The organism is Haloferax elongans ATCC BAA-1513 (assembly GCF_000336755.1).
GTDB classification, from domain to species: domain Archaea; phylum Halobacteriota; class Halobacteria; order Halobacteriales; family Haloferacaceae; genus Haloferax; species Haloferax elongans.
The window spans coordinates 1-57,671 of the sequence record NZ_AOLK01000005.1; the positions used below are offsets into that span (position 1 = coordinate 1).

A 57,671-nucleotide genomic window follows, 5' to 3' on the forward strand; every position below is an offset into this window, starting at 1 on the left:
GATTCCGGTCGAACCACGTCGCGAGCATCTTCGGTCCGGCGAAGTTGTCGTCTACACCGAATGGAATGAGCTGTTCAAACATCCCCTCGTGATTGAACCGAATTTCCTCTTCTTGATTTAGCCACTGGTGATAATCTATGAGCGTCGACTCGGCCAATCGATCAGTCCGTTCTTTCTCAACGGCTTCGGGGTCGCGGACGGTTGGTGCAGTCTTTTGTTCAGGTCTGAAACCCTGCTCTTCGAGTTCCTCTGCTTCATCGTTGGCTAGCAACATTGGGTAATCGACTGGATGAACGCGATTGAGGTCCAATGAATCAGCGAGTCGGAACCCGATTTGGACGACTTCGCTCCTGCATTCTGTGTCCGACTCGTCACGGTACGGGTGTGGTGGGTCGATAGTTTCCACTTCTGAATACGAACGGTCTCCCGACTGGTACTCTCTATACAACGAGTTTACGTCGTCGCTCCGGTCGTATGGACGCTCAACTGCGACTTTGGTCGGGTTCCACTGTGTAAGCCTGTCGGTGAGGTCGGACAGTTCTAACTGACGCTGGTCCGAGAGGACGTCATCAGCCTCGACGTTTGCTTCGTCCAACCCTGGATTGTCCATGTGATATGTTCCAAGTAGAAGGATAGGTACCTGTTCTTCTGTACAGTCTGGCCACGGTTCCAGAGTGTCGGCTACCATTGAACTCTGCTTTTCGTTCAGGTGATGTAAACTCTATCAGTAAATTGGATGATTGACACGCTCTCAACCCTTACACCACAGAAAGCCACCCAGCTTCTGTCAGATGCGGCGTGACACAGACAGAGGGTGAGTTCAGCACAGCACCAGCGCTATTGTCTCGAACGGATACTTGACAATGAAAAACACTATGCTAAACGTCACTCATTTTTGATTATGCCTACAACTGGGTTCGTTTTCTGGATACCCATTGCGTTCGTCCTTATCGTCGTTGCTTCGTTTGTTGGGACAATACTCGCTCTGCAAGTCTATCATGGTGATAGAACGGTCAACCTCTCTTTCTCAGATTTTATTAAGAGATTCAGTAACGATAGGAGATAATAACACACTCTACGAGGGATTTGGGGCTTCGTGTGTATCTCTCTGTTATCTCTTGTAAGAGGCCATCGCCTGACCGACTCGCGCTCTGTATTCAGCACGGCCTTGACAAACTATCAGCTACTGAGGATTTCAACAGAGCCTCGCCGAGATGAACTCCTCGAAAATCGTGAGCTTGGACTTTGCCCCGATTTTCGGGCAGCATCTCACTGTCAACAACCCCGGGTCAGGTGACCCGTGGAATCCTGCCTCGAATCTTTGAACACTAGCTCTTCGACCTGCTCGTTCCTAATCTATGAACGACACCTGTTGAAATCATTGATACTGAGGTAGGGGGATTCGTGAAGAAGATGATCTCCCACGTAGGATTACCTGAGGGACGTCGTCCTCACTGAAAATGTCAAGCGTCGCTTCAAGCTTAGGTTTAATCAACAGGGAGACACACCCCTCGTTTTCACTGTATAGGTTTGAATAACTGGTCGTCTGTTCCACTGGAAACAATAGTTTTTGCTCTTTAATATATTAAATATCTGTTGGTGTATGTAATATTTACATGGGGAGGGATAGAAGAAGAACCGCCACGTCATGTGATTTTTCAGTGAAAATGGGGTGCCTCACTGACTCCAATGGCGTCTCATTTATAAGTAGATAGGTTCCTCGTTTTTCCGTGAGGTGAGAGGTGTGATTGTTTCAGTGAAAATGAGGTGTCTGTGACTCCACACCTAATCACCAAAATAGTTCGGAAATAGTCTGAAGGCACTCTTATCAAAGCTTTCAGTGAAAACGAGGTGTGCCTGTCCCCCTCGTGATAGACACTAAACCACCACAACCCAGGCAGAGTCACCCGAATACAGTGAAAATCAGGGGGCTTTCGTAGGTGTGCCATGAGACGTAACCTGTCCTAAAAGGCGCTTAAGACACTTAATTCTCCATATTCAGTGAAAACGAGGTAGGATAAGATTTATGACCCATCGGTGAAAGGTTCGCGACAGGTTGATGAACGACCCGATACCAACGCCCGACATCGAAGATTTCGACTCAGATCCACTGAGTCAACGGAACGAGGACATTTTCGCGCGGCGTGAACTCCTGCGTGTCGGTCACGTTCCTGAGAGCGGGCGTATCGTCGGGCGTGACCAAGAGATCTCTGCTGTCGAAGATCTCCTTCGGCCTGCAGCCTTCGGCGAACCGCCGAAGAACGCTATTGTCTACGGGAAGACTGGAACTGGCAAGTCACTCGTCTCGAAGCACGTTACTGGTCGTGCCCGTGCCATTGCGACTCGAAACAACGCCAAATTCGGTGCGGCATACGTCGATTGTGATCAGTGTGACACCCAAACACGAGTTGCCCGGAGTCTCGCCCAGCAGGTGCAACAGCAATCCTCGAAGAACATTTCTGTCCCTGACATCGGGATTGGAGCCTCAGAGTACTTCAAGTACCTCTGGAGTATGCTCGAGGAGTTGGACGTGTTTATCGCCATCGTCGACGAGATTGACAAACTTGGAGATGACGAGGTTCTATTCAAATTGTCACGTGCCGAAGAGTCTGGGAAGACCTCCTGTTACGTCGGGGTGCTCGCAATCTCGAACAAGATCGAGTACTACGAACGACTGAATGAACGTGTCAAATCTAGTCTCCAGGAAGCAGAGCTCGTGTTCCATCCCTATGATGCGAACCAACTCATCTCGATTCTTGAGAATCGACGTGACGCGTTCAAACCGAACGTGTTGCAGTCGGGGGTGATTCCGCGTGTGGCTGCACTCGCAGCACGTGAACACGGTGACGCCCGTAAGGCAATCGAGATCCTGTACTCTGCCGGCGAGTTGGCGGCGAAGAACGGCGACGCACAGGTCACAGAGGAACACGTCGATGCCGCCCAGGACTACGCCGATGTTTCTCGGTTTCAGGAGTTGATTCGGGGGTCGACGCCTCATTCAAAGTACGCTTTGTTCGCACTCGCGTATCTAACGAAGATTCGGATTGGCGATGCGTTCTCCACTGGCGAAATCTATCGGGTCTACGAGCAGGTCTGTGACTCCGAAGGGGCCGATGCACTCTCTCGCCAGCGGGTGCTTGAGTTGCTGAAAGAATGGGCCTTCAGCGACATCACTGAAAACAAGTACACCGGCGGTGGGAAGGGCCAAGGCAGTTATCGTGAACACACTCTATTGCGGGAGGCCGATATGGTGATTGAAACGGTCTTTGAGCAGGCTAGTACGAAACGTGACATCTTGGCTGAGCTGCAGGAGTAGGGTGGGCGTGACCGCCTGCAATCGAGCAATACTCAACCGTCTTGGTGTGGTCTATGCTACACCGATCAAACTGAGCCACACGCTTTGTGATTCTGTCGCCTGACGCTCCATGTGGTTCAACGGAGTTGGGGCGATGGCACGTCCCGTGCGGTGCAAGCAGATACCCAAGCACACCACGTCACTTCGGTGGCCTGACGCATGCGCGCACAAATCAGTGTACCACTTCGGCGGGAATGTCGCTTCCGATGACGCAGGAACGCCCTGCTGTCCTACGGAAGGAATTCAACGACTGAAGTCGTGGGTGGATGTCAATTTTAGCTCGTCGTACCCATCTCGAGATCGTTTCGGTGTGATGTCTTGTCAGTAGACGCTGACGAGTTCGTCGAGGCACATCTGTGACCACTTGTAGCGATGCTCTCTGGGTTCCTCGTGTAACGCTGCCTCCTCAACCTCCAAACCCTGGGGAGTCAGACTGCTGATTCACGACTGCTCACCGAGGAGTAACCCACTCACTCTGTGATGGGGTGATTCTGAATATGGGATTTTCGTTGGCTTCTGATTATGTGACAACCATATTTACTATTGGCTTATGCGGGAGTGGTTCTAACACAACGCCAATTAGTAAAATCAGTCCACCAAGAGGCCAAATAGTTGTATATCGTATGTCGCAATACAGAATCTGGTTCGGTGCCGGACACAAGTTCGGAGGGTACGGTACCACAAATCGATTATTAGGTGACACTATTCACGATGGTATTGAGTTTAGGAGACAGTCCAGAGGAATAGTGGCAGACTCCACATGAATTCGGCGACGTTAGTTCGACAACGAAACCAAAGTCAGACCAGTAATTCCCAGGTGGTCCAATATAATCATCCCTACACTGACCAGCAGAAAAGGGAGACGGGCGATTAGCTTTTGTTCATTTTTGTCTCTCCCCGTTGTAGTACAGCTGAGTCGTTTTATTGAGACATTGTCGGGAGGTAGCGTGCTACGGCAGTGGGGGTGATGAGAGGCATATACTGTTGCTCACCGGGGCATTTCATCGAATTATACTACAACAGTATATGTGGAATTAGTATATGTTGGAAAGGTATATGTTGGGGTGTGAGAAAGCACGAGTGTGACCGAGCGAGAATCAATCAACTTACGCGTCGAATCGGGGTTGCGTGACCAGGTGGTGGAGTTAGCGGAGAAAGTCGAAGGCAATTCTCGCCCGTCTGACCTGAGTAAGACGGCACAACGGCTGATCCGTGTGGGACTAGCACTCCGAAAGTCAGGGATCGAACCGGAATTTGAAGGGCCGTTTGGGCTGATCAAGCGGCCGTTCGCCACCATCAAATTCGGTGGCGAGACAGTTACCTTCGGCACGCAATTGACTGCTAATGTCATCGAAGAACTGACCGTTTCATTCACCGAAAAGAAACATACTGCCGCTCGCGAGGCCTTGCGGCTCGGTATTATTGCTGTCTATCTGAACGATCTCGACATCACTGGTCCACTTGGTGGCCCTCGGCCCTTTTCCAATGTAAACCTGAGTGAGCACTTCGACGACGAGTACGGGCGTGAGGCACTTGAGGAGTTCCGTAAATATGTGTGACTGCAGTTATCGCAACACAACAAAGGAGGAACCGAGTGATCAGATATACTATTCAATAGAAGCTCATGAGTAATACCGAAACAACACAGGCTTGTCTCGAATTAATAGACGATCACGGATTCAATGCAGCTGTTCCGCTGTATTTTCATCGGTGGGGTGGTACACCATCCGAATGGTTCTCGAAGCAAGTTACCCTATATGCTACTGCACATCCAGATCTTGACCCCGAGTACATCTCGGTTATCGAGTCGGAGGTCGATGACCTGCAGCTTAGAACCGCAGAGATGGATACGCTGAGCGACTTGTTCCAGTCCCGTGGTTACTTTTCGAGGATCCAAAGTCGTACAGCAGATGTGTTGGACACTGCTGACGATCCCATTCGGTGGGCACTTTGGTGGATTGCTCAACAGTTTCTCGATTTTCAAGACCACGGTGGTACACTTCGATATTTCACCGACAGTGATGCCTGGTTGGCAGTGCATCGTAACACTGTTTCCCTCAATGTCGACACCGCTTTCGAGAATCCTCCGAATCAGACTGAACTCAAAGCCCGACTCGCCGAAGCAGGCGTAATTTGGTCTCGTCTTGATTCGAGAGCGTACCCTAATACGCCAAGATACCGAATCACCTCACCGATCGCCCGGGCTATACTCGGTCACATCGATCTAGGAGATGTACCCGCAGTGTCGAAAGCAAAGAACGCCGAATACCGGGAGCGGATACAGGAACTCACCGCCCAAGAACTTCAGGCGGGGTTGTCCCTCTGGAAGCGTGAAGAACCAGAATCACTGTCTGATGACATTATGGACCTCATCCGTGACGGTGCTCTTATGCGGCAGTATTCACCCGCTCGAAAGAGGACTGGAAAACGGTCTCGGAAACCTTCCCGAACCGAACTTGTCGTACCTTATCAGGTGCGAGAGCGGCTATCGAGGGGAGCATATACTAACGAAGCAAGCAATGCTCTTGGAAGATGATTACGCTGCTCTGGCTGTCAATATTCCCTCGTCAACTGGCGATCAACTAGTCGACGACCCGAAAGGCCTGTCTCGCATCAAAACTGCCCAAAAATCATCAGAGAAGTATTATTTAATTTTTTGACAACCGTTGTTGTGTAGGCCGAGTCACGAGATTCATCGGAAATGGAACTCATGTATCGGAGTCAACAAGACAGTATCAGCAGAGGTTAGTCGCCTAGTTAATACCTAAAAAGAGTATGATAATAACACCCGGATTTCAGATGGACAAGTGTGTCGCTTGTTCACGTGTTGTTCAAATATGAGTTAATTCTTGGCTCCAGTTATCAGACTTGAATGGGATTCCACAGCACTGGTACCACTCACAAGTCCTCCTCTGGGGTAGTCACATCCACTACGGATGCAGGTGGAAACAGTCGCTCCCCGTACGTTGCAAAAGCTCGTTCCAACTCAAGTTCGAAGGCAGTTGGTGGTGCCTCGTAGGTTCCTTCGAGCACTCGAATCACATCACCGGGTGGGACTGATGGGTCACGCTCAACGCGCTCGTAGTCTGCCAGCGCAGTTGAGTAGGTAAGACCGTGTTCATCGATCCTTTGCAGCGCAACATCAGCTGGAAGCGTGTCTTCGCGGACGACGTCAAGACTGACGTGCGCATCTACGTCGTGGGTGTACTCGGCACGACGAACCGCTTCTGCGAATCGTGCTTCGACATCGTCGTTGTTCTCCTGCAAGCCTAAGTATAGGAGCGATAACGCATCTTGAACGGCTGACCGCACTGCGTAACCATCGTCGTCGTCACGAGCGAATACACTTCGGAGGGCTTTGTCTGGGAGGTGTGTTGCGAGTACTTGCAAATCGAGCAGTGCTTGCTCAAGCCGAACTGTGATATCATCGAATGACTCAACAACCAATGATGGGTGTGTCAGCTGGACGCGCTCTTTGGGAGTAAGGATGCTTCGCGGCCGGTCATCTGGCTCGGGTTGCACGAGATCAATATTTGTGTCGCTTCCGAACTGTACCCATGGGTCTGGTTTCACCGCGTAGACCACGAAGTACGCGGTGTTTCCCTCGCTGGAAGTGTCGAGAGCAATGTAATCCCCTTCACTGACAACCATTTCTGAGACGGGAGTTGGGTCACTACCGAGTGCTTCTCCGACGACGCGGGCCTCCTCATTGAGTGGATTGAGTGTAACGGCCCCAGCAGTAGGTAAGTCGACCAGAGTAAGTGTGACAGTGTGTCCATCATTCACGTTGGCATTTAGGCTGGCGATGCCGCTCACAACTGCAGTGTCTTCCGGTGTCGTTCCTGGGGTCTTCCGAACAATTGTCGGGGTGCGTCCCTCAATTCGAAGCACTTCCGTCCCTGTCACTCCGAGTTCAGCGGCGGTGCTGCCTGGGAGTGTGATCGTACTTCCACCAGTGTCGTACTTGTCCACTTGAACTTCGACTTCGGTACTGAGAGACATCACAGCCACTCTCCATTGTCTTGAGTAGTCGGGTCAGCTGGTCGAGTACTTCCAGCAGCGGTGTGCCGCATATTCGACATGAGCCGTTGTGCGAGTCGTCGCGTCTCCCACTGCTCGTTGACGTCGTTGCGCTCAACTTCGACTTCGAGAACACCCCAGTCGGTAGACTGTAGTATCACAGCGTACTCTCGGTATGGCTTCGGCGCTGCAGTTTGTTCGTTCAGCCACTGTTGAGTCTGCGGTTCACGGAAGAAGAACTCACTTCGTCGACACCCGTCAACCGCACGGTCGCTCAGTTCGACGTCACACCACGCGGTGAAGTACTCTGTTGATGGTTCTTGTCCGTGGAACGCATCCCGAAGCAACACCTCGTGGTGATCGTCTACCATCTCAGACGTGACTCTTTCCCCTAACGTGAGTCGCGCTCCAGTTTGGACACGGCCTTGAAATTGCTGCGGGTCCGAAGAGAGTGTATACTTGTCAAGCTCGTGTGCCTCAGAGACCGCTCTCACCTCGCCGCCTTCGACGCACCGAACCGTCGACCCTTGCACTGGGCCAAGATACTCGAAATCGTCTGGAACAAGCCCTGTCGACGGGAGGAATCCCGATAAGCTGTTGTCTTGTGGTATTTTCTCGCCGCGCAGTTGCGTGAACGGGAGGAACAAAGTGATACTTGCGCCGGTCGTGAGGAACGTACGTCGGTTCATTCGGTGTTAAGTATGGTGATCTCCACGGGGGTCAGCACACGCGGAAGTGATTCAGCTTCATATTTTTTGGAGGGAACGCAATACTGGGGCATTCGCTATCCGTCGTGAGGCTGAACTTGGTTCCAGAATCCTGTTCGAGGAGTCGAATATCGTTCGGGTGGCAGTCCGTTGTTCGCTGCACGATTTCGTTGTCGTAGTGATTGAATACACGCATATGCGAGTCGCGCTCGGGATACATCTCGACACTGAGTTTCACAACTCCGACCGGCGTAGAACGAATCCGTATTACCGGCCAGTCTGCAGTTATGGTGACATCACCATCCACGGTCATCAACCGTTCCCCGTTCTCTTGTTGGTCCACGTGACGAGGTCCGCCGCTCAACTCATAGTTCAACACACGTGCTGGGAGAGAATCCTGGCGCACTGCATCGTACAAAGTACCCACAGCATGGTCGTACTCCTCAACTTCACCTGCGGGAAAGTAGTAGGTAGCTTCCACAACCATCGGATTGAACAACCGGTCTGTTGCGTGATACCGCATCCGTGAAACCAAGACGTGACTCAACGCATTCCGGTCGTCGTATTCCAATTTATCGTCAGTCACTGGAGTGACTCGGTTCGACTGGTAGATCGGGCGCGAGAGTTCGTGACCAGACGCAGGTTTCGGGACGAAGTCACTGAGCCGCGTCACACTTCTCTCCTCTCCGGGAACCTTTGGGTGCATCTTGGCCCACAACCACTTTCTAAGTCCAATTTGTTGCCACTACTCATCGTTCTCGTCGATGGACGTGAGGACGACCTGAACGAGTTCGCCTTCTTTGAGGTCAAGCTTCTCTACCTCGGCTTTCGGGATGTTAATTCGGTGGTTCTGCTGTACTTTCGCAGCGAAAATCGCGTTTCGCGTGAACAGTCGTTCGGCAATGATCCGGCCTTGATTTTGCAGGTCTCCAAGTTCACTGGAGGCGAACTTCTTCACAATCTGGCCAAGCATCTCATCCGGGACGACGTCGAGTAGACCTCCTGAACTGTTGCTCATACTACTCAATTTGCGCCATAGTATATAAAAGAAACCAATTTAGCACATATTGTGGCTTATTTCGGGGGAAGAGATTTATTCGAGCCCCGGATATTGGTAAGTACCGAACTGGTCACAACTGTATCTCAACGAGAAACCAACTTACCCACAATCAAGATCTACGAAAGAATGACAACGAAGTCAATACCAACGAAGTATCGCAAGAGTGAGGGGCAGTACGTCTTCCATACTACAGAGACGGAGAACATTGATTCTATACTTGATAAGGGGGTCGACCCCATGTACGAGACAGGCCCCGACACCACTGCCGCCGCAGATGTCCTTAGCCATTTAGCACCAAACGAGCCGTTCCCGTTTGATCGAACTACAGTCGCATATTGTCACACGGATTCAGAATACGTGGGTTGGCTCATTGAACAACAGCAACAAGACCACGGTTTTATCTCGGACAATTCATATGCAGTCATTGATGTGACAAAGATTGACGCGCCGAAATACATCAGCGATATGAAAATTGTATCTGACCTGATCGATTACAAGTATGGCGGTTCAAACGTCATGTTATGCTTTGATACAGCGAGAGAAGCGCTTGCAGCCTACCGTGAAAGTATACAACCAGTTGACTCTCCTTCTGATATCGAAACATACGACTCCGGTATTAAAGACAGTCATCCAGAACTGATCGTGAGCGGTATAATCCCACCAGAGGCGATTGTTGATGTACTGGATTGAAGACTCAAAATATGAGTAGTGACTCCGAGGTTGACAAACTCATTGACGTACAGTTAGACCGGTACTCACACAAAAGTCAACACTTCATCTCATACCCTGACGGCTCCGATTTTGATAGAAGCAAAGACGGGATACACATCAGTGTGGCGGATGAAGTGGAGTCTGAATTAAAAGAGCTCATTTGTTTGGATGAGATTACTGTCGTTCTGCGAATAAGGGTGTCAGAAACACACTCATACCTTGTCGGTGATATCGAAAAATTGAAATGTATAAGGATAAAGACCGATGTCTCCTCACTTGACAATCTTAGCTCAATAGTAGATGGCTTACAACAGTTGGACACTCTTCTTGTTGGTGATGAATTAACTACTTCACTCAACATAAGTAGAAGTAGAAAGAGCAGAGCTCCCGAAAGAATCAGCGAGCCAGAACCACCGCAAATACCAGCAGAAGATGGTAAAATGAACCTATATTATGTCAATACCGGTAGCGGTGATTGCTATCACACAAATCTTAGCTGTCAGGGTCTCAATGCCAGACTTGGAGACATTAGTACATTCACGCGAAACAAGGACGGCACGTTCCCTGACGAGGTCCCGAATCTTCGTAAGTGCTCAAAATGCTGAGATACTCAGCTCAAGTTCGTACAACATGAATAACATATGGGTTTGCCCCGACTAGTTCCGGTATCACATCCCCGAATAACCGCTGGTATTCGAACTTGAGACCCCACTGTTTCCGGAGAAATCGCATCTGAAAAAGTGTCGGCTTCGCCCGCGCGCTAAAGCACGATGGCGTCGTCCTTGATTTTGCGTGACCAAGGTTGCACCATATGTTGTACACCAATTCTATCAAACCCCGATGATTTCAACGGGGATACTTACGCGCCATTTTCGAATAGTGCCATGACATCCGATGGAGTGAATAGATGTAAGTCGTCACGTTCTGCTGCACTATCCTCGAGTCCGTCAGTAAAGCCGGACCGTGAGAAAAGTGCATATTCGACGTCTCGGTCGGAGCCCTGCCAGCGGACCTCCGGTTCAGTCGCTTCAACCGCGTCTAAGAGCGAGCGACCAACGGGGCTGTTCGTCCACTTACATTCTCCGAGGAGAAGCGTGTTAGTTTGTGGGTTCAACCCAACGACGTCGGTCTCTTCTTCACCGTACCACCAACGACCTACCCGAGAACAAGAGACGGGGAATGAGGACGTGCAGACAGCCTGTCGACAGACTTCCTCAAAGGCGAAACTCGTGTGCGTCGGGAGTGACTCAGCGATCGAGTCGCGCACTGGTTCGGTTCGGCCTTGTTCAAGAGTACCTCGATTCGGGGAGACGTATCGGAACCAAAATCTGACAAATTGGTCAGTCAGCTTGTAGACACCGCGCCCGTCGGGGTCAGTGACTGGTGTTTCGCGCTCAACCAGGGCCAACTGAGTGAGGTTCTGGAGATATCGAGAAATCCCGCTGGCTTTCTTATCGATACTGTTCGCGATATCCGTCACGCGGGTTGCTCCATTGGCAATCGCCTCGAGGATCGCCATGTATGTCGTGGGCTCTCGGAGTTCCTGCCGGAGGAGGAACTCGGGTTCTTCGTAAAGAAACTCCCCTTTTGAGAGAATATGTCGTTCAATGTTCGTGAACAGACCATCGTGATCATCGAATTTCTCTAAGTACGCAGGCACACCACCCAGAACGCTATACGCCTGAATGATCGTCTCCGCATCGTACTGGGGGAAAAACTTCGCCACATTGCCGGCGGAAAGTGGTTCAAGTCGCCACTGACCGGTTCGGCGACCATACAGAGGGCTCTCGTAGCTCAAAACGCCCTCCTCCATCATCGAAATCGACGAGCCCAAAAGTACGATCGAGATATCTGTATCGGCCAACAATTCATCAACGACGGTCTGAAAGACTGACGGGATCGCCTCATCAGATTCTACGAGGTAAGAAAATTCGTCTAGTGCAACGACAAATGAATCATCAACCCGTCCCTTGAGATACCTAAACGCATCCAGAAAGCTGTCCACATCAGGGGGTACATCATCGAAGTGGTCCGCACACTGCCGTGCAAATTGCATTGCGTTGTGTGCTGGTCCCCGTTGGTCACAAAGGTAATAGAGAGTATCTTGGTTAATCGATTCAAGTGCAGTCGTCACGAGCGTTGTTTTCCCCACTCGACGACGACCATATACGACCAGAAGTTGGCGATCATCCCGTGTGAGATGCGAAGTCAGCCACTCCAATTCGCTTTCTCTGTTAATCATTATGCAGTAGATTATATTATCTTGTGCATAAGATTTGTGGTGAGGCAATCGGTCAATGCATCACTAAGTGGAAGTCGATCAGAATACACGTTAAAAGGGATACATCAGAATTTGGGGATTCTAAGAGAACCACACATATATTTCTATCACCAGTCAATTGTATCAAACTCTCGTGAAAAGTGGGGGGTGAGAGTCAATTTGTATTTTACTATTGGTTGGGTAATTTTCCTGAGAAGAAACTGATGAAGTGACATAGATTACTTCTCGACGTCTTTGAATAGGTATCTAACCCCCCGTTCCGAACGCCACTTTGTAATAAAGATATTGCAACCCCCCGTTCCGAGCGCTCGTTAGTATATAAAGAACGGCAAATTAGAGAGGGGGGTCTCGTTCCGAACGCTCGACTTCAAATCGGGGACCCATTTGTGAACTCAAAGTGATAGTTGCAGTTTTCGTCGATGGTAAGGTTGGTAAGTGTCTAATCTCTCCAGAGTTCTCTGATTCGCTCTTCGATCTCGTCGAGGACAAGTCGTAGAACGTCGCGATGGTCGGTCGACCACGAAGCGTCATTGCCGGGTGTCGGAGCAGTTGGCGGTGGATGAAAATGATCTCGCGTATTGTGGGGATTCGGATGACGGTCCCACCGGCACTCCCAAGCATCCTTCGGATGCACCTCCCGGTAGTGAATTTTGAAGTCGTCGTTCGTGTACCAGCGAACAGCCAGCGTCGCCTCCTCGACGGAGTCTGGATAGTACGATGGTGTGAGTGTCACACGAAGTTCGAGATGGCCGCCCGCGTCGGTGATGAGTGCTGTTGCGACCTGACCCGTTGCTTGTAGACGTGTCTGTAGGAACTCGAGTATCGGGCGATCGATAGGTGCGGGGCTTCCGCCGTCACCTGTGGGCGGCACCATCGATGTGGCTACCCGGATACCTGTTCGGTCTCAGTGCTCGCGCGTTGCTGACGGGCACGTTCGTAGCGTGTTCGCTCGTCCCGAGCGGTCGCCCAGTCGCCGAGGTCACCGTACACGTCATCGATCGTCCGGTCGTCGCTCGATTCTGCAGTGGCGACGGCGTCGACGGCCGCTGGCGTCGGAGCACCATACGTGTCCTCGTACTCCTCGATCCGCGAGCTCAGTTCCCGAACGCGCTGTTGGAGGTCTTCGACGGAGTGGTCGGCCGCGAGCTGGTTGATTCGCCGCCACTCGAAGTAGGCGTCGTTGCGCTCGTACGTGGCCGGATGGCCGTCGTGGCGCGTGACGATACCGAGCTCACTGAACCAGCCCAGATATTTCCGAGCAGTTTTCGGGTCACAGTCGGAGACGTTGGCGATGGCGCTCGCTGTTGTCGGCTCACGAGTCTGGAGAATTGTCCCGTAGATGCGTTGCTCAACGTCGTCGCCACGAAACGCATCCTCGAAGGAGGGCGGGCCATCCGGTGACTCGCTGTTGGGCATACTTGTTCTTGCGTGGCACAGGATATAGTTCTTGTTTTGAGGAATAGTTTCCTGAATTTGTGTGGAACGGAATCCACCAGCGGACCACAATCTTAACCAACAAACGTTATTCTCTTGTGCTGTTCGTTGGTTAATCACTTACACCTACATCACCACGCTTGCAGGTGGTAACTTTCACACGAGGCTTTTGAGGGGAGTCTGCATCTACACCGATCCACAGAAAGCATTCTTGGATGCCGAAACAAAGTCTGAAAATCAAATTCTTCATTCAACGCTCACTAACACAACGTCAACTGTCGAACGTCATGAGCACAGAAGCCATCGACAATGTACGTTTGCGCAGGGTCGGTCGCAAGCGACGTAACCTCACGCTCGCCAAGCGACTCCACTCTGTGCACCTTTGCAGTCCCTCTCCAACTGTGGTCTAAGTAATTCCGAACCTTTCGGTGGACCTGTGGACGGATCTCAGTTAGAACTTGCAGTCGAGATCCAATACCTCGAACCCGTATTCCCTCTGGCTCAGCAGCAAAGTCATATCCAAGCATATCGAGAGCCTGTTTGAGAATCTCACGTTGCTCGAGCTTCTTTTGGCAAAACCGAACAGTTTGCCCATCGAACGACCCATCAGTATCGAACATCCCAGCAAGCCACCCACGACAGTAGTCTGGGTTGTCAATCGACGACTCGTCAATGGGATACGATAGTCGAATCTCGTCGACTTCGGCGCCTTTTGTTGTCCGGACTTCGAACAGATCTGTTGTAGTCTTCTTTTTCAGCTTGAGCCCATATTCTGGCGGCGCGTACGAGTGAACTGTTTTAACGATGACTTCATCCTGACACCGAATCGTGCCGTGGTTCGTGGTTTCATTCGTGAATAAACACCCATCACCAGCAAATGCACCGTGGACGTAGCCAAATCGATATGCTTGGTTCTCCATATACAGTCCCGGTTGAGCGACAAACCGAATCCCATGACCTGTCTTGAATCGACTAGCTTCACGGTGTCCATGATGCCGTGGGAACAACTGCTGGCTCGCACCAACGACAACCGAACCACAATCAGTGTGAACACGAACAGCCTCTGTTTTCTGTGTCGAGACCGACGAGATAGTACTTGCTCGAAGTTTTGACTGCCGAAACGGTTCAGTGTCTTCAAGCCGCTCAAACGAAGCAACTTCATCACCAACTTCGAGTTCTGAAATCGGTTCCCAGGTAAGATCTGCAGTGAGGACGAGGTTCTCAGGAGACTGTGGGCCACTCATCACGTACCTCCGTCACGAACCGAACAGCGAGACAATTCGAGGTTGAGTCCGAATAGCCCGATTTCTTCAAATCCAAGTTCTCGCCACCGACCCTCTTCAAGTATGTACTCAGTTCGTTGTGTTGTCGATGACTCGTCGGTTGTATACGTCACTCGGTGCTGATCACCGGTCTGCCCGGTGTATTCGATACTGAGCGTTTTGATCGAAGGTAGAACTTCCGGCTTCGATAGTTGGTCTTCTTCCATAGTTGTGTGAGAAGCCTAACTCAGAGCCAGCGAAGGCTGAGAAGTAGGCCTACCTCACCAATCAGCGAAAACAAATGCTCCACAGAGAGCAATTCTCATCGAAGTGTTCGTAGGTGCTCAAGAACCATCTGAGGATTGACTTCGCTACACGAGCCAGCAGGCTCGATGCCAATTCTCGTGACGCCAGATTCGACGACACCGGAAACCTGCTGTGAAAGAATCCATCCGTACGTTTCTGCTTGGACACTGTATCGGGCGCTCGTCTCTTCGGTTGGGGGCTGCAAACTGACTTTGAGGTCATCCACGTGCCACGTCCCGTCGGTTGCCTTCGAGACAAAGTCTGCGTGGCTCTGAATCTCGACGTCGACACCGTCGACACGGGAGACCGTATCCAGTGACTCTTCGACGTACACCTCCGGTGCCTCCTGAAGACGCTGCCACAATTCAGACTCAGCGAACTGAGGGCACAACACCCCTGCGACGTACGAGCGTAGTTGCTGTCGTTCATCACTGTTCACGCCCACTGCTTCCTTCCGAATTGTCGTCTCAAGTATCTCAACAAGCGGTCCACTACACGTCTGCAGGGTACTGGTGGGCACACTGCGGCGGACGGCTTCAGTGAGAACGCCATGAGTGACATCGCCCACGACTTCAGGACCCAACGACTCAAACGTAAGTGGGATCTGTTCAGAAACTCCGTCGCGAGCCGTCTGAAGTGCTCGATCAAGCAGGTAATCAACGATATGTTCGGATGCATCAATCGCAAGCGGGTACAGGGTACTGGGGTTCACAAAGCGCGGATTCCACGTCGAGAGTGTACGCTCCTGTGCCGTCGCCACGAACAATTCGTTCGATGTAGACGTGTCTGGTCCAGTATCGGTACTGATGCGGCGTTCACCTCGATGGACAGCAACGCTCACTGATTCCCCACTAGGCGACGAAACGTCGTAGGTCGCGCGACGACTGTCGTCGAATGAAAGCGTTTCACGCAATGTATCGACCCACCGGTCCCGTGGCTCTGGGGACTTCCGATTAGTGGGAAGTGGAATAACCAAATGGTCGCGAGCACGGGTGAGCGCTACGTACAGGAGGCGCCATTGTTCGGCACGATAGTCGGCGGCGGCACGCGCCAACGACGACGGACCACAAAGCGCGCCGTCAGCCCAGCGCTCGGTCGCCCAGCGGAGTCCAGCGTCGCGCTCGTCGCTCCCGCTCGATGCGTCGTATAGCGCGAAGTCAAGCCCACAGAAGGCTTCGAGATCTTTCACGTCTGTGTTCGCAGGTGGAGCAAGCCCGAGATGGGCTCCTCGAGCGACCAACACGTCACTGTATGGTCCAAATCGGCTCATATCCCCACTAATGTCTGCCAATACGACGACGTCTGATTCTCGTCCCTTCATCTGGTGGATAGTCTTGAACTGTACATCGTGCGACTCGACTTGCCCACCTGGCAGGCTCGACCCTCTTTTCGGGTGGTCGCAGTAGTGGTCAAGCGCCGCTGCGAGTCGCGAGAGTGGGTACTCAGTAGCTGACTCCCATTGGGCAACTGTTTCACAGAGTGCATCGAGTGCCGCCACACGGCGCGCGCTGTCGTCGCTAAACCCGTATGGGTCAGCCCACAACGAAAGCGCAGAAAGAACGGTTTCGACAACAGCAGTCCCGGGCATCGCCTGGAGGCGTTGCCATTGTTGTTCGAGTTCACACAATCCTTGGAGGAGCGACGTCGTCGGCTCGCTGTGTCGCCCATTCTCGAACGCAGCCTCCATCGACCACGTTCCCTCAAGACGCATGAACGCCTCAATAAGACCATGTTCACCAAGGGGTGGCTTCAACACGAGTTCCCGTACCCGCTCGGAGTCCATTGGGTCGACAAGCCACTGGCAAACAGCTTTGACGACGTCGATGAGTGGATAGTCGAATAACCATTCGCTGGAGTTCGATACAGAGAGCCCTACAGACGCAAACGCTCGCTCGTACAGTCCCATGTAGGTTCGACGTGGGAACAACACAGTCACAGAGTCAGAACCGAAGGTCCCGTCAGCAAGTCGAGCTGCAACACACTGTGCAAGCGCATCTGCCTCACCAACGCCAGTCGGTGGGGAAACCCACTGTCTTGTCCCCGGTGGGGATTGTGGCTCGAACGCGGCTACATGCACACCGGTTTTGGGGCCAGACTCACGAGCAGCAACAAGGCGCGGATACTCATGGGCGTTAGTTCTACTACCACCACGAGTTGAGTCCTGGAATACTGGTTCGAATATCGTGTTGATGGCCCCAGCAATGGCGGTCGATGAACGATACGTTCGGGCCGCAGTCTCGACGACGTGTGTTTCCCACTCGATTCCGAAGTAGTCACCCTCGCGAGCAGCTTGCTCGAACAGTTGAGGGTGTGCATTACGCCACGTGTAGATGCACTGTTTGGTGTCACCGACGACGAGTACACGTGTGTCTTCATCGATTAGATGACTGAGAGCGTCGTGCTGGACGACCGAAACGTCCTGTGCCTCATCAACGATAACAGTCGATAGCGATTCAGTGTATCGGGCACGCAACCGCTCAGAAAAGACACTCTTCTCGTCACGGTCGAAGAAGTTGGCAACCCAGTGAGCCGCATCAAGATGTGAAACAACGCCGAGTTCACGCCCGGTCTTGTCGTACGCATCGCGATACACACCAAGGAGCGAGCAGAGTTTCTCTACTACATCACGCCACGATTCAAACAGTGTGTTGTCGGCCTTAACCACCGACACCCGGTCGTCAGGGGAGTATCTCTTCGCTGTTTCGAGTGCGGAATCTGTATCGACAAATCGGCGAATGTCAGTGATGATATCCGCGAATTCAGAAGGTGGGCCATCAGGATACGCATCGTCTATCGTCTCGACGAGGGATTGCTGAAATTCCTCAATAGAGAGTCGTCGCTCGCGGCAAGCACGAAATGCGGCCGTCAACAACCCATCCAAATCGAGTTTGTACCTGCCACAAGGGTACGCCTCCGATAGCGATGCATACGTTTCGGCGACTGAGTCGTCACTTCGGACGCGTTCGAGACACCTCGAATGAACATCGGTCAGTAAAGAATCGTCCCCTACGGCAGGCGACTCACTGAAGCCAACTTCGGGAGCGATTGTCCCGAACACAGTCCGGAGAATGCTATCGATTGTTCCGAGCGTATCTGTTTCTCGGAGTCGCCGCGTGAGCACCTCTGCATCTGATTCGGAAAGCTCAACACGACATTCGGGGTCCGCTGCAAAGGACTTCAGCGCCTTGGATATACCGGGGATGATTGCAGCGGCGTCGTCACGAGCAAACGACGCAATACAGAGGGTCTGTTCAGGGGCCCGAACGCCGTCGTCCCACGACCGAGCAAGTGCTTCGGCAGCAACTTGCTCTGTAACCGTCGACTTCCCTGCACCCGGGTTGCAATCGAGGATAAACAGTCCCGACTCGTTTGCAAAAAACGAATCGCGAAGGCGTGCTTGTGCACCCTTCAACGACGGGACATCACGATCCTTCAGTTGCTGTTTAGACACCTGTAGAACCCTCCACAATGTGGCGAATCGACGGCGGGAGCAGACACTCCTGGCTGAGGAGGTTTTGGGTTTCTTCGTGACCAATCTGAATCGGGTCAAGCGCCGAAAGATACGGCGAACGCTCGTACCTCGCACCCTCGAGGTCGGTCTCGAACCGAGTACATACGAGGAGTTCTGTTGCTGTCGTGACCGCATCGTCGAAGTGGTCGCGTTCACGCTCGCTCATCCACGATTCTTGAATTCCCAACGTCTGTGCGTCGGGTGTGTCACCGGCGACGACCACATCGCGAAGCGGCGCCGGGAAGACACCATCGGTCGGTTGTGGCCATTCACCGTCGACAAGCCCCATCGCGATCACGTATGGAGCCTTCCGAAGCCACGTATCAGTCGCATCGAGGACGTCGATAGCAGACGCATTGGCGTGTTCGCGGCGACCCGGTCGGACAGTCGCAATCGCATCGGCGAGTTCGACGAGCGATCCCCACGACGCCGATGTGTGCTCACGAGCGACCCATTCGCGATACTTGGTTGCGAGTTCGTCGACGAGCGTTTCAGTGCGTGTGAGCGCTCGTGCCGTCCGCGCGATCTCCGAGAATGCTTTTGAATCATGTACAGGGGCATCAGTGAGAACTGTTTCACGGTGTGAATCAAGGAGTGGGAGCAGCACATCTCGGACTTCATCAGCAGACGGCGATTCAGGACACTGACGCGCCCATTCGACCAATTGTGTGAGTTGTGGGAAGGATGAATCACCAAGCGTTTCGGTCCATGCAGTAAGCGATTGTGGTGGTTCGTCCGCAAACTCTCGCCGTGCTCCAGTCACTGCATCGTACGAGATGGGCGAAGTCTCAGCATCTTTCGGCGACGTCCACCCGAACAAGAGAGGTTCACACAAAGTCTGTGCATCAACACTCTCGGCATCAAGGAGTCGGACAGTCGAGATGAGAAGTTTGTACGGGAGCGTCTGTGTTAACGGCAACTGTGTCCACACGGACAACTCGTGACCGTAGATGTCCGCTGCGTGAGAAAGTGGCCGTTCATACGTGTCTGCGTCGCGAGCGACGACAATGATGTCGCTCGGAGAAGTGCCCTCATCAAGTAGCCCTGCGACAAGCGCCATTGCAATGCGAGTTTCTTCACGTCGCGTCGAGGCCGTGAGTTCGGCAACGGGTACTGTTGGGGGAGAAGTGGTGGTTTGCCCGTGCTGTTCGATGCGAACGGGGAGGTCCAGCGGATCAAGCCGCGATTCGAGTCGGCGAGTGAGTAGCGGACCAGTCCCCGAGCGGAGATACAGATGGATGTCTACGGGGGTAGTCGCCGCAATAGTGGCGACGAAGTCCAAAAGCGGCGACTCGATCATACTCATCCCGGCAAGGTGAACTCGTTCGATTGTCGGGAATACGTCGGTCCAGAGGCTTGCACCGATGTCGGAGAGTGCACGCGTGGCCTCTCTCACAAGAGCACTTTCGGAGAGTGCGCGGTCGGTGTGTGATTCGAGGTGGTTGGAGAGTGCTTGGAGACCCGAAACGAGATCGTCTACGTCCTTGTTCGCCGGGAACGGGAGTCGAGAGGCAAGGCGTGAGAGTGCATCATCGCGTGACTCGGCGCCGCCGGTCATCGTCTGAAGTTCTTTGCGTGCCGCCTCGATTGCCTCGGCGTGATTCGTCAAGTTGGACCCGAAGACAACCCTCAGTGAGCCAAAGCCACTCAGATTTGTTCGCAAGAGGTCTTCGGATAGTCGAAGCCGATCGACCCTGTCGAGTGCTTCAGTTTCGTAGCCAGCGGCAGCCGACAGTTGCCGCGCCACATCGACCGGTTGTGTGAGAAACAAACTGCTACGGGGCTGGTTGCGTTTCGCCAGACGATGTTTCAAGTTTCGACGATGGAGTTGCCCAGTCGTCAACACGAGGTCCGAAGGGGACGAAGAACGGTGTGCGTAGGATAACAAACGGCTTTCATCGCCGATGTGGACGTGAATAGCCGCTTCTGAAGCAGGCGGGTGGTCGGAACGTGAGAGTTGGTCGACCATCGGTAGATAGCCTTCACTTCGATGGGTGCTAGGTTAAATAGCAGCCACATTCTGAAAGTGAAGACAGTCTGTTGGAAAGAATCAAATAGAGAGTCCGAAGTGTTGCATCCCAAATGGGTTAGGTGAATTTAGACAAACCCGACTCTGTTGTAAATATTCAATAAATGACAGGTTGTGGAGGCCGTGCTGAATACAGAGCGCAAGTCGGTCACTGGTCAGCCGTCATCTGGATGCAAACCTGTTCGCCAGACTCAGTGCGAGGGTCTTGCAGGACAGTCAGCGCAAAGATTAGTCGTTTTGGTACCAACCCTTCCTACAGAGAACAGGGAGAATCGCTGTATAGTCCCGTTCAGGGAACTCCATCGTCACCTCCATCGTTCGGGGGGTGGCCTTGACGAGAGTATCGAACGAAACAGCCGGTGATGAGAGGAGTGTTCCATCCCGTGAGTAGTGGTGCATATGAGAGACGATTGGGCCAATTTCTCTATCTCGGTTGAACTCGGACTCGACCGGTTTCTCACCTGATGTTTCCGTCAGTTCGTCCAGTTTGACGATACCCATCCCGACACTAACACCAGTCTTGAGTAACGATTGTTCTTGAAGCGTTGTTTTAACGTACCTTGAGGCATGCTCAGTGGCTCTGAGCGTTCCCCACTCACCGAACGGAGTAGTGTCTGAACCATGGTCGTACCGAACCCGAACTTTGTCCTCGGTTTCTAAATACTCGTATTCGCGTTCAGGCTGTACGGATAGTTCGACAGGAGAGCCACCGCCGAGGCGACTGATAGGTTCAACCTTCGGGGTTCCAGTTTCGGTTGTCGTTGTCGAGGAGCGCGGTGTTTGAGAGGTTTCGACAGTGGTCTCGGTCTGTTGAGATACCGGTTCTGAATCCGATATGCACCCGCCAAGTGCGAGTGTGAGGGCACTTCCTGTGATGGAAAGGAGGGAACGCCGATTCATACGATTGAACAAATGTCGCTCAATAAATGCTTTCTGTCGACCAAACCGCTCCGTTCTACTTGCTGTCTCGGTCTGTCGGCGCATTCACCAACTCGAAAGCAAACCAAACGAGATTGCTGTGCTGAACTCACCCTCTAAGTGTTGCACGCCGATTCTGACAGTCGTCGGGGAGGTTTCTATGGGCGTGCTGAACTCAGCGCACGAGTCGGTCACTCGACTCTCCCGGTCTCGGTGTTAATTATCGAAGTGATACTTGGTTTTCATTCCAGTGAAAAACTAACTTTTGGACCATCAGTGATATTCACGAGAATTCTCACTGAGTCAGACTTCGTATCCGGCCCAAGTTCAGCTTGAAACAGTTCTGTCGTGGAATTTTTTTGTAGATAAACCTTGGCAGTGAGTTTTTCACTCCTAGTTCGGTCGAGAGTTTCTTCATAACTAAATGATTCCTGAGCTTCCCACCCGTTTCCATCACTACCCAACACTTCGCTCATGTACTGATCAAGAACGACTAGATCACCCTGAAAATATTCGCTTGTCTCATTACTAACTAGTACCTGTAGGCTCATCTCAGTTGACGTATTCCGCCTCTCTGGAGCGGTACTTTGCTCAGTCTGAGAATTAAGACACCCCGGCAAACCGATTAGAACACTTGACAAGATTTGTAATACCCTTCTCTTTGAGATTTGCATTGTAGTTGAGACTTTATCACCTGTTGGCAGATGTATCTGTCTACAGACCGCTTCATAGCTCAAAGCATCGAATGAACAGATATTCATCTGCTGAACTCACCCTCTGTATGTGTCACGCCAATTCTGTCAAAGTGTACAGGTTTCGATAGAGCCACTAACTCGAACTTCAATAAATCGGCTCAACAACGACATGTCGATGCTTCAACCGTGGGGCCTTGCTCTGACCATCTTCGTGGAATTCGACGATATCTAACGCAACCAGTTTCTGCAGATCACGACTGACGACGCCTTTGTCCAAGCTCAATTCACTAGCAAGAGCTCGAACAGAACGTGGCTCGTGTGTCTGAAGATACTCCATGATCTCAATTCGACGGTCGTGAAAGACATCGTCTGCGCGACCGCGACTGAGAACAAGCGTGTCTGCGAACCCATGCTGCGAAAGGATTTCACTGAACGTATTTCGAAGTTCCAGCTCTGAATCTAAGGTCGATTCTTTGGTGAACTCAGTGGGCGAAGGGATACCGGTGAAGTGTGATTCGTCGTCCATGATTGGGTCGTACCCATTACCGTTGTTGGGTTTGCAACGGTATAAATTATACCAGACTGGTCAGAACATCAGTGAGTATGCTTGACTCTCTACGCTAAGCCTGCTGGATTGATGAAGTACCGCTTCTATCTCGAAATTCGCATATTGGAAACGTCACTATCGAACAATAGCTACCTAACAGGTCTGTCGTCAAACAAGAGAATCAGCACAGAGTATAAGAAGTAATTATTCGGCTTCTTCGTCCAACTCTTCGAGATCTGCTGTAATGGCTTCGTCCATCAACGCACGCATTTTGTCGAAGTGTTCGGCAATTCGGCGCCTCATTAATTCGTATTCCTCCTCGGTCACTGGATGGTGAGTGGGGTCTTTGTCTGACATTATTCGTACTTTTGTTTGAGTAGTTACGTTGGTCTACTACCCTTACTCAAGGTCTTTTGATTCGTCTTCCATCGCATCAAGATCGGCTTGAACAGCGGCGTCCATTTTCGCCCGTGCTTCGTCGAAGAATACCGCAATTTTCTCGTCCATCTGTTCAAATTCTTCTTCAGTGACCGGCCGAAACGTGGGGTCTGACTTTTTGTCTTTTAGCATCTCCGGACATTCCATCTCTTCGAGATCAGCTTGGATGGCGGCGTCCATCGCCGCTCGAACCTTGTCGAAGAATTCGGCGAGCTTCTCGTCCATCTGTTCGAACTCTTCGTCGGTCACCGGGTGGAAGGTGGGGTCAGATTGCGTCATCGTTCGTATCTCTGGATGTATGCTTCGTTGTGGGTCAGCAAATGTTCTTCGCGGAATTCAATGCCCTATTAGCTTCGAGGGGCGGTGAAGTCCTCAACGAAGGTTTTCTCGCTGGTGCAGTAGACATCGTGATTGAGTCTTTCGTCGGCGAAGATGGGCGGCAAGGGAGTCACCGAGTCACTCGCAGTGACACCTCGAACAGCGGCGACGACTCACCATAACGAATCTGATACTTCGACTAGCACACTTCCATCTCCAACGAAGCCTCCCCTATGGGGACACCGAGGGCAACACTCCCACTCCGACCACCACTGACCACACACTCGAGACGACGACAGAGGACTTCCCCACCGGGGACACACACACCACCATTGCCAGTATTACCAGTACCCACACCGACCACGTTGGGACCGGCCCGCCAGGGCCGCCGACGACTGGCTTCGTTCGCCGGGCGACGACTCCCGACTTCCCTCCCTACGATGGCTGTCCAGACCTCAACTGCCGGCGTCGTCGACGCCGCCGGCCCCGTCGGAACTATCACCTTTCTGAGAGTACGATTGCCGACTGATGTCCCACTTCTTCGATGGTCTCCCGACCGGGGTTCCACGGTGCTGCTTGCCTCGGCTTCCCACCCGCCGGTCGGCCTCGACGATCGCTCCACACCAGGCATCGACGACCACTGACTTCCCACTCTATTCGACCTTCTTTCTGAGGGGCCGGCTGACCCGTGTGGCCTGACCTCCCACGTTACGACGACCGCCGACTTCCCCTCCGAACATCGTTCCATCTGGAGTCCACTCTGCGACGACTGGCCGAACCCTCACCCTCCCGAACGAGTGTTCAAATCTTCTGATACATCGTGGGGCCGAAGGCCACCTCTCGGTGCTCACAATCTGTCGGCCTTCACGGCCCGAGTGAAATGCGATTTAGTCCTCGCGCAGGCTTGATAGGGTTCTTACTAAGACGCGAGGGGGGTAAATCGGGGGTGCAAGGGGGGCCGCACAAGTTGCGGAATAATGTATGCAACGATAAATCGTGTTGGTACGGGTTAATTGGGCTATTGAAGTCTGTACTAAGGCTCTATCATTTGTGCAGGGGGTGTCGTGTTGAGGTGTGTGCGGGGGGCCTGTGCACCCCCTCAACTAGCTACCGTATGCTTATTTTCAAGAAATGAGGCAGATTGCACCCCCCGCACAGGACCCCCGCACAGGACCCCCGCACAGCTCTAGAACGGTTATCAATTTTCTTGAATGAGTCCAAATACCTCTACCCACTTCCCCGATATACACTGGTGGTTCGTTTGGAGTGGTCGGAGGTTCACTGAGCAAATATGATTAAGATGTAGAGGAGTTTTTCGAGAGAGTCGAGTTTATCTCTATTACCTTGTGTTGGTGGGGTCGTAAAATGGACGCGGAAGAAAAGCACACCCATCCCTGAATGCAGACCTCGAAAAATTTTCTGTCGATATTCCCCACGCCAAGACTCTGGGGGTTGACTGATCACTCCAATCCGATGCGTGACTCGGAGAACACAATTAGAATAATTCTGATATATGTTCTAAGTGTGGGGGAGTCGCTGACTCAGCCGATAATTGTGGTCACATTCCACTCTTCCAACTCGGTCAGTTCTGGTGCAAAATGTTCCCCTCTATCTTGGGTCACTCGGGTCTGGTCTGAACTGAACCCCCACGATTCTTCACCAGCATCTTGAGCGGTGCTCTGAGTTCAGTCTAAAAATTTTGGTGTGTACTAGCCGGTTACAGTTCGTGGAAAGAAGGCTGAATCAGGATGGGGTGTTTTGTAGCAGATTCCAGAGACAGGTAGTGATGAAAACCAAGACGAAATTAATACTCAGATAATTGGTAGTTCTGAACTACACCCTTCTCACTCGTCAGTGGTCTCTAACAGCTTATACAATTGCCAACCGCTCTCTGTGAGGGTGGCACCGTCCAGAATATTCTTTGCATATTTCTCTCCAATTTGACGGCGGCTCTTTTCGCAACCAACTGCATCCACGAGTTCACCAATCTTACCGATCCGCTTTGGCTCGACACCGTTGGCCTCACAGAACGCTTGGTATGCTTCGTGGGCGACTTTCGTCTTCACGTAGAGGAAGTCCACGGGGCTATCCTCTGGAATCTCTTTCTCATCAGTAATGTGATACTCGGCGAATCGCTCCATCGAGTTCTCCTGAGTGAGTCCGTCGACGACGAAATCAGCCTCGGTCACGATGCGGCTGTACCCAGAGTCAACCCCGTACGTCTTGGGGAACTGTTCGACAGTTTCGTTCCACAGTTCGACCGGCAATTCGTCGCGCGTGTAGGTACTCCCGTTGCGCGTCTCACGAGTGACCGTCTCGACCTCGTCGGCGCTCGCGATACCCATGTCTTTGGCGGCGTGGATGAACGCTCGTCGGGGCACTCTATCATCGTCGGAGATGAAGTTGTGTTTGTCCTTGACGCGCACCCACGTCTGGAGGATTTCCTCGTCCGTGAACGGCCCTTCAATATTGTTGTCTCCGCGCACTTTCGTCAGGTGGGCGAAGTAGGTCAGCGCGTTGAACGTCGCCTTTCGTTTGTGGTCGTAGGCGACCTCGTTCGAGAGCATCACGAAGTAGTTCTCGGAGTCACCGAAGTGCTTGTGCGGGTGGGGGCCGCGGTAGCCTTTCGTCTTCCCAGTAATCTCTGCGAGCGAGTATCCGAACAGGTCACTGGGACCGCCGATGGACGAGCCGAATCTGTCGTCGATGTCGTCACCGATGGCGTCGTCATCAAGCCACTCGTCTTGACGGTTCGCCACGTCGCGCTGTCGCATCCCTGCGACCGTCTGTGCGTAGTCGGGGTGGGAACGCGGGTCGAACATCTTGAGGCCTTCAAAGAGCGGCGTGACGCGAGAGAGAGCGCCGTCGTCGTCGCCCACCCAGTAGGTCTCGGCAGCACGCGACTGGCTGGCCTCACCATACAGGCCTTCGACGGCGGCGACGTGACTCCCCAAGAGTGGGAAGCGACCCAGACCGAGTTCGATGGAAAGCGTCAGTGGGTCGTTTGGCCCAATCCCGGCGTCCTTCGCGGCGAAGTCGCCTGCTGAGAGTGCACCGGTCTTCTTCGAGCGCCACTCCTTGTAGAGCGGGAACGACGTGTGGCCCTTGTCACGGAGGATGAACGCCCAGTGGAGCAAGTCGTCGAACATGAAGTACATCTCTTCGGAGAGGTCATCCGAATCCTCCCGGGCGAGGTCTTCCTCCGAGGTGGGCGAGATGGGGTCGATAGTCACCTCACCGTCTGTCTCGTGCCACTCGTCGTCGCCTGCGGATGGTGGGCCGGCGGTGAACCAGTCGGGGTACGCATAATCGACGTAGGCCTCCTGCCACGCAATCGACTCGTTGATCCACGAGAGAACCGGGAGTTCGTCGGGGTGATTCGTGATTCCGTCAAGGCGGTCTTCGTACCACTGCTCTTCATCGTCGCTTGCTGCACGCCACGTATCAACCAGCGTCGTCAAGCCGGGCGACGGCGGGGCCACCTCGTAAAAGCGGTCAGTGAGGTAATCGTCGAGGTCCACTTTGCGACCGGCAATCCGTGGGAGTTCGACCATGATACAGTCCACTCCTCGTTCGGTGAGGTACGCCGCCGTCGCGAGCGCTCCCTGTTCGCCGGGACCGCCGTAGCCAATTTCGAGGGCCTCGCCAATGGGACCGCGGCGAGACGCTCCTTCGTCTCGCTGGTCGCGGATGTACTCCCGGAGGTCCTCGCCGGACAACTCGTTACGAGCGGTCATGCGCTCGGTGAGGTCGTCCACGTCGATATCGGCCTCGTCCAAGAGGTTGAACGACGCCGCCTCGTTGTCCTGAATCAGGAGCGTCGTGGATACGTCGTGTTCGGCAAGGATGTCCAACAGCCGGAACTTGACGGCGTCTTTGAACTGCGTCGTCACCGGCGAGATAGCGGGCAGTTCTAACTCGTGAGCGGCGATTGCGTCGGCAATCCCCTCGGTGATGATGACGGGGCGGCCTTCTCGAATCGTATCCACGCCGTAAATCGGCTCCTCGCAGTAGTTCGCGTCGGTGAGCTTCTGCTTGAGGTACTTCGCATCGCTGCGGTAGTCGTTGGGGTGTGGGCGGCCCTTCTGGGTTCGAGACATACAGTAGCGAACCTGCCCGTCTTCGTCGTGGTACGGGAACAGATAGCGGCCACGCCACACACTGCGTACTTTCTCTCGGTCGGGGACTTCCGAGAGGTCGTACTCAGGGAGGTCTTCCATCTCGACGGTGGTGTCGTGCTCGTCGCTCAGGTAGCGTGCGATGCGTGCGTAGTCGGGTCGGAACAGGCCGGTCGCGATGAGTTGCGTCGGCGTGTAGCCTTCGTCAAGCAGGTGGTCAACACCGGCTCGCCACTTGCCGGGAATCCATCCAAGTTTCTTACTGTTGGCAGTGTGGTCTGTCCACCCGCGACCAATCGTATCGCGGTCGCCAAGGTGTCGATGGGCGCTGTGCGATTCGAGGTCTGCCGCCACGAGGTCGGTTGCCTCGTCCAAATTACCGGACAGTCCACGGAAGAGGTCCGCCCGTTGCGGCCAGTCGGGGCCACAGTAATACTCGCGGGCCGTCTCGGGGAGTCGGAGCAACGGCGTCTGGTACGTGTTCGTCTCGCACCATCGGCAGTCGTCACTCTCGTCGGTCCAGCCCCGGTGGTCTCTGCATCCGACACGCTCGACCACGGTGATGTCTTCGGGCACGGCGCCGTGTTCGTCTTCGCCGTCGGTCGCGACGTCGGCGCACTCGGCACACGTCAGAACTTCGGCACAGTGGTCGCATCCGGGTTCGACCGCGTAGTGGTAGGTGTAATCCTCGTCGTTGTCGTTGACGCAGGGCCGCCATTCGATGTGGGCGATATGTGTCTCGTCGCCGCATTCATCACATGGGCCGACCATCACGCAGTCGGTACATCCCTCGACGTAGGTGGGATGTGCCTCACACGCTTCGGTGTACTCGTCTCGAAGGTGGTCTAGGAGGTCGTTGAACGCCTTGTTCTTCGGGATTGGTGCGTCAATCTGGTCGTGGTAGTAGTCCACCGCTGCGGTGAACGTGTCTTCCCACCCGTCTGGTTCGCCTTCCGTGGGTACGAAGTCGAGTTCGTGAGCGAGCGTGTTCGTCAGGTCGGCGTAGTCGTCCGAGTCGTCGGTCGGCTCGGTCGGGCTGAGTGCTCCCGTGTCCGGTTCGGAGTCGACTTCCGGTTCTTCGTCTTCTTCTTCACTGTTGGCCTCCGACTCGTCGCCGTCTGCGTCCACTGCTGGCTCCGTCTCGGCCTCGGACTCTTCGGTGGATGATTCTGCGTCGATGACGATGGGCTTGCTCTCGGCGTCGCCTGCGCCCTCGTCGGCCACGCTCTCGGTGGGGTCGTCCAGTTCGATGGGCTTCGATTCGGTCTCGTCTTGGGTTGGGTCGTCCAAGTCGAGCGTCGAACTGGTGTCTGGTTCGTCCAGCACGAGGTCTTCGTCTTCGTCGTCCTGTGCCGACGGGACGCCTTCTGCGAACGCCGCAGCGACGTCTTCGTCGGTTGGGGCATCTTCGGGCTCCGGCGGCGGGCGTTCGGGGACGATTGGCCCGTGGTCTTCTTCATCGTCTGCCTCGTCGCCTTGACCACTTGCAGGGGTGGTCTCTGCTGGCTCGTCTGTACTCGTTTCTTCTTCGTAGTAGGTCTCGTAGAGTTCCCAGTCGATATCGTCCTCGCCGAGTGGGTCGGCCAGTCGGTAGCCAATGGTTTCTTCGACGAGAATCCCTGCGGCAATCGACCGCTCCATCTCCTCTTTGATTTCGTCCACCTCGTCGTCATCCATTCCGAAGGTGTTCTTGACGATGGGGACGATACCGAGGTCCTGTATCTCTTGGTCGTAGTCAGCACCAGCGAAGTCCCAGACGGCTTTCCACGACTCGGGAACATCACGGGGTGGCAGACGGTAGCCGTCTTGGCCACCTTCCATCTCTGCTTCTTCGAGTGTCTCGCGTTGAAGCGCGATATGGACGGCTGCTTCGACACGGGGTTTCGTCGCGTCCGTGTCGGTAAAGGGGCCGTGTCCGAATGCCATGCTCTCGAAGAACTGTTGGGCGACAGTATCCCCGGGGCTCGCTCCCATCCCAGTCCACACTTCGACCCAGTGGTCGCGCTCGACGAAATCTTCGGGCCGACCGTGGAGGACGAGTTTCGCGTGCGTCCCGCGTGGGGGCGCAAGGAAGTAGCCTTCGTCAGTGTGAATCAGGTGGCCGGTTTTCACGGCGGCTTCGATGGCTTCTTCGTGGAGGTCCATCATCGCCACGCCGTTTTCGATGGCCTTCGTCAACACTTGGTAATTCAGCGGGGTCTCGTGGGCGGTGTTCGCCGCGTTCCAGACCTTCTCCCAGAAACGCCGACTCATGGGATTCTTCCCGCCGAAGTCTGCATCCGGGTAGTACAGGTAGTCGATTTTCGGGAGCGGTTCGTCGCCGTCTCTGAAGGCTTCGTAGCTCATGTAGTAGTTCGCAAGGATGTCGTTGAGGCGAACCTGTGCTGGCGTTGCTGCTTCGTCGTCCAACTCAGAGGCCGCCTGTGCGGTGTGGTCGTAGTCGTACAGTAGCTCGGTTGCGAAGGTGTCGCGGAACTCACCGTCCCAGTGGTCTTTGGGGATGAGCGGCGTCAGGCTCTCGCCGTCATACACCTGCGGCATCGTATCGTCGGCGGCCTCGACCAGCGGGTTGGGCTTGTCGGGGCTCGCCGGGATGATGACGATTTCCCAGTCGTTTTCGTCGGGGACTTCGCCACCGAATTCCATCTCGGGGTAGAACGGCTGGTAGACACGCTGCCAATCCTGTTCGAGTTCTTCGAGGGTGTCGTATCGCTGTTCGACCGAGTTGGCGTACACCACCCATTCGTCTTCGTACTTGTCGTACCGGCCCCACGACTCGAAGGCGTTCGCAGACGCATTCGAGAGTTCTTCGGGGACGATTCGCCCACGTTGCTTCCCGTCTGCACCCTGCTGGTCGAACAGAACGAGGTCGCCGTCTTGGTCAATCCACGTCGCTTGTTTCCCCTTGCGGATGAGTGCGAACTTCTGTTCGTCTTCATCATCCGACAGCGGGAGGTAGTCGGGTTTGTTGTAGAGGGTTCGTTCGACGCACGTCTCGCCCTCGTCGTCGACGTATTCGTTGTAGTCGCGGATGTACGCGGGGTCTGCGAGAATCCCGTAGAGTCGTTGGGCGACCGCGTCACTGGCGGTGTTCTTCCGAATCCGACCGTCGGGGACGACGTACACGCATTTCTTGTCTTGTCGGTAGGCTCGAACGAGGTTCTTGAGCGTCCGGGTTGGTTTCTTCCCACTCGTCTCGGCTTCGATGGTGATGTCACGCGCACCCGAGAAGCCGTACGGGAGTGGGTATTCTTGTTCGAGTTCGTTGATGGAGTCTCGAATCCGCCGTGGCGAGGAGTGGTCGATTTCACCGGGCAGTTCACCCTTCGCGTCTGGTCGCTCCTGTTTGACCAACTGCGGGACGATACTCACCGAGTAGTCCATCCGGGCGAACCAATCGAACGAGTGGGCCAGCAACTCACGGTGGAGTTGCGATGGCGAGGTCATTCCTTGGTCGGCGTCAAGGATGAACTGATGGCCGGCCTCGGTCAGACTGATCGCGCCCTCCGTGGATTCGAGGGTGTGCATCTTCGGGCCGTCGGCCACGATTTCGGTGTAGGCTTCGCGAGCGGCGGTGAGGTCTTGGCCGTCTTCGACGTCGTCAACGTCGTCCGGGCGCAACTCGTGCAGCGAAACGTACGCCGCCTCGTCCTCGTCGCGTTCGATTTCTTCTTCGGGGTCGTAGATGTCTTCGACGTTCTCGGTCGGGACGTAACGCCGAACGTGCTCGCGTGAGAGTTCCAGCCCGCCGGGGTAGTCGTCGAACGACCGTCCGGTGCGTTCTTCGAAGCGCTCGGCGACCGCTCGAATGGCGACGGCTTCGGTATCGCGTTCAATTTGGACTTCTCGAATCGCCTGCAACAGTTCGCGTTGGGTTCCTTCGTCGCTCCCAATATCGTGGATGAGCATAGCCGTCTCTTCCAACTTGGTTTCGAGTGGTGGGACGCCGTGGCGGTCTAACGACTGCTGGATGTACTCTTTTCGCTCCTCGCGACTGCGAAGCGGTGGGTAGTCGGCGAACGTCGCCAGTGGAAGGGTATCCGAAAGGATACTCTCGCCGTTTTCCTCCATCGCAATCCGCGTGAAAATGTTGTACTGGGGGATGTCTTGGACCATCCGTTCGGTGACTTCTTCCTCGAAGCGTCGTTGGATGATGTCGGCGTCGTCAGGCTCACCAATCCCGAAACTCGCCATCGTCCGTGAGTTCCCGAAGATTTCCTTGCGGGTCTGTTCCTTGATTTGGGAGGGATTCTGCATGGCGATGGTGATACCCATCTTGCCGGAGCGGGCTTTCGAGAGCATCTTCCCAATCCCCATTTCGTCGGATACGACGTCGTCGAACTCGTCGATGAGCGTAAAGAACGGATTGCGGGCGTGTTCTTCCTCGTCGCGTTCTTGAATCGTCGCCCAGATACGCCGGAGGACGGCGGTGGTCACGACCTGCTTGATGTCGTCGGAGCTGACGTTGACCTTCACGAGGATGATTTTGTTGTCTTCGACTGCATCCGAGAGGTTGACCGTCCCGTCGCGGTGGGCGACGATTCCGCGGGCGATTGGGTCTTCGACCCAGTGCTGGATACGACGAACGACAGCGTCCACCTCCTCGTAGTCCATCTTCGCGATTTGCTTGGTGTAGCCCTGAATATTCTTCATCGCGTCGATGGTCTTCGCACGCTCGTCTTCGGTGTCCACGTCTTCGAGGTCGTAGTCAGTGGACTTCTCCATCCCTTCGCGGTGGACGAGTTCTGCGAACGCTTCGCGAGAGGGTTTGGACTGGAGGACGTAGTACATATCCAACAGCGTGAACGGCTTGTCCGACCGGATCATCGCACGGGCGATGTTGGTGGTGATCCCTTCCATCTTTGGCCCCCAGTAGTCACCGGCTTTCAGAATCGAGGTCAGGTCGTCAACGATAGACGACACCTCACGGTCGTACGCACGCTCGGTCGGTGAGGAGGCCGTCTCGAAGAAGTTGAGGCCAACCACGAGGTCGAAATCCTTTGAGCCGGGTTCGATGTAGATGAGGTCGTCCATCCGCTCTTCGGGGAGTTCGCGCATCAGGTCGTCGATGGTGTCACCCTTCGGGTCGATGAAACAGAAGCCGTGGCCCTTCCGAGCAATCTGGTTCAGGATGTTCTTCTCGGAGGTGGATTTCCCCATGCCAGTCATGCCGAAAATGACCATGTGACGGAACGCCTGTTCGACGTCGACGCCGATTTCGTGAAAGCCCACGCGGTTGTCCTTGAGCCACCCTAACCAGATGGGCGATTCGGGATGGTCGGTGTGAACGTCGATGAGTTCTTGCCGGACGTCCGAGCCCATATACACGTTCCCGTCGTCGGCGTGAACTTTCACCTCGTAGGCACGGTCTTCGTTGGTGTGGGGGTCACGACACCACTCACGTTCGACGCCGACCGGCGTGAAGTCGAACCCCTCTGCTTCGCGCACGGGTGCGGGGAGGTTGCGTCCCGAGTCTTCCTTCTGGTAGACGGTCTTGCCGTCGTCAGTCTCGACTTCGTAGCCGTGTTCTTCGCGGTAGGCGACTTCGCGTTCGAGTTTCGAGATGAGAACTTCGGCTTCGTTCTCGTTGAACTTCTCGCGGATGTCTTCGCGAGTGAGTTCGCCCGACTGGAACAGGTCTGCAAACTTCCGGAACCCATCGCGTTTCTCGCCTTCCCACTGAGCGCTCGGTGGCTGTGGTTTGGACTCGTCTTTACTGGAAGCGACGGTCTTGGTGCGAGCGGTCGGGGCGTCGTCGTCTGCGATATCGCGGGTGTCTGTGCCGTCGATGGTGGTGCCGTCGATAGCGGGCGTCTCGTCGGTGTCCGTATCGCCGGTCTCGGAGGCTTCGACCGTCTCGCCCGGTGCTGCGACGGCGTCTTCGTTTCCAGCAGGGAGTTCGGGGACTGTGTTCGTGAGGTTGTCGTCGGCAGCCGCCCGTTCGTGGCCGTACTGGTCGTACGGGAGTGGGTCGATGGACCTGACCTTCCGGGGGGCCGCCGCCGGTGCTTGCGAGGTGAGCGCTCGGCGCGTCCACTCGACGTTCGGCGTGTCGATATCGCCGTTCGGGATGTGTGCAACTGCGGCGAGTTCGGGGATGGTAAGTGCGACCGAATTCTGTTTCTTGCGTCGTTCCCACTCGCGGCCTGCTGTCATCTCCAGTTTTGGAATGAGGTCCTTCTTCTGGTAGGGGACTTGGCCGAATCGTTGGCCGAACTCTTGATTCTGATACGTCGACCGGAAGGCGTTGCCGATGCTGTTTGCTTCCTTGACGACGAATTCCTCGGTATTCCCGAAGACGAAGTACCGAATGTTGACGTAGAACCCCGATTCGTCAGCTTGGTCTTCGATTGCTTTGGCGATTCGCAGGTGTTTCTCTGAGGGGTCCTTGATGTAGGGGTTGATGTGGCTTTCGACGACCTCTCCTTCTTTGAGATCGGACGCGACACGGTCGGCCCCCCGGACGTAGAGCCCCCCTTCGCGCCAGTTGTCGCCGGCTGGCGTGAACACGACTTGGGCGATGGCCGTCGAATCGTTCTGTCCGATGAGTGCCGAGGTGAGCGCTCGAAGCGCCGCCTTGTCCGGTGGGAAACCACCGGGTGCGTCAGGACCGAGGCCTTTGATGGGTCGATAGCGATTCTCTTCGAGTTTGAGTTCACCACCGGCGACGTACTGGCCTTCTCGAACACCCGGGAAGGGTTTGGAGAGTCGTTTCAGACCGATTCGTGGGTAGTTCCCGGTGATGACTTTCCGGAGTTCGCCAAACCAGTAGTCGTCGGGCATCCCCCAGACGAATTTCAGTTTTTTTCCATCGTACCAGATTTCGTAGGAGAACGGTGGTGGGTTCTCTTCTTTGTCGAGGAGTCGACGTAGTCGGGTTCGCTTGACGGTGACATCTTGGAACGCCGAAATCACTTCAGGGCCGTATCGCTGGCCGGGGCCGCCCTTGTAGGGGCGTGCCTTGATGAAGTTATAGTCAAGGTCGTTCAGTCGCCCAGCGAGTTGCTGGAGGAGTTCGTCGGTGACGGGTTGTGCTTTGTACGAATCGTCAGAGAGGAATGGGAAGTTCATACGTGGATTTGGCTACAGGAGGAATGCAAAGAGACCGCCGCGGCACGAAGCAGGATAGATGAGGTAGAACATCAGCGCGAAGACGCTCGCGATGAGAGTGCCGACAATCGAGAACCGCTCGAGGACGTTGCGAATCTGGAGTCCCATCTGCTTCCGATTAGGTTTGGTCACGCGATGTCTGATGAAGTGGGCTACGACCGGGCTACTGACGGTTCCAACTATTCCAAGGATTACCCCGCCTGTCGCGTTCTGGAAGACATACGGGACATATGTTGGGCAAGAGCTAGGACCGAGACCTACTTGCAGAATTGATAATGAAGCGTGTATCAATTGAATTCCGATGTATTTCAATGAAACAATGTCATAAGTCTTACGCGGTTTTAGATTTTTTACTTTGTGATTACTCAAGAATATTGATAATGAGAATTAGCTGTAGTGCATATTTGAGATGGGGGCCAAACTAGGAAGACGGCGTAGTTGTGCAGAACTCGATAACATTAGACACATCGCGTCAATAGATGCCAGTCTTCACCCCCTCGACAAGGGATCTTCGACGACCCCCGCGTCTTGTCTGAAGACAGCAGCACTCAAGTTCAGGTTACTATGGGAACTCAAGCTGATCCCGGCGGAGGCGGTGACAACGACCTCGTAGAGGCTATCGGACTGCATATCCTCGGGGAGACATCCCTCGGAAAAGCTGCTGAGCACGCCGGTGTCTACCGCTGGGAGATGGGGTCTATCTTGAAGAAAGCCGGTGTAGACCGTCGGTACGGTCCTCGTTCTCGGAACGAGCTTGACGAAGAAGTCAAGACAGCGCTGGATCTCGAATGAGGAAGACTCTGTAGCCCTTGTTTTCGATGAAAGTTGTCTTGCCGGTCATCGGGGACCGGGAGCTTGACCGGGGTGCAATATGACTACTGCTGTTCTGGACGGGGCGCGTTCTCGTACTTGACCATCTTCTCGGGCTTGTCGGAGATGGTCTCGTAGATCTGCTGGAGCGTCTCCTCAGCGGCGAGCAGATTGTGGTCCTCAAGGAATGTTCGACCGTCCTCGGTCAGGCTGTAGAACTTCCAGGGATAGCCCTGTCGGCGCTGGTCGTCGTCGAGTGCGACTTCTTTGACGATGCCGGCGTCGATCAACTTCTGGATGTGCTTGTAGACGGTGGCATCGCTGACGCTGGGGTTGAGCTCCTCGAGTTCATACATCGACGGTAGTTGCTTGGGGTGTTGGAGGATGTTATTGACGAGCGCGAACCGCGTCTGCTGGGTGACGAAATGGATGAGTTCACGGGAACTCTCTCCGCCGGCGGTTCCCAGATCGGTACTCATACATCACAGTTCACACTCTGACGCAAAGTAGTTTACTCTAGAGTAAATCACTCTGGGGTAAACCAGAATGGATCTGAATACTTCTCGAAGAGCCACGTCCTCAAGCGGGAGTATGAAGACGAGGAGGATCCGTTCGGCTGGATGCAGGACGGTGTCTTCGAACTGTTCGAACAGGAAGGCTGACTGTACCAATGGTGGACCCAGGAGGACCTTGTTGACGTGACCGAGGAACTCCCGTGACGTCAGGCGGAATCGACATTCTTGACCGAATTACTAGTGTGTAAGTGCCGGGTCACTATCGGTTCCAAATCACGTCTTCATAGCGGCTGTTGGTGGGTGCTGGTTTTACTGGCAACAGTAGTGTGTCTGACAGAGCAATCGAAAATAGCCTATTTCAGAATAGCCTATTCTAAATTTGGTTATTCGGCATGATTAACTTCTTGGGAGAATATATGGTGTTCATGGAACGCTTTGTGGATCGGGAGGTCGAACTATCTCGGCTGCGAGAGTGCTACGCGTCCGACAGCCCAGAGATGATTGTCATCTTTGGACGGCGTCGTCTCGGAAAGACGCAACTCGTTCAACACTCACTCACGCAGAGAGATGATGCCGTCGTATACCAAGCGACGCAGACGACACCACAGGTGCAACTCGACGAATTTGTTGACGCCGCCTCAGGTTCCTTCCCTGGAATTGAACACATCAAACAGAATTGGGAGTCACTACTCGGGTACCTCGTCGAACAAGGAGGAATTGTCGTACTCGACGAGTTCCCATATCTCATCGACGCCGACAAGAGCGTCCCTTCGGTGATTCAGCGATTGTGGGACCAACGCCTCCAGAACACGAGTGGGACACTCATTCTCGTTGGGTCATCGATTAGTATGATGGAGGAAGCAACGCTATTAGGAAACAGCCCGCTTTACGGGCGATTCACCGAGAAAATCGATCTCCGACAACTCGGATTTGCTGCTGCCCAAGAGTTCTTCCCAGAAAGCTACACGCCTGAAGACCGAATTTTTGCATGGGGCGTCTTCGGTGGTGTTCCATACTATCTCGATGGCATCGATCTTGATCACGACCTTGGAACCGTGATTTCTGAATCACTCCTCTCACAGCGGGGATATCTCCATAACGAACCGGAGTACGTCCTCCGAACTGAGTTAACTGAGCCGAATCGGTACTTTGCGATTCTCAAGGCCATCGCGGCAGGGAATACCACGTCAAATGAGATTGCACAGATGGTTGGGATCGACGGAAAGCAGATTTCGACCTACACCCAGAAACTAGAGCGCCTTCGGCTCATCGAACGCGAAGTTCCACTCACAGAAGAGAAAGCTCGCTCCCGCCGTGGCCGCTACCGGATTCTCGACCCACTGTTTCGGTTCTGGTTCCGATTTGTCTACGGGAACGAAGACCGATACGAGCGATTGGGCGACGAAGCGTATGAGGCAGTCATCGAGCCTGAACTCCCTGACTTCGTGAGTTCACAATTTGAAGTCCTCTGCCAAGACGCGCTTACTGGACTGTACCCGGATAAAACGTTCTTAGATATCGGCCGGTGGTGGTACAAAGAACACGAAGTCGACGTCGTCGGTTTCACTACGGAGGGGACGATGGTCGTCGGCGAGTGTAAATTCACGAACGCCCCGCTCGACTACAGTGCTCTTGAGTCACTCGAAGAACACACAGAAGAAATCAGATGGACCCCTGACAGTGGCGGACATATCGGCAAAGAGTATGCACTGTTTACTCGGAGTGGGGCGACCCAAACTGTCCGAGAAGCAGTTGCAAAGCGGGACGACTTGCAGCTGTTTGGGTTAGATGAAATAACCAATAACGTGTAGCCCACAGTTCTTGGAAGTCTGAGGTGCAAGTATCCCGATGGTTCACCAATCATTCTCGACGTCACTCGAATCGACCAAACAACTTTGCTGTGGCACCGTGTGGACACTACTGGAGACAGACTGTGTCACATGCGTCTCCACAATCCCCCTATGACGAGTGATTCGACGGCACTTGGTCGATGCCCTGACTGCGGCGAAGAGATTGAGGCATACCAGTCGATCATCGAGTTCGAGGATGGCGATGGGACAACTGGCGTGTTTGCAGAGTGCTACTCATGCGACGAAGTTGTCCGCCCAGAGTGACGAAGTGGCGCTACTTGTCCACGAGGGGGAATAGGCTTGCGTCCGAATGTTAGTTGACTCATCGAAGCACGTTGTAACGTAGCGCGAAACTTGTTGATATACCAGTTTCGAGTAGCGTTACAACCAAACGAAAACGGGAAGTCGGCATCAGCAGTTTAACCAACAAAATTTTTGATTAGTCCTTGTGTTGGTTAACACGAGGCAGCTGCCGATGTCCTACGAACCACCGACGCCGCCGACGAATCTCCCCACGGAAGTCGTCAACGCCCTCAACAAGTTGGGGCAGGACCGCCTTCGGGACGTTGCTCACTATGCCGAAGAGTTGGCCGAACACAAGGAGCGCGAGGGTCGTCTCGAGGAAGAGTCACCGGAAGGTGAGTTCGAAGAACGGTCGGACGACCTTCCAGACGATGTCCCCACGAAGGCGACGATCACCATCAAAGAGATCAACGACAACCGCTACTACTACTGGCAGTGGAGAGAGGGAGACAAAATCAAGTCCAAGTATAAAGGCCCGGTCAATTCTGATAAGTAGGAAGGACAACTTCCGTGGGCTCGAAGGACGCCACACCCCGTGTGCGAAATGATTTTTCTCATCACTAAGGGGCCCGTGTGAGAGATGAATCGAATGACAAGTTGAGAGGGGACACACCCCGTGTGCGAAATGAAATTTTGCATATGAATGTCATACACATCTAGTAAATCAAACTATTCGTCAGGGAAAGCCCACACACACACCGTGTGCGAAATGAATTCGACGCCGTCGTCGCCGTCTTTTCGTGTTATTTCCCTTCAAAGAAATCCGTTATCTGAGCATTGACAACAGATTTGATAAGGTCTCCTTCTTGTTCGACCTCTTCGAGTCGGAAATCGGCCTGAAGTGTCTCGGCAACCACTTCTGGGTCGTCGACGAAAGTGTACTCCTTGTGAACCCCGCTCCCATAACCTCGTCCTCGTTTCGCCGATGTGACGAAGTTGTAGGTTTCAGCTTCACTCATATACCGTAGATAGGAGTCGCGTGACTTTTCGTCAGCGTCCAGCAGGTCAGTGAGATACTGATAGACGCGGTACGCAACCGTACTTGGAACGGCGTTCAGGTTGCGCTGGGAATACACAGGGACGATAGCAGTTGCGTAGAGGGAGAGCTTCTTTTGCGTTGACAGCCCCTGCATCTGGGTTAACGTGCGGTCCCTTTCGGCTTCTGTCTGGGCGTCGCGAACGTGGTCTTCACGAATCGTATCTTCACCCGCGCGATCCGCAATCTCACCGGCCTTTCTGAATAGATCGATTGCTTTTCGAGCGTCCCCGTGGTCCTGGGCAGCGAATGCTGCACTGAGCGGAATAATACCGTCCTCGAGGACATCGTCTTGAAATGCGTCACGACGTCTTTCAAGAATCGACTGGAGTTGATTCGCGTCGTAGTCAGGGAAGACGACGTCTTGCGGGTTAAATGAACTCTCGGCTCGCCCGTCCAGGTCCTCCATAAACCGAGGATCGTTCGTGAGTGCAGCGACGGACACGTGCCCCTCAATCCGACCGAGTTGAGAAGCGCGCGACAGCTGGTAGAGCAGTTTCGAATAGGCCGGTTCGTCGTTCGGATCTCGTTGTCGACCAACTAAGAGGTCGACCTCGTCGAGAATGACGATAACCGAGTCGAAATTGTTGCTCAAAATCTCGTAGAACCGATTGAGCTTCTGGTCTGTCGAGATGCCACTCTGTGGGATGTTGACGTCAACACCAGCTTCGTCAGCTGCGTTCTTGGCCAAGCGATACACAGCACGGTCATGAGATTTGATTGTCTGGCAGTTGATTTTGATGACGCCAAAGCGGTCACCTTGTGAGTTCGCGAGTTCGAGTACTTGCTGGCAGACTGCGTTGATGATGAGCGACTTTCCGGTGCCGGATGGACCATAGAGCAGCATATTTGGAGGCCGATTGCCCTGTAGCGCCGGTCGAAGGTAGGTAATTATATCGTCTAGCTGGTCATCGCGACCGACGATTCTGTCCTCGTCGATGACAGCATCAGGATCAAGAAGTCCTTTGTCTCGAAAGACAGAATTCTGAACCCCCTGTTGAAGACGCCCTTTGATAGATTCTGAGAGAGATTGTTGATCGTCACCGTCAGCCATATTTGCGGGATTACGTCGAAGGCATAAATAGATGTGGGGGACCGTGTGCAAGATTAAATTTGGTGAATTCAGACGATAGAGACGATTTTAACAGGGCCGATTTAGAAGACCGGTTGACCGTGGGCGAAATCAATTACTCAGAGACACCCCGTGTGCAAAATGAAATCAGGTATGTCGAGGAAGTAGCCCGGCTCAATCGAATTCTATCGATCCCCCCTCCGTGTGCGAAATGAAAATCTGAACGTGAGATACGGTTGGATAATGTTGGCGACTTAACCGACAAATCACACTGAAGCCCTCAAAGACGAGGCAAATGTACCCCCACACCCCGTGTGCGAGATGAATTTAGAGAGGAGGTTGGCAAGTGTGGGCGGAGAAACAACGACAGAATGGACGGTAGAAGCTGTGAGAGGACGTATACACGGAAGAACAGCACTGTGTATAGAACGGATGAATTGCGAGGGAAGCAGTTCTGTCACAAAACAAACTGTTTTATTTTAGCTGACCCTAACCCCATTACGGAATCAGTTGACAAGGTATCTATATAAAAATTTCTCTAGACATAGACGTTCTCTAATTTCGTCTTCTCGACTTCTCTCTCGTACAAAATCGTCTGCTTTGCTCGTCTTCCATCTTTTCTCGGCAATCACCCCTCTCACCTTTTTCTAGATTTCATTTCGCACACGGGGTGTGGGGGTTCCGATTTTAACGTGACTCTGTAACTCGCGGGCAGTTCTGTGACGTGAAGTGTAACAAGGGACTTGCTCATCCTTCTCTCGCAGTTGGCAATGAATGAAGTGACCGAGAGTGAAAGCTGATCTTCCCCTGCAGATGGTTTCGATGAAGACACACCCCTCGTCAAGACTGTAAATCAGATGGATGCCAATATTTGACCACCCCTCGTCAAGAGTGAAAGAACCTGGCTGGAAGGTACACAGATCGTACAGTTCACCTCTAGTCCCCTAGATTACCGTTCTGTTTCACTCTTGACGAGGGGTGTGTAGTTGCACAATTTTCTTCTTTCTGTCTGAGAATACGAGTCAAGCTTCCCGTGCCTTAACCAACAGATATTCTCGACTCGCGGTTTTGTTGGTTAACAATTGAATCAACCCATAAAATGGCTCGCTATCAACTGTTGATGCTCCAGTGAAGTGGGGCTTGATTTAGCCTGCACAGAGATTAGAACGGGCAAACGAGTGCTGTATACCGGTGCTAGGCCATCCTCTGAACATTAGATATTCAGTGAATCAGTGATTCATTGATCGACGTCTTGCTTTGCGAGTTCCCGAATCTTCTCTTTCGTTTCCTCTTGGTGTTCGCCAAACGCCACCTCGAAGATCCCACGATAGAAGTGTTTGTTCTTCTCCAGCGTGACACCCTCGCGTTTCAGCTGCTTTTTCAGGCGAGTAAATGTAATCTCGATATCCTCGCTCTGCTCCGGTTCTACGTATATCGTGGCTGAGTCCCAGTCCTCACGGATATTCAGTGGTTCATCGTCTGCCTCTCCCGCTTCACTTGCAGACGATTCGGTGGTACTCGTGGTTGAGCCCCGCTGCTGATTCGACTGGTTTCCCGTGGCCTTCCCTGAACCTCGAGTTTCTGCTTCTGTTTCTGACGACGTCGCTGCAGTTTCCTCTTCGGCGCTAGCGTCCTCTTCGTCCCCTTCGTCCGACGGATTCTTGAATCGCTCATCCATTCCTCGGGGCATACTTATGCCTCCACTTGGGCCTTGTCGAACGCCCGCTCCATCGTCTTTGCAACTTCTAGGAAGAGGTCACGCTCTACTTGCTGATCGTTCGGGTCTTCCCATTCGAAAATATCTCGTCCGTTGTCCCATGCGCGCTGAATCGCCACTCGCATCGGGAGCTTGAAAATCGGTGCCATCGACGCGAAAGACTCGTCGAAGGCGTTGAGGAATTTTTTCGACTGACCGTCGTCCCGGTACATATTCGCCAGGAGTCCGACGATTGCAATCTCGATCTGCTGGTTGCTCTCGATAGACTCCAGCTGGTCCCACAGGTCGTCGAGTGCGTCCCGTGATGTTGCTTGAGTCTGTGCAGCCAGGAAGACGTTCTGCGCTGCGATGAACGCCGCGTCGGTCAGGACGGAGAGGTCTGGTGGGCAGTCGATTACGATGAAATCGTAGTTGTAGCCGTCGTCAACCATTGCTTCGAGGGCGAGCTTCAACGAGAGACGGGCATTCGCATCGTCCATCCAATCTCGGGCAAGCCCCATGTCCTTGTGACTTGGAATGAGGTCGAAGTTCAGATGGTCGTACTCGTCGGCCTCGATCACGATCTCCGACAGACTAGTATCGTGCGTGCGCGGGTTGTCGACGAGGACGTCGAGGAGGTTCGCGTCATCGGTGACCAGTGTGTTGGGGAGTTCGTTCTTCGGACTCGAAGGGTCATTCTCGTCGCCCGGCCCCAGACCAAGTCCTTTCGTCATGTCGGCCTGTGGGTCCATGTCGATCGCCAGAACGTCGTGGCCGCGAGTAGCCAACGCCGCTGCGCTGTTGATCGTTGCCGTTGTCTTTCCAGTCCCGCCTTTCTGGTTCCCGAAGGCAATCGTGGGGATGCCTGTGGATGGTGTGACGCCCCATCCACGGGGTGTCTCGCTCATAGTTCGATCATTGAATCACTGACTCATAAATCCATTCCAGACATTCAGTTGTATCTTCTTTATCCCGATTCTGTCGTAATCGAGCAGTAGATGGGTTGAAGTGCCTAAATCGCTCTAGCATGATTGAATCATTGATTCATGGATTCACTGATTCACTGATTCATTGAATCAAAATCTCTTGCCCTCTTTGATTCTTTGATTCAGTGAAGGAATGCTCCTGGTGGTGAGTACTTGATTCCCCAATTCAGTGTTTCAAATATTCACTGATTCATTGAATAACTGATTTTAGGATTCATGGATTCAATGACTCTCGTCTTAGTGATTGTCAGTGACTCTCCGAATCATGTGTTCCTGGACTCTTGGTTTCCAAAATTAACAACTTCATGGACTCTTTGACTCATTGATTCTTTGATTTGGGCATCTACCGAGCGAAGGCAACTATAGAGGTTCAAGAGACGGTACTTGGTCGATGTCCTGATTGCGGCGAAGAGATCGAAGCCTATCAATCGATTACTGAGTTCGAGGACGCCGATGGGACAACTGGTGTGTTCGCAGAGTGCTACTCGTGCGACCGGAGTTGTCCGTCCAGAGTGACGAACTGGCGCTACTTGTTCTCAGCTTTCGAGATGTCTCATTTTCGATGTACTTGTAATAAAGCACTACACCAGATATGAGACATCGACAACTGTGTTAACCAACAAATGGGCGTATCTAACCTCTGTTGGTTAATACACTCCCCCAAAATCATTGAAACGGAATAATCCGTGCTAGCAAGATTTATTCCTGTCCTTCTCGTGGTGTGAGTATGAAAGAACCACGCTCTGAACTGAAGGCTGATGCCGAGGAGCGAACTAAATCGCCAGACTTCGACTCTCTGACCTCGCCAGAGGAGCTTGTCCGTGGGGAGCGGACGCGAGACGATTTTTTTGATGCTGTTCTGGGACTCGCCAATCCAGCGACCGCCAGCGAAGTTGCAGACCTCGCAGGCCATGGCGTCGACGCTGCGAGAGAGTACCTCGAGTGGTTCGAACATATGGGTATCGTGAAACAGGTTACCGAGTCGCCGGCCACGTACGAGCGTAACCAATCATACTTGAACTGGCGGCGGGTCCAGACGCTCCAAGACGAGTATTCGTCAGCAGAGCTCCTTGAGTTCTTGAAAGACGAGGCAGCGCGGGCAGAGGAGTTGGCCGAGGAGTTCGATGTCGACTCGCCGGAAGCGGTCTCTATCTCAAGGCACGCATCGGCTACTGAACAATCGATAGAAGCTGTTTGGGAGGCTGTTTCTGCGTGGAAGACGGCTCGCCGTCGGGTTGACCTTCTCGAACGGGCATTAGCAACTGAGTCGGGTGACGCTGCTGATCAGCGAACGGCAGTATGACAGGGCGGGATGAGGGTAGTGGGTCTCATCGAGTTTCTGGTGCCCCAATTGATTTTGACCGCTTGGACGTCATCCAAGATCGATTTGTTACCGACGAGCGATTCTCTCAGATAGTCGACCGACCTGAATTTGCCCCTGAACGGCTGGTCTGTGTGTGCGATACACGGTTCTACCCCTCGAGTGTTCAAAATGCTCGAGTAGAGATTGTCTGGTTCGAGAACGGCGACTTCTCGCTACATTACCACGAAGATCACGAGCAAGGAACATTCGATCATCGGTGGGACCGCCATCCATCGGATCACAACGCTCGCGACCATATCCATCCCGGTCCAGATGCACCGACGCCTGGAGAAGATTCGTCCCACCCCAACGATTGGCGTGACGTCCTCTCAACGGCTCTTGCCGAGATTGAAGACCGTCAGCGTGCATTCTGGGAGGAGTAATTCTACATACCACGCCAATGGTGTGGCAGTGGGGTCTGCCCGGATAACCCCGCTTAGGTGGAAAAGTGNTGTGACGTCCTCTCAACGGCTCTTGCCGAGATTGAAGACCGTCAGCGTGCATTCTGGGAGGAGTAATTCTACATACCACGCCAATGGTGTGGCAGTGGGGTCTGCCCGGATAACCCCGCTTAGGTGGAAAAGTGAGGGCATATAATGCTAGTGAATTTCCACTTCTGAATGCTAGGTCACACATCCTTCAACATAATGAGTAGTACAACCTTTCCACATTCAATAATTCCTCTCCCTCGAAAGTTCGGTTGACGTGCTCGGCTCGCTTCTTATTATATCAAATCCCGACGTCCCTCTTCTCACACTGACTTAACTAGGTTGGCGCCTGTCATCCAATAATGTCTTGTACCCGCTATTAACAGTTAAACCGAATGCGTAACGAAACTCTCTATGAATTTCGCTATACTCTAGCTTTGCTATTACTAATCCCGCCTGCATATGCCTACTGTCTGGACATGGATCTCTCAGTGGTCGGGACATCGATTTTCTCGACCTTGTCTGCGATTCAGGCTTCAATCTTTGCAATCGTCTTTTCGGTGGTTATTCTGGGTGTTCAGTTGTCTACCTCTCAATATTCTCCTCGTCTCCCTGACATTTTTCGCTCGGATAAGGTCTACCAGCGAACAGTCGGAATATTCGCAGTTTCGATCGGCGTTAGTCTTCTCGGTTTGTTTCTTTCTGGGCATGTAGGTGATTTTTTGATTGAGCTCTGGACGTACCTATCCGGTATTTTGGCCATCGTCGCATTCGTTTCGCTCTTCGACTTTGTCGACCGAACGCTTGAGCAGAGTACTCCAGAGGGCATTCTGAATCGGCTTGATGATGATCTGAATGCACCCCAGATTATCGAACAGGCAGAAGCGGCAAGTGATGACCACAGTGAGCCGGACCCGTTTCTTGTCCTAATGTCCGTCATCAATTCGCAAATCAATGAGCGCGACGCTGCAGCTGTCTATCTGGGATTGGATATCATCAGCCGACGCGTGAGCGAACTTCTAGAAGACTGCTCTGGAGATATGCTCAAAGAGGATACGCCTGTTGGCGACTCGTTTGAGGAACTCTGTACTAATCGACTCACGAACACTTGCGAGACCGCTGTTGCGGCTGAATTAGAGGAGGGGTCGAATGAGGTCATTAAAACACTGAAGACTATTGGCCAGGCAGGTGTTGATGAATCGTTGGATCGACCAGTTCTCCTCACTGTGCAAGGGCTCTCGAATCTTGTTCTTGATTTGAACTTCGATGGTATTGATGAACGAGTGCGGGGGGAAGCGATTGAGTCATCGAAAGATGTGTTAGAAAGTGCTGCTGAGGCCGGTTTGTGGGAGGGAACTGGAAAAGCGACACGTTTCCTGGGGTGGCAGATGGCGAACTCAGTCCACGTTCGGGATGAGAATCAAAACTATGACCGTCGGTACACGAGCGCAGTCATCAACTACTTACCTGGGGTTTTGCGTGAACTCGTCGACTCAACGGCTGATGCGATTAACGACGATAGCACGAATTGGGGATCACCCTACCCGGGGGGTGCTCATGATTCATATTCCGAGGCTCGATCTATTCAAGCAGTCTATATTTCGGTAGCCGAACTCACAGCTTCATTTCTCCGCTATGAATTGAGAACTGGCGTGAATTTCCCTGACTGGGGACATGTCGGATACGGTTGGGTCAAGGCTGTTTCGGAGCTCGCTGATAGTGAATTGGACTCGTTCAGACAGATGTGGATTGCCACCATTCTCTATCTCGAATACCTCTCGAACGAGACTCCGGATGGCATCATGGAGGATTTCAATCCAATGTTACGCAACGAGACTTCAGACAGTGAGGTCATCGCCGTGATTGAACAGCTCCTATCGCAGGAGATTGACCCCACTCAGTGGATCAATTTCAGACAGACAGTTGACCCGGTTGAGATACCCCAGACCGGATATCGATACGAATTTGATATTGATTCAGATGAGTCATTCGAGGACTGGCTCAGTCACCGTCAGGATGTTTTGGCAGCAGGTCTTGGTGGAGGATTTGTCGATAAGTCTGAGTTCGCAGAAATACTTGAGGAGGGAATTGATTCAAATAAGCAGGATACTACGGGGGATGAAGATTCGTAACTCTCTCATCGGTTCTGGGTTTCTGACCGATGGCTTACCAATCACTGAGTTAACCGTTTGAAACGGTATTGCGTTATTGTCGCTCCTGGAGATACTCGGTCCGTTCGTGAACTTTCCGCTCGAAGTCGACGAGCCACTCCTCGAACGGCACATCCTCCTGATCACTGTTGAGGAACTGTGAAAAGAATCCCTTATCGGTGTCAGCCGAAGTAGGGTCAATGGTCCGAACAGAGATATTTTGTCCCTCTGGTCGTTCGTCTGTTTTCAAGAGTTCGAAGGCCCTATCAACGATGGCCGGATCGTAGTCCAGTCTGAGACGACCAAGGTTGTTCGTCCACATACCTAGGCGACCATTTTCGAGCTTGTCGACATGATAGGCAAGCTGGAGCGTCGTAATACAGCACAGCGTGGCAAGGCCATCGATGCCAGCGTCAGCAGCATTTTCTGTAATCCGCTTCCAACCATCGTCGATCGAGCCTCCATCAAACGGATATTCCTCTTCTGAGACACGGTACTGCAGAACCGTCTCTGTGAAGCTGGCATATTCCCGCCAGAAGTGTCGAAGTGGCTCCGCTTCATCGGGAAGCGTCCACTTCCGCCCCTCTGTCGGCGAGATCCAATTGATATCCTGATCTTGTACGTCGTCGGCGTATCTGTCAACGAGGACTTCGAATATCTCTGCAGTCTCCCGGCTATAATAGTCCCCGACGAGTCGATGCGTGACGTTCGCGTCCGGCCGCCGTCGGAGGAGTACTGTCAGTTGATGATCCAGATGATGCGAGACCAGCAAGAACGTCGTATACTCAACATCGGCGGCTGTGGCCTTTGTCAGCTCGAGTAGCGACTCTTTGACTGGGCTGCGAAGTCGGTTCCCCTCCCACGTTAAGGGGGCTGCATCAAACGCGTCTCCAAGTCCCTCAGCGGCGTCTTCGGTGACGTTCGTAAAGCCCCGACCGAGTCCATCGAGAGCGATTGCCTCGACGTCGCCAATCGCATCCGAAATTAAATCGTACTGCTCGTGTGTGTATGCTTGCTCCAGAATCGGTGAGACATACTCCGTGAGTATCTCGGTCGAAACGACCGTTGCATACTGGGCGGCATCCTCAGCAGACGTAGAGTCGGGCTCAGACGCAGGCTCAGCGTACTTGTCTTCAAGATACTCGAAGCTCCGAATGAGTACTGTCCGAAGCCCGTTGATCCCCTGTTCTGCTGTTTGATATTCGCCCAGTTCGAGCGCTCGAGCAATAGTTCGATAAAGTGGGCGAATTGGATGTACTTCGATCGCTTGGAACTCCGCGACGGTCGCTGGAAGGTATTCGTCGGGTGCGAGTTCTCGTTCGACCATCACGGCGATGAGTTCATCAGGTGAGCTGCGCTGAATCATCAACCGAATAAATCGATAGAGCGCGAGTGTTGAGACAGCAGCAAGCGCAAATGCGACTCCGACGGCGGCGTTCGTCAGGCGGGCGTTCTGGACTGGGAGCAGATAGACGACGAGCAAGTTGAACGCGATTGCGCCGACAAACAGAGCGAATGTCGTCCGGAACAGTGGTTCCTTGACGAAGAGCGAAGTGAGGCGGGCTGAATACCGCGTCACAACAAGCTGCAAGGCGACAACCGTAACGGAGAAGACGATTGCCAAGACCGAAGCTTCGGCCGTCGCCAACGTCGTCAGCAGCGCCCTAACATTCTCAGTCTCGACAGGTAGGTTGAGGAGCACCGCCAGCGTCGCACACACCGCAGCGGTAGTAATTGTGAGGGCCGTATATCGAACGATTAGATTACGGGGGCGCCCTCGGACTGACCCCCTCAAATTCCGGTTACTCATACAGTTGTACTCATAGAGGCTTCCTCACTGCTATTACATAAGTAATGAATTTTGTTCGCTTCTTACCAAACAGACCGCGAAAAATTCCACAGACGTCTTGGTCGTGAAGGAGAGCTGCGCCCCGGTCAGCGAGCGTGAGCCCGTGGGCGGATCCGAAACGAGGTGATCCTCGTGCAGAATGCACGCAGGAGCAGTTGGCGGCGGTGAACACACAGTCGATGCGGCTGGCCGAGAAGCTGGATGGTTGGTCGCGAGCGGCGATTGGTCGGCGGCTGGGTGAAGCCGTCGTCGGTGGGAAAGACCTGATGAGTGCGGTCGTCGGGGTGTTTGAGGAGTTGCAGACGGCGCCCGGGACGGTAGTTCCCATTGGAAAGCTCAAGGACGTCAATCGCAAAGGGATGACGAGACGGACGTGCTACAAGAACGACTGGGTCGGATTAGCAGGACGGCCGAAGAGATTCTCTCGACACTCGACGCAGATTGAGATCTCTCATCTGTGGTTCGACTGTCGCGGCTCTGTTGAATCCTCCTTGTCAGGTGTATTTTCGTCTACAACAATTGGTCGATGAAGGGTCTGTTGAGCGCGCTGTACAACCAGAGTTATTTGATACGCAAGCCCACTTATTAGTATATCAACAGGTATTCAATCTCAGAGAGATTCCCTCGGAACAATGCAACGTCGCACGCTTCTCGGATTGGTCGGCAGCATCGGGGTCGCTGGCGTTCTCGGAGCAAAAGCCGGGATTGACGGCAAGCCCTCCATTCCAGCAGCCACATACGCCGAGGAGCCAGTACCCTCGACAGGTCAACGGACCAGCCCTATCGTGGCTACTGACACGACAACGGCGGGAAGCAAGACGTACGGTACCGTTCGACAGTCCGCGTCGATTCACGACCTCGAATCAACTGGTCGCTACGCCCTCGTCACCAAGTATCAACTTATCCCAGGATCGAACTATAATGCGAGGAGCGGGTGGAAAACTGCTTCCCTGACGGTCGAACACGGTTGGACCTCAGGGTCTCTCGTCTCTCACTCTGGAGACATTGTTCCGGCTGACAATGGCAACGCTGACTCGAACCTTTACTTGGGCACTACCGACTTGACGAGACAGTACCGATGGCATCTGATGTTTGACGGCGCGACAGGAAATTCCCACACCTTTCGCTTCGCTACTGTCGTAGACCGTGAGGAAGTCCCCGAGAGAGGTGATGCTCTCGTCGACTTGAGATTCGGTGCGGGCTTCACGAAGGGATTCCTCGGGGCCTCAGAACGGGACCTTGTGACGGCACGACTCATAATGCAGGGAACGAACAAGTAGAGTAGATGTTGTCCACATGACCACATCGAAAAAAGACACTATCTGTGTCTTCACTCTCTGGCCTGCGTTTGGATTACCAAGTATGAGATATCAGACAATATTGGGGCTAAGGCACTGTCTAGTTAAGCCAGTTTGAGGAACGAGCAGGTCGTTGAGTGTGTTTGGGATGAAGCTCGCAGCCCTGCTCTGTTCCGCGCGTGCAGTGCGACGGATTGAGCAGAAACGTGAGCCTTGTTCGATCCCCAGCTACAACCCAACGAGGGTACGTCTGTAACGCTCGTTCTACTTTGAACGTTTAGGGGACGGGTCAACAAGGGAATCGGCACACCTTGGACACTATGACGGACGGTCAGGGTTCGCTAAGTGATAGAGCGGTTCGATGTCTTCGTCCGGTTGCTCTTCGGCAACCACTTCGCTCAACAGTTGTTTAAATTGGTGGTCAATATCGTGTGTAGACGCCTCGAACGCTGCTGCTGCCGCCTCCAAAGCCTCGGCTTCCATGTAGAAACTCACGTATTCTCCGTCGGGCCTCGATTCGAGAAACGCTGCTTCTGAGTACACGGTCTCGTCTTGTAGCGTGGCAAGGGCCTCGTCTCGTCGTGAGGTGACCGTGTCCATCCACTCGTAGAGTCGGTCTCGCTGGCCGTCTTTGAGTCGGTACCGAAGGAGTTGTATTTCAGACATCTACCGTGAGTTTTGGTTCCAACTGGGAAAGGGCCGGGGCCTGACACACACCTGTGTCTGGTCGAGTCGCACTCCTCCCGAACGGCTGGTTCAGCGGGATGGGTGTCGAACCAATAGGGATTTCAACAGGACCCTGTCTCCACAACCAGCGGCATATGATCGCTCGCGTCGATCCACTCTCTGTACTCACCGACGGTCACCTCAACATCCGACTCCATCAACCCTTGTGGGACGAACGCGTAGTCAATGTGGTAGGGTCGCTCTTCCTTCTTGTGCATGTAGAACGTTGCCTCCGTCTCCTCGCCGAACTCGTCACCACACACCGCGTGGTATGCGCTGTACAGTCCGTTCTGGTTCAACATCCCTCGCACGTCACCGAAGTCGCCGCAGAGCTGGCTCTTCGGTGACTCGTCCCATATCACGTTCCAGTTGAAGTCGCCGGCGACGACCGTGTCCGCACCGACCAGTTCGGGATGGTTTTCGAGGACGGTGTGAACTTGCCCGATGTAGCGTTGCCGCGGGTTGTCCTTGTCGTTCATTGCCCACACCGCGAGCACATCCACGACACTGGTTTCAATGTGGAGAACGTGGTCGGCCTCGGTGATCTCCGTGGTGCTGGAGATTGTGATACCATTTCGGGTGAACACGCCGAGGCCCTTGTGCGGATCGTCACCCGTCCACCGCCAATCCGTGAATTCAGCCCAGTTACCTTTCTTCGCTGGGTTCTCGCACTCAGGTACGACTGCGAGATCCGGCTCAAGCTTGAGGAGTTGCTGCTGTTTCTTTCGGAATGCCTGATTGCAGTTCCACGTAGCCAGTTTCATACTCGTGTTTTGTCGGCCAGCTAATTCAAACTGCGAGTACCCAGATTCACCACACTATCTCTGTATTGCTTGTTCGTCTATACTTGGTCGATGGTGCTGACATCACTTGGAGGTCGAAGCTTCAAACCCACAAGGGTTCGTCTGAAACTGTTCCGCAGCTTGCCCACAACGTAAGCCACGTCACGCTTCAAACCCACAAGGGTTCGTCTGAAACGCGACGGCGAGAACTCGATCGCGTCGTTCTCGACGCTTCAAACCCACAAGGGTTCGTCTGAAACACGTGTCAAAACACGGGGCTGGAGGCTTGTACACGCTGAATTCTGATCAATGTTTCCGTCGACCCCCAATTACCCCTCAACCCCCGGAGGTCGACGGGAACTTCCCAGACTCTCCGCCCACCAGTCCCTGCCACCAATCAGTCGTCCACGCCCAGACCATCGATTCCGACCACAGACACGGTGGTCGGTGTACCTTCTCTGGGAGGGTGTCCGCAATCGCCGACGACAGCCGAGCGAGCAGCCGCACCCACGGCTATCCGACCCCGCTCGGGGTCGGGTGGGCGTGCTTGGGAGTTAGACAGGAAGTTTTCGCAAAAAATCTAAACAGGTAATTGAGAGTATCGATGGGGGAGGATACCGATATTATTCAAGAACTTTTTGCCGGGTCAACTCGTCCTGGTCTAACTCCTGCACGAAAGGGAAGGCATCTTCATGAATAATGTTCTGCAGCTCCTCAGGGTCTGCTGCAGCTACCTCAATTGTTTCGTGGCGCCATAGACGAAGCTCAAAGTCTTCTGGAAGATCGGAATTAACCTCCATCTCGGTTTTTTCCCTGTCTAAGTCTTTCCATGCATTTACTTGCACCTCTACCCTGAGGTCGTCATCCGGTCTAAGTAGGGCCTTGATGTTCCTCCCGATACCGTCTTCTTCGGTCCAGGATAGACGTGTACTCTGCTCGCCCCACCTCCACCGCTCCAGTAAATTGTTATCCAAGTCGTGTTCATCAATAAGTTTGGAGAAGATCTGATCGATATCGTCAAGAACATCCTCGGCCGTTCGATACTCAATGCCCATAGGTAACAATACTCATTGTTGAGCATGACTCTTTCCCCTACAGTTAGCCTGACAATCATATGTCGGGGTTCCAATCTCCGAGCGTGGACAGATCCGCTACCCCGAATACGTATGCGGGCCCATCAACCGCAATCTCCTCTCCACCCCCTGGTTCGCCATTGTCGGGTTGGACCCTTCGAGGCCCGATAACTGGAGTCGGCAGCTGATCTGGTAGTATCGGTCCTACTCTGCAATCATGGAGACGCGGAAGAGCTAGTTCTTCCTTGGCTTCTTCTCTGGTTTCGTATCTCTCGGTGGAATAATACGTCAAGGGAGAGGGGCTGGTTGACTCAACCTTCCGCTCCTCAACGATCTGGTCAATCTCTTCCCTATGTGAAGGATGACGGTAATATGTATCTCCCACGTCGCCCCACCATGTTATTAGATACCATTGATCACTAAATAAGCGTTGCGACAGAGGAGAACCGAGAACCAGATAATCAGCAGTACTTCCTTGGGAACGTCGGCAGAGGATACTCCCCGGAGCAGAGTTCTGCTCATGCGCGTTCAGCAGCGACCGCCTCTTATTTACAGACTCGAACAACAACTCCGACGTCGTCAACGTGAAATCCGTGACCGTGCCCCGGACCATAGTCAACTCATCTTCTACATCTTCCAGGGATGACTCAACTTGTGTCGCTCGCTCTCATCATCCATTGTGTACCTGTACTCTCCGAACCCGGACGGAATCTGGAAATCACAGGAGTCGCAATAGAAGTCACAGATCCTCAGATCCCAGTGGTGACAGCCTCCGACCGGTTTAAACGTGTTATCTGTCTCCCACCTCCAGTCCGTTTATTTTTCCGGAGACAGTAACCCAAATCAGTGATCCCCTCTGCCCTCGAAATCCAGCGTTTGACCAGCACTCTCGAGGAGAGGGGAGTCCAGATCTCCGAACAAGGACAGGGCCTGATCAACCACGCAGTTGAATACGGCGACACAGGGAACAAGATAGGGTTCGAGTCCCAACTACGGACAGCGAAAGCTATCGTTGACCAAGGAGTCGTCGACCCAGAAGACATCAAGATCGAACCAGACGTCGACTGCGGTGACGTCGATATCCTGGTAGAATACGAGAACAAGAGCTACCAGCTCCAAGTCAAGGCGAAGAATTTCTACGACTCAAACGGGTTCTTCCCGGCAGCCCACAACAAGGTCAAGGAGTTCTACGAGTCCATCAAGGACAGTTCCCACAACGCCACCTACGACATCCTCTACGAATCTCCCGAAGACATTCGGGCAGAGGCCACCCGTCTACCTTCTGCTCCGGGAAGCGCAGCCCGCATCCAATTCAGCTCTGGCTTCTACGGACAGGACCGGATCCAGAACAAGATACGCAGCACTCTGCGCTCAGCGTCCAGCCAACTCAGGACAAGGGAAGGCCCGCTTCAGTACAACGTAGCCGTCGTCGGAACCCATAGCTTCCCGGCCGCAGGCGACAACACATACTACCGTTTGACGTTGAAAGAACTGCAGGAAAATCCCGGCGACTACGTGAACCTGGATCTAATACTGATTCAAAGTCTCACCCTCAACGTAACAAGAGGAACGGCGAACGTTCGGCTACTACCGGTTCGGAACCCGCTTATCAAGCCTGAACTCGACGCCCACATCTTCGGCGATACCAAGGACGTCCAGCTCTACAGGATCCGGTTTGCTGTCTTCCCGTACCATATCTCCGAACCAGGTGCACACACCATCGGCATCAAGGATGGACGGCTCCATGTCGATGGACATACCGGGACGAAAATAATCTAACCATCTGCTCCACTGAGAAGGAAGGTAGAGAGTTAGTTGATAGTTGTTCTTCCCGCAGCTCACGCTCGTGGATCGCCTCAACCGAGCGATCTGAGGTACCCAAACGTCAATAATCGATCGAGAGGTCGATCTGAGGACTATGTTTGTTCATCGATTGGGTCGTGGTCTGCGGGTGAAGGCGGTTCCTCGCCCTTTAGTGCTGGTTCTAGATTGAATCGATATGGTCCGAGAAGATTCGCGACAGCGTCTTTAGCATCGATATCAGCTGACACCCGTTTTCCGACACTCCAATTTTCTTTGCCGTATCCGGGAGATGGCTCTTCGATGTTTCCAAGGAGGACGTCTAAGCCCTCATATGAGGCAACCCAGGTGAGAATATTGAGGATCTCCCAAGCCTTCCGCTGATCTTCGACAGTGAGTAGCGGCCCTTCTGGAGGAAGTGGTAAAGTACTGCCAGCTGCCTCAATGGCGAAGGAATTTCGACGACTCTCGCGCAGATATAATCGCCAAGACCCATTCTCATAGCCGTTCTCTGTATCTTCCCAATCAGGGTGTGGCGAGACCATATGGGGAAGTGTGAAGCTAGGTTGATAAGGGCTGGTGCCTAGAACTTTCCCCTCTCAAAACACACTCCAAGCAAAGTGGAATTACCAGTATACTCCAATCACGTTGACCTCTAAGTGGGCTGTAAAGTCGCGTTCGGAGTCATTAGATTGTGACGGTGATTCTTGTTGATGGAACTCTGACCGTAACGTGGCTGAATCCTCTGAAAACTCGTCCTCAGACAGTATCTGGTTGAACGAATCGTACGCTTGCTTCTGGAGTTCTACCTCCTGTTCGAATTCAACTGATGCTTCCGATGAATATGCATCCGCTGCGTGGCCTACGATATCGTCTATTCGGTCATCCCCAATCGAACGCTCGGCTCTTTCAGCAAGGAATTCTGTGAATTCCCGGAGCTTCTGTTCGTCAGCGCCCGTATTCTCATTCGAAGTTTCAACTTGCGCTTCAAACCGATCCATCGCTGCTTGTAATCCCGATTCCAAATCCTCGTTAAACGTTTCCGCAAGATCCGACGAAATACTCTCAAGGACCCGTACCAACTTCATCGGATACCAATCTGGCCGAATGGACTCCACACGACAGAAAATCCGATACTGCTTGCTTGAGGCCAACGTCTGAATTGGTTCGGTCCAGAGTTCTGATTCGTCAAGTAAGGCTACGATATTGAGTGAGTCCCCTTGAGAATCTCCAGAGATACTTCCGTTCCCATCTATGGAGAGTCCATTTACCCCAATCTCTATTGGGATCTTATTCCCTAGACTTTCCTCAATGAGCCGCATATCGCCTTCCGATATATCCGTCTCATCCGGAACGGCCGTGTTGATGTACTCTATCGCCCGGTATACTCTGTATAATGGATGAAGCTGGATAGTTCCCCGAAATTCCAGAACATCACCCCGCTCTAATTTGGATGATTTTATATCCTCTTCAAGCTCATATCCTCCATCAGGATTTAATGATATTTCAGGAGTGATTTCTTCGTGCTCGTAAAGTCGCGTGAACTTCGACTGGATTAGGTCGAATGAATAGACATTCTCCGTCTCATTACCCTGTTGGGAAGTCTGGTTCGTTCCGGCACCAACATTAACTGGTCCCGCACCAGCACCAAGGTTCGCAGAATGCTGTGTTGTATTGATGTTGCTCTCACGATTCGTTTGTTCAGCTGCCACTCGACCAGAGTCGGTCGAGGCCAGAAGACTCCGTACACTCCGCTGATCAATGTAGACGAATTCGCGGAGCTGCGGGAACTGTTTCCCCTCATCATTAGATGATTCACCAGATGCCCGCCCGAAACGCCAGTACCGCCAGTAGTTTCGAACCCTGGAAAATCTCATCCTTGTGCCTCCTGCCGTCGTGCTGCACTAATTCGTAAATGTTCCATGCGAACGGACTCCTCACCGTCTTGAAGCGCGAGGTACTTCGCCTGCTCCACTACTGCAGCCAAATCTGCCCCGGTGAAATCTCCCGTCTGCTCAGCGACGGTTGTGAGGTCTACATCTTCTGCGATAGGAGTGTCTCCAAGACTAATCTGAAGAATCGCTTCCCGTGCCTCAGGTTCAGGCTTAGAGAACTCAAGTTGGGTGTCAAACCGACCAGGTCGGAGAATTGCCTGATCGATCTCATCGATGAGGTTCGTTGCTCCGATGACGATAATATCTCCTCGCTCGTCAAATCCGTCCAGTTCTGAGAGGAGCTGAGCGACGATCCGGCGCTCTGTCTCATCCGCTTGACCACGCGATGGGGCCATACTATCGAGTTCGTCAAAGAAGACGATACTTGGATTCCCTGAGGTCTCAGCTGCCTGCTCTGCTTCTTGGAAGACATCTCGGATCTGACGCTCAGTTTCACCGTAGTACTTGCTGACGAGCTCCGGGCCGTCTACGATGAAGAGATCACCGTCAACGTGATTTGTGACAGCCTTCGCGGTTCGAGTCTTTCCCGTCCCTGCGGGTCCATAGAAAAGCAGCCCTTGAGAAAGTGTCACACTCAGAGTCTCACGCAATTCTTCATTCTCCGCATCAAGTGGTTGGATGATCTGTTCTCGGATGGCTCGTTTGACGTGGCCCAAGCCTCCGATATCCTCAAGCGTGACGGAAATGTCATCGTCGTAACGCCACTCGTAACCGTCACCGCTCGTTTCTGACTCGGGAAGAAGATCGTCAACATCTGGTGGACTATCTGAAAGATGACCGTGGTAGGTCATAGCTGCTGTAACTTGTATCGTTTCGCCAGCATTGACATGGTCAGGGACTCGGGTGACTGTAGAAAGTCCACTATCAGTACGCACGATGGCTGTCCTATCAAAGACGTCTTCAACTACAGCAGGGATATTTCCCGAGGAGAAACCGTGGCGAGAGTAGATATCAACTGCCCGATCCTCGTAAGGAGGTCGTTCCTCGATTTTCACGAGGTCCCCTAACTCGACGGAGTCATAATCTGTTTCGTGCAGAACTGCGTTTTCTACCAGTACCTCATTTCCGTTACGCCGCATTACGACAAGTTTGGTTTCGGAGAGACACTCAGTTACACACCCAGCATAGAAGTCCGGCATTTGTGACTTAGTTACTCATT

General features: G+C 53.4%; 43 protein-coding genes and 2 pseudogenes. 16 read left to right on the forward strand and 29 right to left on the reverse strand.

Annotated features, from left to right (window positions below; genetic code table 11):
* Positions 1-610 (reverse strand): DUF5694 domain-containing protein (locus C453_RS00935; protein WP_008322095.1); only part of this gene is annotated, 610 nt, incomplete at its 3' end.
* 1,449 nt (positions 611-2,059) lie between these two features.
* On the opposite strand from C453_RS00935, the gene C453_RS00940 reads away from it, so the two are divergent.
* From C453_RS00940 to C453_RS19775, 3 genes are all read left to right on the forward strand, one after another.
* Positions 2,060-3,316 carry a Cdc6/Cdc18 family protein gene (locus C453_RS00940; RefSeq protein WP_008322096.1) on the forward strand — a complete coding sequence of 419 codons (1,257 nt, stop codon included), beginning with the start codon at positions 2,060-2,062 and terminating at the stop codon, positions 3,314-3,316.
* A 1,121-nt stretch (positions 3,317-4,437) separates the two neighbouring features.
* Positions 4,438-4,914: a hypothetical protein gene (locus C453_RS00945; protein ID WP_049907367.1), complete on the forward strand. Its 477-nt coding sequence runs from the start codon at positions 4,438-4,440 to the stop codon at positions 4,912-4,914.
* A gap of 65 nt (positions 4,915-4,979) precedes the next feature.
* Complete coding sequence (locus tag C453_RS19775) at positions 4,980-5,891, forward strand: hypothetical protein (RefSeq protein ID WP_152417967.1); 912 nt, start codon at positions 4,980-4,982, stop codon at positions 5,889-5,891.
* Between the two features lie 362 nt (positions 5,892-6,253).
* Here the strand turns inward: C453_RS19775 and C453_RS00950 are convergent, their stop codons facing one another.
* The 4 genes from C453_RS00950 to C453_RS00965 all read right to left on the reverse strand — a co-directional run bounded on the left by C453_RS00950 (position 6,254) and on the right by C453_RS00965 (position 9,100).
* A complete protein-coding gene (locus C453_RS00950) occupies positions 6,254-7,357 on the reverse strand; it encodes a hypothetical protein (protein ID WP_049907369.1) in 1,104 nt (367 codons plus the stop codon).
* Positions 7,357-7,746, reverse strand: coding sequence for a hypothetical protein (locus C453_RS19780; protein WP_152417968.1), 390 nt, complete (start codon positions 7,744-7,746; stop codon positions 7,357-7,359). The genes C453_RS00950 and C453_RS19780 overlap by 1 nt, the downstream gene beginning before the upstream one ends.
* A gap of 349 nt (positions 7,747-8,095) precedes the next feature.
* Positions 8,096-8,668 carry a hypothetical protein gene (locus C453_RS00960; protein ID WP_049907371.1) on the reverse strand — a complete coding sequence of 191 codons (573 nt, stop codon included), beginning with the start codon at positions 8,666-8,668 and terminating at the stop codon, positions 8,096-8,098.
* A 159-nt stretch (positions 8,669-8,827) separates the two neighbouring features.
* Positions 8,828-9,100 carry a hypothetical protein gene (locus C453_RS00965; RefSeq protein WP_049907372.1) on the reverse strand — a complete coding sequence of 91 codons (273 nt, stop codon included), beginning with the start codon at positions 9,098-9,100 and terminating at the stop codon, positions 8,828-8,830.
* Between the two features lie 168 nt (positions 9,101-9,268).
* Between C453_RS00965 and C453_RS00970 the strand changes: the two genes are divergently transcribed.
* Together C453_RS00970 and C453_RS19785 are read left to right on the forward strand one after the other, a co-directional pair.
* The gene (locus tag C453_RS00970) at positions 9,269-9,832 is read left to right on the forward strand and encodes a hypothetical protein (protein WP_008322101.1); all 564 of its coding nucleotides are present in this window, start codon (positions 9,269-9,271) and stop codon (positions 9,830-9,832) included.
* A gap of 11 nt (positions 9,833-9,843) precedes the next feature.
* The gene (locus tag C453_RS19785; protein ID WP_152417969.1) at positions 9,844-10,458 is read left to right on the forward strand and encodes a hypothetical protein; all 615 of its coding nucleotides are present in this window, start codon (positions 9,844-9,846) and stop codon (positions 10,456-10,458) included.
* Positions 10,459-10,712: 254 nt separating this feature from the next.
* Here the strand turns inward: C453_RS19785 and C453_RS00975 are convergent, their stop codons facing one another.
* From C453_RS00975 to C453_RS20780, 13 genes are all read right to left on the reverse strand, one after another.
* Positions 10,713-12,095, reverse strand: coding sequence for an ATP-binding protein (locus C453_RS00975; RefSeq protein ID WP_049907374.1), 1,383 nt, complete (start codon positions 12,093-12,095; stop codon positions 10,713-10,715).
* Positions 12,096-12,573: 478 nt separating this feature from the next.
* On the reverse strand, positions 12,574-13,008 hold the full coding sequence (locus C453_RS00980; protein ID WP_008322103.1) for a hypothetical protein: 435 nt from the start codon (positions 13,006-13,008) through the stop codon (positions 12,574-12,576).
* Positions 13,009-13,016: 8 nt separating this feature from the next.
* Positions 13,017-13,550 carry a DUF7342 family protein gene (locus C453_RS00985; protein ID WP_008322104.1) on the reverse strand — a complete coding sequence of 178 codons (534 nt, stop codon included), beginning with the start codon at positions 13,548-13,550 and terminating at the stop codon, positions 13,017-13,019.
* A 278-nt stretch (positions 13,551-13,828) separates the two neighbouring features.
* Positions 13,829-14,812 (reverse strand): LAGLIDADG family homing endonuclease, encoded by a 984-nt coding sequence (locus C453_RS00990; protein ID WP_152417970.1) that lies wholly within the window; start codon positions 14,810-14,812, stop codon positions 13,829-13,831.
* Between the two features lie 340 nt (positions 14,813-15,152).
* The gene (locus C453_RS01000) at positions 15,153-18,587 is read right to left on the reverse strand and encodes a UvrD-helicase domain-containing protein (protein WP_008322107.1); all 3,435 of its coding nucleotides are present in this window, start codon (positions 18,585-18,587) and stop codon (positions 15,153-15,155) included.
* A complete protein-coding gene (locus C453_RS20110) occupies positions 18,580-20,256 on the reverse strand; it encodes a PD-(D/E)XK nuclease family protein (RefSeq protein ID WP_160163377.1) in 1,677 nt (558 codons plus the stop codon). Before C453_RS20110 ends, C453_RS01000 begins: the two co-directional genes overlap by 8 nt.
* A 648-nt stretch (positions 20,257-20,904) precedes the next feature.
* Complete coding sequence (locus C453_RS19790) at positions 20,905-21,576, reverse strand: hypothetical protein (protein WP_152417971.1); 672 nt, start codon at positions 21,574-21,576, stop codon at positions 20,905-20,907.
* Between the two features lie 260 nt (positions 21,577-21,836).
* Complete coding sequence (locus C453_RS19795; RefSeq protein WP_160163378.1) at positions 21,837-22,070, reverse strand: hypothetical protein; 234 nt, start codon at positions 22,068-22,070, stop codon at positions 21,837-21,839.
* Between the two features lie 364 nt (positions 22,071-22,434).
* A complete protein-coding gene (locus tag C453_RS20615; protein ID WP_008322111.1) occupies positions 22,435-22,815 on the reverse strand; it encodes an HVO_A0114 family putative DNA-binding protein in 381 nt (126 codons plus the stop codon).
* Between the two features lie 225 nt (positions 22,816-23,040).
* Positions 23,041-23,193: a hypothetical protein gene (locus C453_RS20115; protein WP_160163379.1), complete on the reverse strand. Its 153-nt coding sequence runs from the start codon at positions 23,191-23,193 to the stop codon at positions 23,041-23,043.
* 42 nt (positions 23,194-23,235) lie between these two features.
* Positions 23,236-23,523: a hypothetical protein gene (locus C453_RS01020; RefSeq protein WP_152417974.1), complete on the reverse strand. Its 288-nt coding sequence runs from the start codon at positions 23,521-23,523 to the stop codon at positions 23,236-23,238.
* 1,913 nt (positions 23,524-25,436) lie between these two features.
* Complete coding sequence (locus C453_RS20120) at positions 25,437-34,781, reverse strand: helicase HerA domain-containing protein (RefSeq protein WP_008322114.1); 9,345 nt, start codon at positions 34,779-34,781, stop codon at positions 25,437-25,439.
* A gap of 12 nt (positions 34,782-34,793) precedes the next feature.
* Complete coding sequence (locus C453_RS20780) at positions 34,794-34,928, reverse strand: hypothetical protein (protein ID WP_275039753.1); 135 nt, start codon at positions 34,926-34,928, stop codon at positions 34,794-34,796.
* 456 nt (positions 34,929-35,384) lie between these two features.
* Here C453_RS20780 and C453_RS01035 point away from each other — a divergent pair, with 456 nt between their 5' ends.
* A complete protein-coding gene (locus C453_RS01035; RefSeq protein ID WP_008322115.1) occupies positions 35,385-35,612 on the forward strand; it encodes a UPF0175 family protein in 228 nt (75 codons plus the stop codon).
* An 83-nt stretch (positions 35,613-35,695) separates the two neighbouring features.
* Here C453_RS01035 and C453_RS01040 read toward each other — a convergent pair whose 3' ends face one another.
* On the reverse strand, positions 35,696-36,109 hold the full coding sequence (locus C453_RS01040) for a MarR family transcriptional regulator (RefSeq protein ID WP_008322116.1): 414 nt from the start codon (positions 36,107-36,109) through the stop codon (positions 35,696-35,698).
* Positions 36,110-36,570: 461 nt separating this feature from the next.
* Here C453_RS01040 and C453_RS01045 point away from each other — a divergent pair, with 461 nt between their 5' ends.
* The 3 genes from C453_RS01045 to C453_RS01050 all read left to right on the forward strand — a co-directional run bounded on the left by C453_RS01045 (position 36,571) and on the right by C453_RS01050 (position 38,794).
* On the forward strand, positions 36,571-37,956 hold the full coding sequence (locus C453_RS01045; RefSeq protein WP_083881563.1) for an ATP-binding protein: 1,386 nt from the start codon (positions 36,571-36,573) through the stop codon (positions 37,954-37,956).
* Between the two features lie 150 nt (positions 37,957-38,106).
* Positions 38,107-38,259, forward strand: a complete 153-nt coding sequence (locus tag C453_RS21080) for a DUF7837 family putative zinc-binding protein (protein WP_439331326.1) — start codon at positions 38,107-38,109, stop codon at positions 38,257-38,259.
* A gap of 211 nt (positions 38,260-38,470) precedes the next feature.
* Positions 38,471-38,794, forward strand: coding sequence for a hypothetical protein (locus C453_RS01050; protein WP_008322118.1), 324 nt, complete (start codon positions 38,471-38,473; stop codon positions 38,792-38,794).
* Positions 38,795-39,041: 247 nt separating this feature from the next.
* On the opposite strand, the gene C453_RS01055 is transcribed toward C453_RS01050, so the two are convergent.
* From C453_RS01055 to C453_RS01065, 3 genes are all read right to left on the reverse strand, one after another.
* Positions 39,042-40,388: an orc1/cdc6 family replication initiation protein gene (locus C453_RS01055; protein ID WP_008322119.1), complete on the reverse strand. Its 1,347-nt coding sequence runs from the start codon at positions 40,386-40,388 to the stop codon at positions 39,042-39,044.
* Between the two features lie 1,255 nt (positions 40,389-41,643).
* Positions 41,644-42,084, reverse strand: coding sequence for a hypothetical protein (locus C453_RS01060; protein WP_008322120.1), 441 nt, complete (start codon positions 42,082-42,084; stop codon positions 41,644-41,646).
* A 14-nt stretch (positions 42,085-42,098) separates the two neighbouring features.
* Complete coding sequence (locus C453_RS01065) at positions 42,099-43,010, reverse strand: ParA family protein (RefSeq protein WP_008322121.1); 912 nt, start codon at positions 43,008-43,010, stop codon at positions 42,099-42,101.
* Positions 43,011-43,450: 440 nt separating this feature from the next.
* Between C453_RS01065 and C453_RS21085 the strand changes: the two are divergent.
* The 4 genes and pseudogenes from C453_RS21085 to C453_RS01075 all read left to right on the forward strand — a co-directional run bounded on the left by C453_RS21085 (position 43,451) and on the right by C453_RS01075 (position 47,011).
* Positions 43,451-43,604: pseudogene (locus C453_RS21085) on the forward strand (DUF7837 family putative zinc-binding protein).
* A gap of 211 nt (positions 43,605-43,815) precedes the next feature.
* Positions 43,816-44,391, forward strand: coding sequence for a DUF7342 family protein (locus tag C453_RS01070; RefSeq protein ID WP_008322122.1), 576 nt, complete (start codon positions 43,816-43,818; stop codon positions 44,389-44,391).
* The gene (locus C453_RS20950) at positions 44,388-44,834 is read left to right on the forward strand and encodes a hypothetical protein (protein WP_083881560.1); all 447 of its coding nucleotides are present in this window, start codon (positions 44,388-44,390) and stop codon (positions 44,832-44,834) included. The genes C453_RS01070 and C453_RS20950 overlap by 4 nt, the downstream gene beginning before the upstream one ends.
* A gap of 440 nt (positions 44,835-45,274) precedes the next feature.
* The gene (locus C453_RS01075) at positions 45,275-47,011 is read left to right on the forward strand and encodes a DUF2254 family protein (RefSeq protein ID WP_241430646.1); all 1,737 of its coding nucleotides are present in this window, start codon (positions 45,275-45,277) and stop codon (positions 47,009-47,011) included.
* A 73-nt stretch (positions 47,012-47,084) separates the two neighbouring features.
* Here C453_RS01075 and C453_RS01080 read toward each other — a convergent pair whose 3' ends face one another.
* Complete coding sequence (locus C453_RS01080; protein WP_275039754.1) at positions 47,085-48,839, reverse strand: DUF2254 family protein; 1,755 nt, start codon at positions 48,837-48,839, stop codon at positions 47,085-47,087.
* A gap of 122 nt (positions 48,840-48,961) precedes the next feature.
* On the opposite strand from C453_RS01080, the pseudogene C453_RS19380 reads away from it, so the two are divergent.
* Together C453_RS19380 and C453_RS01085 are read left to right on the forward strand one after the other, a co-directional pair.
* A pseudogene (locus tag C453_RS19380) lies at positions 48,962-49,234 on the forward strand (DNA-binding protein); the annotation flags it as partial.
* A gap of 276 nt (positions 49,235-49,510) precedes the next feature.
* A complete protein-coding gene (locus C453_RS01085) occupies positions 49,511-50,158 on the forward strand; it encodes a hypothetical protein (protein ID WP_008322125.1) in 648 nt (215 codons plus the stop codon).
* A gap of 336 nt (positions 50,159-50,494) precedes the next feature.
* Here C453_RS01085 and C453_RS01090 read toward each other — a convergent pair whose 3' ends face one another.
* The 3 genes from C453_RS01090 to C453_RS01100 all read right to left on the reverse strand — a co-directional run bounded on the left by C453_RS01090 (position 50,495) and on the right by C453_RS01100 (position 52,739).
* Positions 50,495-50,842: a DUF6176 family protein gene (locus tag C453_RS01090; protein WP_008322126.1), complete on the reverse strand. Its 348-nt coding sequence runs from the start codon at positions 50,840-50,842 to the stop codon at positions 50,495-50,497.
* Between the two features lie 122 nt (positions 50,843-50,964).
* On the reverse strand, positions 50,965-51,666 hold the full coding sequence (locus C453_RS01095; protein WP_008322127.1) for an exonuclease/endonuclease/phosphatase family protein: 702 nt from the start codon (positions 51,664-51,666) through the stop codon (positions 50,965-50,967).
* A 641-nt stretch (positions 51,667-52,307) separates the two neighbouring features.
* Complete coding sequence (locus C453_RS01100; protein WP_008322128.1) at positions 52,308-52,739, reverse strand: hypothetical protein; 432 nt, start codon at positions 52,737-52,739, stop codon at positions 52,308-52,310.
* 894 nt (positions 52,740-53,633) lie between these two features.
* Here C453_RS01100 and C453_RS01105 point away from each other — a divergent pair.
* Positions 53,634-54,536 (forward strand): hypothetical protein, encoded by a 903-nt coding sequence (locus C453_RS01105; protein ID WP_160163380.1) that lies wholly within the window; start codon positions 53,634-53,636, stop codon positions 54,534-54,536.
* Between the two features lie 137 nt (positions 54,537-54,673).
* On the opposite strand, the gene C453_RS19805 is transcribed toward C453_RS01105, so the two are convergent.
* The 3 genes from C453_RS19805 to C453_RS01115 all read right to left on the reverse strand — a co-directional run bounded on the left by C453_RS19805 (position 54,674) and on the right by C453_RS01115 (position 57,651).
* Entirely contained in the window at positions 54,674-55,102 is a 429-nt protein-coding gene (locus C453_RS19805) for a hypothetical protein (RefSeq protein ID WP_152417975.1), read from the reverse strand.
* An 81-nt stretch (positions 55,103-55,183) separates the two neighbouring features.
* The gene (locus C453_RS01110; RefSeq protein WP_008322130.1) at positions 55,184-56,434 is read right to left on the reverse strand and encodes a DUF6414 family protein; all 1,251 of its coding nucleotides are present in this window, start codon (positions 56,432-56,434) and stop codon (positions 55,184-55,186) included.
* Positions 56,431-57,651, reverse strand: a complete 1,221-nt coding sequence (locus C453_RS01115) for an ATP-binding protein (protein ID WP_049907384.1) — start codon at positions 57,649-57,651, stop codon at positions 56,431-56,433. The genes C453_RS01110 and C453_RS01115 overlap by 4 nt, the downstream gene beginning before the upstream one ends.
* Positions 57,652-57,671 lie beyond the last annotated feature (20 nt).

Bases quoted from the DNA above. Each gene is read 5' to 3' on its own strand.
- C453_RS00940 (WP_008322096.1), top strand. From the start codon at position 2,060: ATGAACGACCCGATACCAACGCCCGACATCGAAGATTTCGACTCAGAT.
- C453_RS19775 (WP_152417967.1), top strand. From the start codon at position 4,980: ATGAGTAATACCGAAACAACACAGGCTTGTCTCGAATTAATAGACGAT.
- C453_RS00950 (WP_049907369.1), bottom strand. From the start codon at position 7,357: ATGTCTCTCAGTACCGAAGTCGAAGTTCAAGTGGACAAGTACGACACT.
- C453_RS19780 (WP_152417968.1), bottom strand. From the start codon at position 7,746: ATGGTAGACGATCACCACGAGGTGTTGCTTCGGGATGCGTTCCACGGA.
- C453_RS00965 (WP_049907372.1), bottom strand. From the start codon at position 9,100: ATGAGCAACAGTTCAGGAGGTCTACTCGACGTCGTCCCGGATGAGATG.
- C453_RS00970 (WP_008322101.1), top strand. From the start codon at position 9,269: ATGACAACGAAGTCAATACCAACGAAGTATCGCAAGAGTGAGGGGCAG.
- C453_RS19785 (WP_152417969.1), top strand. From the start codon at position 9,844: ATGAGTAGTGACTCCGAGGTTGACAAACTCATTGACGTACAGTTAGAC.
- C453_RS00975 (WP_049907374.1), bottom strand. From the start codon at position 12,095: ATGATTAACAGAGAAAGCGAATTGGAGTGGCTGACTTCGCATCTCACA.
- C453_RS00980 (WP_008322103.1), bottom strand. From the start codon at position 13,008: ATGGTGCCGCCCACAGGTGACGGCGGAAGCCCCGCACCTATCGATCGC.
- C453_RS00985 (WP_008322104.1), bottom strand. From the start codon at position 13,550: ATGCCCAACAGCGAGTCACCGGATGGCCCGCCCTCCTTCGAGGATGCG.
- C453_RS00990 (WP_152417970.1), bottom strand. From the start codon at position 14,812: ATGAGTGGCCCACAGTCTCCTGAGAACCTCGTCCTCACTGCAGATCTT.
- C453_RS19790 (WP_152417971.1), bottom strand. From the start codon at position 21,576: ATGAATCGGCGTTCCCTCCTTTCCATCACAGGAAGTGCCCTCACACTC.
- C453_RS19795 (WP_160163378.1), bottom strand. From the start codon at position 22,070: ATGAGCGAAGTGTTGGGTAGTGATGGAAACGGGTGGGAAGCTCAGGAA.
- C453_RS20615 (WP_008322111.1), bottom strand. From the start codon at position 22,815: ATGGACGACGAATCACACTTCACCGGTATCCCTTCGCCCACTGAGTTC.
- C453_RS20115 (WP_160163379.1), bottom strand. From the start codon at position 23,193: ATGTCAGACAAAGACCCCACTCACCATCCAGTGACCGAGGAGGAATAC.
- C453_RS20120 (WP_008322114.1), bottom strand. From the start codon at position 34,781: ATGAACTTCCCATTCCTCTCTGACGATTCGTACAAAGCACAACCCGTC.
- C453_RS20780 (WP_275039753.1), bottom strand. From the start codon at position 34,928: ATGGGACTCCAGATTCGCAACGTCCTCGAGCGGTTCTCGATTGTCGGC.
- C453_RS01035 (WP_008322115.1), top strand. From the start codon at position 35,385: ATGGGAACTCAAGCTGATCCCGGCGGAGGCGGTGACAACGACCTCGTA.
- C453_RS01040 (WP_008322116.1), bottom strand. From the start codon at position 36,109: ATGAGTACCGATCTGGGAACCGCCGGCGGAGAGAGTTCCCGTGAACTC.
- C453_RS01045 (WP_083881563.1), top strand. From the start codon at position 36,571: ATGGAACGCTTTGTGGATCGGGAGGTCGAACTATCTCGGCTGCGAGAG.
- C453_RS21080 (WP_439331326.1), top strand. From the start codon at position 38,107: ATGACGAGTGATTCGACGGCACTTGGTCGATGCCCTGACTGCGGCGAA.
- C453_RS01050 (WP_008322118.1), top strand. From the start codon at position 38,471: ATGTCCTACGAACCACCGACGCCGCCGACGAATCTCCCCACGGAAGTC.
- C453_RS01055 (WP_008322119.1), bottom strand. From the start codon at position 40,388: ATGGCTGACGGTGACGATCAACAATCTCTCTCAGAATCTATCAAAGGG.
- C453_RS01060 (WP_008322120.1), bottom strand. From the start codon at position 42,084: ATGGATGAGCGATTCAAGAATCCGTCGGACGAAGGGGACGAAGAGGAC.
- C453_RS01065 (WP_008322121.1), bottom strand. From the start codon at position 43,010: ATGAGCGAGACACCCCGTGGATGGGGCGTCACACCATCCACAGGCATC.
- C453_RS01070 (WP_008322122.1), top strand. From the start codon at position 43,816: ATGAAAGAACCACGCTCTGAACTGAAGGCTGATGCCGAGGAGCGAACT.
- C453_RS20950 (WP_083881560.1), top strand. From the start codon at position 44,388: ATGACAGGGCGGGATGAGGGTAGTGGGTCTCATCGAGTTTCTGGTGCC.
- C453_RS01075 (WP_241430646.1), top strand. From the start codon at position 45,275: ATGCGTAACGAAACTCTCTATGAATTTCGCTATACTCTAGCTTTGCTA.
- C453_RS01080 (WP_275039754.1), bottom strand. From the start codon at position 48,839: ATGAGTAACCGGAATTTGAGGGGGTCAGTCCGAGGGCGCCCCCGTAAT.
- C453_RS01085 (WP_008322125.1), top strand. From the start codon at position 49,511: ATGCAACGTCGCACGCTTCTCGGATTGGTCGGCAGCATCGGGGTCGCT.
- C453_RS01090 (WP_008322126.1), bottom strand. From the start codon at position 50,842: ATGTCTGAAATACAACTCCTTCGGTACCGACTCAAAGACGGCCAGCGA.
- C453_RS01095 (WP_008322127.1), bottom strand. From the start codon at position 51,666: ATGAAACTGGCTACGTGGAACTGCAATCAGGCATTCCGAAAGAAACAG.
- C453_RS01100 (WP_008322128.1), bottom strand. From the start codon at position 52,739: ATGGGCATTGAGTATCGAACGGCCGAGGATGTTCTTGACGATATCGAT.
- C453_RS19805 (WP_152417975.1), bottom strand. From the start codon at position 55,102: ATGGTCTCGCCACACCCTGATTGGGAAGATACAGAGAACGGCTATGAG.
- C453_RS01110 (WP_008322130.1), bottom strand. From the start codon at position 56,434: ATGAGATTTTCCAGGGTTCGAAACTACTGGCGGTACTGGCGTTTCGGG.
- C453_RS01115 (WP_049907384.1), bottom strand. From the start codon at position 57,651: ATGCCGGACTTCTATGCTGGGTGTGTAACTGAGTGTCTCTCCGAAACC.